Origin of the sequence: Gilliamella sp. B2772 (genome assembly GCF_026536985.1) — a bacterium.
In the GTDB taxonomy this organism is placed as follows: Bacteria; Pseudomonadota; Gammaproteobacteria; order Enterobacterales; family Orbaceae; genus Gilliamella; species Gilliamella apicola_E.
In genome coordinates this window covers 1-57,671 of sequence record NZ_JAFNNB010000002.1, presented here as the reverse complement: position 1 = coordinate 57,671, position 57,671 = coordinate 1, and the positions used below count along the sequence as shown (strand labels likewise).

59 protein-coding genes (1 of these 59 running past the window's edge) are annotated in these 57,671 nt (G+C 34.4%); 28 read left to right on the top strand and 31 right to left on the bottom strand.

Annotation, left to right across the window (positions count from 1 at the left end; translation table 11 throughout):
* Together recJ and mpl are read left to right on the top strand one after the other, a co-directional pair.
* A protein-coding gene (gene recJ, locus J3T98_RS05480; protein ID WP_267362335.1) for a single-stranded-DNA-specific exonuclease RecJ crosses the window boundary here: on the top strand, positions 1-863 show its 3' portion. It extends 868 nt beyond the left edge of the window; only the last 863 of its 1,731 coding nucleotides appear in the window; its start codon lies off the left edge, out of view; its stop codon occupies positions 861-863.
* A gap of 121 nt (positions 864-984) precedes the next feature.
* Entirely contained in the window at positions 985-2,367 is a 1,383-nt protein-coding gene (gene mpl / locus J3T98_RS05475) for a UDP-N-acetylmuramate:L-alanyl-gamma-D-glutamyl-meso-diaminopimelate ligase (RefSeq protein ID WP_267342316.1), read from the top strand.
* A gap of 254 nt (positions 2,368-2,621) precedes the next feature.
* On the opposite strand, the gene J3T98_RS05470 is transcribed toward mpl, so the two are convergent.
* Both J3T98_RS05470 and J3T98_RS05465 read right to left on the bottom strand, forming a co-directional pair.
* Positions 2,622-3,980, bottom strand: coding sequence for an L-serine ammonia-lyase (locus tag J3T98_RS05470; RefSeq protein ID WP_220225584.1), 1,359 nt, complete (start codon positions 3,978-3,980; stop codon positions 2,622-2,624).
* Between the two features lie 236 nt (positions 3,981-4,216).
* Entirely contained in the window at positions 4,217-4,597 is a 381-nt protein-coding gene (locus J3T98_RS05465; RefSeq protein ID WP_220225583.1) for a hypothetical protein, read from the bottom strand.
* Between the two features lie 171 nt (positions 4,598-4,768).
* Between J3T98_RS05465 and proS the strand changes: the two genes are divergently transcribed.
* The 3 genes from proS (at position 4,769) to J3T98_RS05450 (ending at position 8,658) form a co-directional block, all read left to right on the top strand.
* Positions 4,769-6,484: a proline--tRNA ligase gene (proS, locus tag J3T98_RS05460; protein ID WP_267362334.1), complete on the top strand. Its 1,716-nt coding sequence runs from the start codon at positions 4,769-4,771 to the stop codon at positions 6,482-6,484.
* Positions 6,485-6,517: 33 nt separating this feature from the next.
* Positions 6,518-7,069 carry a tyrosine-protein phosphatase gene (locus tag J3T98_RS05455; RefSeq protein WP_065735038.1) on the top strand — a complete coding sequence of 184 codons (552 nt, stop codon included), beginning with the start codon at positions 6,518-6,520 and terminating at the stop codon, positions 7,067-7,069.
* Between the two features lie 134 nt (positions 7,070-7,203).
* Positions 7,204-8,658 carry a M48 family metalloprotease gene (locus tag J3T98_RS05450; RefSeq protein WP_267362333.1) on the top strand — a complete coding sequence of 485 codons (1,455 nt, stop codon included), beginning with the start codon at positions 7,204-7,206 and terminating at the stop codon, positions 8,656-8,658.
* 61 nt (positions 8,659-8,719) lie between these two features.
* Here the strand turns inward: J3T98_RS05450 and J3T98_RS05445 are convergent, their stop codons facing one another.
* Positions 8,720-9,379 carry a histidine phosphatase family protein gene (locus tag J3T98_RS05445; protein WP_267362331.1) on the bottom strand — a complete coding sequence of 220 codons (660 nt, stop codon included), beginning with the start codon at positions 9,377-9,379 and terminating at the stop codon, positions 8,720-8,722.
* 26 nt (positions 9,380-9,405) lie between these two features.
* On the bottom strand, positions 9,406-10,380 hold the full coding sequence (rluC, locus tag J3T98_RS05440) for a 23S rRNA pseudouridine(955/2504/2580) synthase RluC (protein ID WP_267362330.1): 975 nt from the start codon (positions 10,378-10,380) through the stop codon (positions 9,406-9,408).
* 148 nt (positions 10,381-10,528) lie between these two features.
* Here rluC and dsbB point away from each other — a divergent pair, with 148 nt between their 5' ends.
* The 4 genes from dsbB to rapZ all read left to right on the top strand — a co-directional run bounded on the left by dsbB (position 10,529) and on the right by rapZ (position 13,407).
* A complete protein-coding gene (gene dsbB / locus J3T98_RS05435) occupies positions 10,529-11,062 on the top strand; it encodes a disulfide bond formation protein DsbB (RefSeq protein ID WP_065735035.1) in 534 nt (177 codons plus the stop codon).
* Positions 11,063-11,137: 75 nt separating this feature from the next.
* A complete protein-coding gene (gene rluA / locus J3T98_RS05430) occupies positions 11,138-11,794 on the top strand; it encodes a bifunctional tRNA pseudouridine(32) synthase/23S rRNA pseudouridine(746) synthase RluA (protein ID WP_267362329.1) in 657 nt (218 codons plus the stop codon).
* 74 nt (positions 11,795-11,868) lie between these two features.
* Entirely contained in the window at positions 11,869-12,465 is a 597-nt protein-coding gene (locus tag J3T98_RS05425; RefSeq protein ID WP_065735034.1) for an XTP/dITP diphosphatase, read from the top strand.
* A gap of 93 nt (positions 12,466-12,558) precedes the next feature.
* On the top strand, positions 12,559-13,407 hold the full coding sequence (gene rapZ / locus J3T98_RS05420; RefSeq protein ID WP_065735033.1) for an RNase adapter RapZ: 849 nt from the start codon (positions 12,559-12,561) through the stop codon (positions 13,405-13,407).
* A 6-nt stretch (positions 13,408-13,413) separates the two neighbouring features.
* Here the strand turns inward: rapZ and J3T98_RS05415 are convergent, their stop codons facing one another.
* Positions 13,414-14,211, bottom strand: coding sequence for a divergent polysaccharide deacetylase family protein (locus J3T98_RS05415; RefSeq protein ID WP_065735032.1), 798 nt, complete (start codon positions 14,209-14,211; stop codon positions 13,414-13,416).
* The gene (envC, locus tag J3T98_RS05410; RefSeq protein ID WP_267330946.1) at positions 14,208-15,416 is read right to left on the bottom strand and encodes a murein hydrolase activator EnvC; all 1,209 of its coding nucleotides are present in this window, start codon (positions 15,414-15,416) and stop codon (positions 14,208-14,210) included. The genes J3T98_RS05415 and envC overlap by 4 nt, the downstream gene beginning before the upstream one ends.
* A gap of 202 nt (positions 15,417-15,618) precedes the next feature.
* On the opposite strand from envC, the gene glyQ reads away from it, so the two are divergent.
* From glyQ to ybaK, 4 genes are all read left to right on the top strand, one after another.
* The gene (gene glyQ, locus J3T98_RS05405; RefSeq protein WP_065562010.1) at positions 15,619-16,551 is read left to right on the top strand and encodes a glycine--tRNA ligase subunit alpha; all 933 of its coding nucleotides are present in this window, start codon (positions 15,619-15,621) and stop codon (positions 16,549-16,551) included.
* Positions 16,552-16,561: 10 nt separating this feature from the next.
* Positions 16,562-18,634 (top strand): glycine--tRNA ligase subunit beta, encoded by a 2,073-nt coding sequence (glyS, locus tag J3T98_RS05400; RefSeq protein WP_065735030.1) that lies wholly within the window; start codon positions 16,562-16,564, stop codon positions 18,632-18,634.
* A gap of 60 nt (positions 18,635-18,694) precedes the next feature.
* A complete protein-coding gene (locus tag J3T98_RS05395) occupies positions 18,695-19,519 on the top strand; it encodes a hypothetical protein (protein WP_267330944.1) in 825 nt (274 codons plus the stop codon).
* A 97-nt stretch (positions 19,520-19,616) separates the two neighbouring features.
* The gene (gene ybaK, locus J3T98_RS05390) at positions 19,617-20,102 is read left to right on the top strand and encodes a Cys-tRNA(Pro) deacylase (protein ID WP_065562007.1); all 486 of its coding nucleotides are present in this window, start codon (positions 19,617-19,619) and stop codon (positions 20,100-20,102) included.
* 120 nt (positions 20,103-20,222) lie between these two features.
* Here ybaK and J3T98_RS05385 read toward each other — a convergent pair whose 3' ends face one another.
* The 4 genes from J3T98_RS05385 to J3T98_RS05370 form a co-directional block, all read right to left on the bottom strand.
* Entirely contained in the window at positions 20,223-20,495 is a 273-nt protein-coding gene (locus tag J3T98_RS05385; protein ID WP_065562006.1) for an HU family DNA-binding protein, read from the bottom strand.
* 175 nt (positions 20,496-20,670) lie between these two features.
* The gene (locus J3T98_RS05380) at positions 20,671-21,264 is read right to left on the bottom strand and encodes a YjaG family protein (protein ID WP_267358161.1); all 594 of its coding nucleotides are present in this window, start codon (positions 21,262-21,264) and stop codon (positions 20,671-20,673) included.
* The gene (hemE, locus tag J3T98_RS05375; protein WP_065562004.1) at positions 21,261-22,331 is read right to left on the bottom strand and encodes a uroporphyrinogen decarboxylase; all 1,071 of its coding nucleotides are present in this window, start codon (positions 22,329-22,331) and stop codon (positions 21,261-21,263) included. Before hemE ends, J3T98_RS05380 begins: the two co-directional genes overlap by 4 nt.
* Positions 22,332-22,407: 76 nt before the next feature.
* Positions 22,408-23,313: a LysR family transcriptional regulator ArgP gene (locus J3T98_RS05370; protein ID WP_065562003.1), complete on the bottom strand. Its 906-nt coding sequence runs from the start codon at positions 23,311-23,313 to the stop codon at positions 22,408-22,410.
* A gap of 208 nt (positions 23,314-23,521) precedes the next feature.
* On the opposite strand from J3T98_RS05370, the gene rpiA reads away from it, so the two are divergent.
* Positions 23,522-24,181: a ribose-5-phosphate isomerase RpiA gene (rpiA, locus tag J3T98_RS05365; RefSeq protein WP_065562002.1), complete on the top strand. Its 660-nt coding sequence runs from the start codon at positions 23,522-23,524 to the stop codon at positions 24,179-24,181.
* 69 nt (positions 24,182-24,250) lie between these two features.
* On the top strand, positions 24,251-25,492 hold the full coding sequence (gene serA, locus J3T98_RS05360; protein WP_065562001.1) for a phosphoglycerate dehydrogenase: 1,242 nt from the start codon (positions 24,251-24,253) through the stop codon (positions 25,490-25,492).
* A gap of 178 nt (positions 25,493-25,670) precedes the next feature.
* On the opposite strand, the gene srlR is transcribed toward serA, so the two are convergent.
* The 6 genes from srlR to srlA form a co-directional block, all read right to left on the bottom strand.
* Positions 25,671-26,450, bottom strand: a complete 780-nt coding sequence (gene srlR, locus J3T98_RS05355) for a glucitol operon DNA-binding transcriptional repressor SrlR (RefSeq protein WP_065562000.1) — start codon at positions 26,448-26,450, stop codon at positions 25,671-25,673.
* 100 nt (positions 26,451-26,550) lie between these two features.
* Positions 26,551-26,919: a transcriptional regulator GutM gene (locus J3T98_RS05350; protein WP_065561999.1), complete on the bottom strand. Its 369-nt coding sequence runs from the start codon at positions 26,917-26,919 to the stop codon at positions 26,551-26,553.
* 74 nt (positions 26,920-26,993) lie between these two features.
* Positions 26,994-27,773, bottom strand: coding sequence for a sorbitol-6-phosphate dehydrogenase (gene srlD / locus J3T98_RS05345; protein WP_065561998.1), 780 nt, complete (start codon positions 27,771-27,773; stop codon positions 26,994-26,996).
* 10 nt (positions 27,774-27,783) lie between these two features.
* Positions 27,784-28,152 carry a PTS glucitol/sorbitol transporter subunit IIA gene (locus tag J3T98_RS05340; RefSeq protein ID WP_267337709.1) on the bottom strand — a complete coding sequence of 123 codons (369 nt, stop codon included), beginning with the start codon at positions 28,150-28,152 and terminating at the stop codon, positions 27,784-27,786.
* 95 nt (positions 28,153-28,247) lie between these two features.
* On the bottom strand, positions 28,248-29,237 hold the full coding sequence (locus J3T98_RS05335) for a PTS glucitol/sorbitol transporter subunit IIB (RefSeq protein ID WP_065561996.1): 990 nt from the start codon (positions 29,235-29,237) through the stop codon (positions 28,248-28,250).
* Positions 29,238-29,268: 31 nt separating this feature from the next.
* Positions 29,269-29,817, bottom strand: a complete 549-nt coding sequence (gene srlA, locus J3T98_RS05330) for a glucitol/sorbitol-specific PTS transporter subunit IIC (RefSeq protein WP_065561995.1) — start codon at positions 29,815-29,817, stop codon at positions 29,269-29,271.
* Between the two features lie 267 nt (positions 29,818-30,084).
* On the opposite strand from srlA, the gene J3T98_RS05325 reads away from it, so the two are divergent.
* The 11 genes from J3T98_RS05325 to J3T98_RS05275 all read left to right on the top strand — a co-directional run bounded on the left by J3T98_RS05325 (position 30,085) and on the right by J3T98_RS05275 (position 40,787).
* The gene (locus tag J3T98_RS05325; RefSeq protein WP_267358159.1) at positions 30,085-30,681 is read left to right on the top strand and encodes a Dps family protein; all 597 of its coding nucleotides are present in this window, start codon (positions 30,085-30,087) and stop codon (positions 30,679-30,681) included.
* A gap of 79 nt (positions 30,682-30,760) precedes the next feature.
* Positions 30,761-31,309, top strand: a complete 549-nt coding sequence (locus J3T98_RS05320; protein WP_065735025.1) for an NADPH-dependent FMN reductase — start codon at positions 30,761-30,763, stop codon at positions 31,307-31,309.
* A gap of 69 nt (positions 31,310-31,378) precedes the next feature.
* Positions 31,379-32,056, top strand: coding sequence for a DNA mismatch repair endonuclease MutH (mutH, locus tag J3T98_RS05315; protein WP_267358158.1), 678 nt, complete (start codon positions 31,379-31,381; stop codon positions 32,054-32,056).
* 214 nt (positions 32,057-32,270) lie between these two features.
* The gene (locus J3T98_RS05310) at positions 32,271-32,690 is read left to right on the top strand and encodes a PTS sugar transporter subunit IIA (RefSeq protein ID WP_065561992.1); all 420 of its coding nucleotides are present in this window, start codon (positions 32,271-32,273) and stop codon (positions 32,688-32,690) included.
* Positions 32,691-33,185 (top strand): PTS system mannose/fructose/N-acetylgalactosamine-transporter subunit IIB, encoded by a 495-nt coding sequence (locus tag J3T98_RS05305; RefSeq protein WP_065561991.1) that lies wholly within the window; start codon positions 32,691-32,693, stop codon positions 33,183-33,185.
* 24 nt (positions 33,186-33,209) lie between these two features.
* Positions 33,210-34,016 (top strand): PTS mannose/fructose/sorbose transporter subunit IIC, encoded by an 807-nt coding sequence (locus tag J3T98_RS05300; protein WP_065561990.1) that lies wholly within the window; start codon positions 33,210-33,212, stop codon positions 34,014-34,016.
* A gap of 17 nt (positions 34,017-34,033) precedes the next feature.
* The gene (locus J3T98_RS05295; RefSeq protein ID WP_267330940.1) at positions 34,034-34,870 is read left to right on the top strand and encodes a mannose/fructose/sorbose PTS transporter subunit IID; all 837 of its coding nucleotides are present in this window, start codon (positions 34,034-34,036) and stop codon (positions 34,868-34,870) included.
* Positions 34,871-35,027: 157 nt separating this feature from the next.
* The gene (locus J3T98_RS05290) at positions 35,028-36,272 is read left to right on the top strand and encodes a zinc-binding dehydrogenase (protein ID WP_065561988.1); all 1,245 of its coding nucleotides are present in this window, start codon (positions 35,028-35,030) and stop codon (positions 36,270-36,272) included.
* A gap of 102 nt (positions 36,273-36,374) precedes the next feature.
* Positions 36,375-37,346, top strand: a complete 972-nt coding sequence (locus tag J3T98_RS05285; protein WP_065561987.1) for a sugar-binding transcriptional regulator — start codon at positions 36,375-36,377, stop codon at positions 37,344-37,346.
* A gap of 156 nt (positions 37,347-37,502) precedes the next feature.
* Complete coding sequence (locus J3T98_RS05280) at positions 37,503-38,915, top strand: glycoside hydrolase family 28 protein (RefSeq protein WP_267362328.1); 1,413 nt, start codon at positions 37,503-37,505, stop codon at positions 38,913-38,915.
* Between the two features lie 618 nt (positions 38,916-39,533).
* Positions 39,534-40,787: a PTS ascorbate transporter subunit IIC gene (locus J3T98_RS05275; protein WP_267358156.1), complete on the top strand. Its 1,254-nt coding sequence runs from the start codon at positions 39,534-39,536 to the stop codon at positions 40,785-40,787.
* Between the two features lie 41 nt (positions 40,788-40,828).
* Here J3T98_RS05275 and argA read toward each other — a convergent pair whose 3' ends face one another.
* The 4 genes from argA to aroE all read right to left on the bottom strand — a co-directional run bounded on the left by argA (position 40,829) and on the right by aroE (position 44,358).
* Positions 40,829-42,157, bottom strand: a complete 1,329-nt coding sequence (argA, locus tag J3T98_RS05270) for an amino-acid N-acetyltransferase (RefSeq protein WP_065735021.1) — start codon at positions 42,155-42,157, stop codon at positions 40,829-40,831.
* 166 nt (positions 42,158-42,323) lie between these two features.
* Positions 42,324-42,839: a shikimate kinase AroL gene (aroL, locus tag J3T98_RS05265; RefSeq protein WP_267358155.1), complete on the bottom strand. Its 516-nt coding sequence runs from the start codon at positions 42,837-42,839 to the stop codon at positions 42,324-42,326.
* Between the two features lie 201 nt (positions 42,840-43,040).
* Positions 43,041-43,394 (bottom strand): DUF1870 family protein, encoded by a 354-nt coding sequence (locus J3T98_RS05260; RefSeq protein ID WP_065561983.1) that lies wholly within the window; start codon positions 43,392-43,394, stop codon positions 43,041-43,043.
* A gap of 133 nt (positions 43,395-43,527) precedes the next feature.
* Positions 43,528-44,358, bottom strand: a complete 831-nt coding sequence (gene aroE, locus J3T98_RS05255) for a shikimate dehydrogenase (protein ID WP_267358154.1) — start codon at positions 44,356-44,358, stop codon at positions 43,528-43,530.
* A 382-nt stretch (positions 44,359-44,740) separates the two neighbouring features.
* Here aroE and rpmB point away from each other — a divergent pair, with 382 nt between their 5' ends.
* Positions 44,741-44,977: a 50S ribosomal protein L28 gene (gene rpmB, locus J3T98_RS05250; RefSeq protein ID WP_025314527.1), complete on the top strand. Its 237-nt coding sequence runs from the start codon at positions 44,741-44,743 to the stop codon at positions 44,975-44,977.
* 15 nt (positions 44,978-44,992) lie between these two features.
* Complete coding sequence (gene rpmG, locus J3T98_RS05245; protein WP_034884348.1) at positions 44,993-45,160, top strand: 50S ribosomal protein L33; 168 nt, start codon at positions 44,993-44,995, stop codon at positions 45,158-45,160.
* A gap of 122 nt (positions 45,161-45,282) precedes the next feature.
* On the opposite strand, the gene gltP is transcribed toward rpmG, so the two are convergent.
* The 11 genes from gltP to J3T98_RS05190 all read right to left on the bottom strand — a co-directional run bounded on the left by gltP (position 45,283) and on the right by J3T98_RS05190 (position 57,476).
* Positions 45,283-46,593: a glutamate/aspartate:proton symporter GltP gene (gene gltP / locus J3T98_RS05240; protein ID WP_176713972.1), complete on the bottom strand. Its 1,311-nt coding sequence runs from the start codon at positions 46,591-46,593 to the stop codon at positions 45,283-45,285.
* 91 nt (positions 46,594-46,684) lie between these two features.
* Entirely contained in the window at positions 46,685-49,378 is a 2,694-nt protein-coding gene (gyrA, locus tag J3T98_RS05235) for a DNA topoisomerase (ATP-hydrolyzing) subunit A (RefSeq protein ID WP_065561980.1), read from the bottom strand.
* 97 nt (positions 49,379-49,475) lie between these two features.
* The gene (locus J3T98_RS05230; RefSeq protein WP_065561979.1) at positions 49,476-50,054 is read right to left on the bottom strand and encodes an SIS domain-containing protein; all 579 of its coding nucleotides are present in this window, start codon (positions 50,052-50,054) and stop codon (positions 49,476-49,478) included.
* 17 nt (positions 50,055-50,071) lie between these two features.
* Positions 50,072-50,446 carry a YraN family protein gene (locus J3T98_RS05225; protein WP_267358153.1) on the bottom strand — a complete coding sequence of 125 codons (375 nt, stop codon included), beginning with the start codon at positions 50,444-50,446 and terminating at the stop codon, positions 50,072-50,074.
* Complete coding sequence (locus tag J3T98_RS05220; protein WP_267362326.1) at positions 50,409-52,262, bottom strand: penicillin-binding protein activator; 1,854 nt, start codon at positions 52,260-52,262, stop codon at positions 50,409-50,411. Before J3T98_RS05220 ends, J3T98_RS05225 begins: the two co-directional genes overlap by 38 nt.
* A gap of 20 nt (positions 52,263-52,282) precedes the next feature.
* On the bottom strand, positions 52,283-53,365 hold the full coding sequence (gene rlmM, locus J3T98_RS05215) for a 23S rRNA (cytidine(2498)-2'-O)-methyltransferase RlmM (protein ID WP_267358151.1): 1,083 nt from the start codon (positions 53,363-53,365) through the stop codon (positions 52,283-52,285).
* 38 nt (positions 53,366-53,403) lie between these two features.
* Entirely contained in the window at positions 53,404-54,348 is a 945-nt protein-coding gene (lpxL, locus tag J3T98_RS05210) for an LpxL/LpxP family Kdo(2)-lipid IV(A) lauroyl/palmitoleoyl acyltransferase (protein ID WP_065735011.1), read from the bottom strand.
* A 239-nt stretch (positions 54,349-54,587) separates the two neighbouring features.
* Complete coding sequence (gene thyA, locus J3T98_RS05205; protein ID WP_065735010.1) at positions 54,588-55,382, bottom strand: thymidylate synthase; 795 nt, start codon at positions 55,380-55,382, stop codon at positions 54,588-54,590.
* Positions 55,379-56,248 (bottom strand): prolipoprotein diacylglyceryl transferase, encoded by an 870-nt coding sequence (gene lgt / locus J3T98_RS05200; RefSeq protein WP_065735009.1) that lies wholly within the window; start codon positions 56,246-56,248, stop codon positions 55,379-55,381. The genes thyA and lgt overlap by 4 nt, the downstream gene beginning before the upstream one ends.
* On the bottom strand, positions 56,245-56,817 hold the full coding sequence (gene rppH / locus J3T98_RS05195) for an RNA pyrophosphohydrolase (RefSeq protein ID WP_065735008.1): 573 nt from the start codon (positions 56,815-56,817) through the stop codon (positions 56,245-56,247). The genes lgt and rppH overlap by 4 nt, the downstream gene beginning before the upstream one ends.
* Before the next feature lie 98 nt (positions 56,818-56,915).
* A complete protein-coding gene (locus J3T98_RS05190; RefSeq protein WP_065561971.1) occupies positions 56,916-57,476 on the bottom strand; it encodes a YgjV family protein in 561 nt (186 codons plus the stop codon).
* Between the last annotated feature and the right edge of the window lie 195 nt (positions 57,477-57,671).

Here is a 57,671-nt window from a genome sequence, read left to right as displayed (position 1 = left end):
GACTAAATGCTGCTGGACGAATGGATAATATGTCTCTGAGCGTAGAATTATTGTTATGTGAAGACTATGATAGTGCAGTCAATCAAGCAGCCGACCTTGATACGCTTAATAGTGATCGAAAATTAATTGAGCAAACGATGTATCAAGAAGCTTTATCCCACGTTGAACAGATACATAGACCTTCTTTACCTAATTCAATAGTGGTACATCATCCTGAGTGGCATCAAGGTGTTATTGGTATAGTCTCAGCACGATTGAAAGACAAATATTATCGTCCTGTGATATGTTTCGCTTCGACAGAAGATGGATTATTGAAAGGTTCTGGAAGATCAATAGATGGTATTCACTTACAAAATGTACTCTATGAGTTAAATCAAAGATATCCAGATATTTTGGTTAGCTTTGGTGGTCATGCCATGGCTGCTGGATTAAGTATTCAAGAAAAAGATTTAGATAAATTTAGGGATCTTTTAGAAACAGTGATAACTGAGCAACTTGATTTGAAGGTACTTGAACAAACGATTGAAACCGATGGCGAGATAAATAACGAAGATTTTAATTATTCAATTGCAAAACTACTAAAAGACTCTGGTCCATGGGGTGAAGGATTTATCGAACCTACATTTGATGGCGAATTTATTATTCATCAGCAACGCATATTTGCTGAAAAACACCTTAAATTAGTATTAGAACCCAAAAATGGGGGACCAATAATTGAAGGGATCTGTTTTAATGTTAATTTAACAAAGTGGCCAGACCAAACGATAAAAGAAGCAAAAATTGTTTATCACTTAGATGTAAATGAGTTTCGAGGAAATCAAACCCTAAAATTAATGATAAGACATATTTGGCCTATCGCATAAGCGATTAAGATCGACTATAATTACTAGATTCTGTAAAATCAGATCAGTTAATCATAAAAGTAAGATTGGCAATACAATAGTTTTATCATTAGTACATTTTATACAACATTAAGGACAAAAAATGCATATTCATATTCTTGGGATTTGTGGCACATTTATGGGCGGTATTGCATTAATAGCTCGTTCATTAGGTCACAAAGTAACAGGATCAGATAAAAATGTTTACCCACCAATGAGTACGCTGTTACAAAAAGAGCATATTGATATTATTGAAGGAGACGATCCTTCACAATTAACGCCAACTCCTGATCTGGTCATCATTGGTAATGCTCTATCAAGAGGAAATCCTTGTGTTGAATACATTTTGGACAATAACATTCCTTACGTCTCTGCACCACAATGGTTACATGATAATGTACTAAAAGACCGTTGGGTTATTGCTGTGGCAGGTACACACGGCAAAACAACAACGGCTGGAATGGTTAACTGGATTTTAGAAAAACAAGGCTATAAACAGGGTTTTGTTATTGGTGGTGTTCCGGGTAATTTTGAAGTATCAGCAAGATTAGGTGAAGGTAACTTCTTTGTTATTGAAGCAGACGAGTATGACTGTTCATTCTTTGATAAGCGCTCTAAATTCATGCATTATTGTCCAAAAACACTGATTATGAATAATTTAGAGTTCGATCATGCAGATATTTTTGATGATCTTAGTTCTATCCAAAAACAGTTCCATCATCTAGTTCGTTTAGTACCAAGTAAAGGATTGATAATTTCTCCTCAAGAAGATGTCAATTTAAAACAAGTATTAGCAAAAGGTTGTTGGAGTAAACAATCTTTTACCGAATCTGAAGACGGTTGGTTAGCGAAAAAGATTGCTAATGATGCCAGCCAGTTTGATGTTTATTACAACAACAAAAAGATGGGTACAGTTAACTATTCTTTAGTTGGTGAACACAATATGCATAATGCCTTAATGGCAATTGCCGCTGCACACAATGTTGGTATAGATCCAGCAGATGCTTGTTTAGCGTTAGGATCATTTTTAAATGCTAAAAGACGCTTGGAGCTATATGGTGAGGTCAATAACATTGAAATTTATGATGATTTCGCTCATCATCCAACGGCAATTTTAGCAACATTAGAAGCATTACGCAGCAAAATTGGTGCAAATCGACGAATTTTAGCAGTATTAGAGCCTCGTTCTAACACAATGAAGTTAGGGATTTCAAAAGATGAACTTGCTCCATCATTAGGTCGCGCTGATGAAATATATATGTTCCAACCAGAACAACTACCTTGGTTAGTTGCTGATGTAGTCGATGCCTGTATCCAACCGGCTTATTGGACAGCTGATATTGACTTATTAGTTGAAATGATAACAAAATCAGCCAAACCAACCGATGCCATTTTGATTATGAGTAATGGTGGTTTTAGTGGAATTCATAACAAGATTTTAGAAAGCTTAAAAAAACAACAATTAAGAAAAGAATTAGATGCATAACGATTAATCGCACTAAATAATTAATTTTCCTAAATGCATCTGCATATTAAAAGATGCAAAAAAGATTGTTGTAATACTTAAATATGCCACTCTTATTTATAATCAGATAATAGTGGCATCGAGTAATAGTGGTAATGTTTTAACAGTGATTATGGTAAGACTTATAACTTAACATTTATCACTCACTAAAGTAACTTCGGTGAGTGATTACTTACATTGTACAGCAAAAAGCTCACATAATTAACTCTTCATTATTAACTACAGTGAACAGTAATTGCTAACCCACCACGTGAAGTCTCTCGGTATTTTGCATTCATATCCTTTCCGGTTTCGTACATAGTTTCAATCACCTTATCAAGCGAAACGATAGCTGCAGTAGTGCGCCTTAATGCCATGCGTGTCGCATTAATTGCTTTAACTGCAGCAATCGCATTACGTTCAATACAAGGAACTTGTACTTGACCATCAACAGGATCACAGGTTAAACCTAAATTATGTTCCATACCAATTTCGGCTGCCATACAAACTTGCTGAGGATTACCCCCCAACAATTCAGCCAGACCAGCAGCCGCCATTGAACAAGCAACACCGACCTCACCCTGACAACCAACTTCAGCACCTGAAATAGATGCATTTTTTTGATAAAGTAAACCAATGGCTCCACAAGTTAAAAAATAGCGAATAAAAATATCGGGCGAGACCGGATCGATAAACTTATCATAATAGGCAAGAACGGCTGGTATTATGCCGCAAGCGCCATTGGTAGGAGCCGTCACTACCCTTCCCCCTGCGGCATTTTCTTCACTGACTGCTAACGCAAACATATTTATCCAATCAATAATAATCATTGGATCATTATTATTTTTGCTAGTCAATAATTGGCGATAAAGTGCATTTGCTCGACGAGGAACCTTAAGCGCACCAGGTAATAATCCTTCAGTATTCATGCCGCGTTTAATACAATTAAGCATTGTTTGTCCAACTAAAGAAAAATAATTTACAACATCATCATAACTATGCAGTTGTAACTCATTTTTTAACACAATACTCGATACCGACAACGAATTATCATCACAATGCTTCAATAATTGCGCTGCTGTTGAAAAAGGATAAGGCACATCAACAGAATTCTGCTGTTGTTGTCCAAACTGCTCCTCTTCAACAATTTTTCCTCCACCCACTGAATAATAGGTTTTCTGGACGATGAGTTCATTATCATGATAAGCGCTTAACGTCATACCATTTTCATGTAATGGTAAAAAAGTTGAATGAAAAATAATGCTTTCGTTTGAAAAATCAATTTGGTATTTACCATTATATATCGGTAATTTACCACATTGGTTCATGGTTTGAATAAAATGGGGAATTTGGTCAATATTAACGGTATCAGGCTTTTCGCCAGATAATCCAAGAATAATTGCAACATCAGTATGATGCCCCTTGCCGGTCAGTGATAAAGAACCATAAACATCTGCCACAATTTTTGTCACTAATGGCATTTGCCCATTATCAATCAGTTGATCAATAAACGCCTTACCCGCTCGCATTGGACCAACTGTATGTGAACTAGAAGGACCTATACCAATTTTAAATATCTCAAAAACTGAACCCATTTTATCCCTTTTATAATCTTTGACATGCACGTAGTTATGAATAAAAAATGACTTATATAATGCTATATTATGGTGATAAGTATTAGCTAATCAAGCTAATAATTGAGATTAAATTTTTATCCTTAAATAAATTAAAAAAAGTTGAGGAGCGGGGTTTTTGACACCTAATTTGGGTTTAAAAACATATCAAAGTGATTATATAGAATCATAGTAACAATTTTATAATACCCGTAATTTTAATCCATAACAGAGTCGAAGTAACAAATTAACCCCGTATCTATATGTTCAATTTTTAATGTTCCCCCTGTATAAAGCTCCGTTTGAAAATAGCTTGGTTTTTCTATCAAAGTCACCTTACCATAGAGTTCATTATCCAAGAACATGTATCCTTCGTTGTTAATGTAAAAACCATCATCCGGTTCGATTAATCCACCACACGGGCAATCATTACTGCTTACTAAAGCATCATCTTTAGTTTTGCAAGTATCAAAGTGCCAACCGACATTTGAAATTTCATCATAACTCATATCCATTAAATAATATTTGGTAATTTTGAATGGATAGTAAAATAGAACCATGCAAAACAGAATAAGAGCAATACGAGATAAAAATTTCAAAAATATTCAACCTTATTATTTTTCTAATCTTATAATTATCTAAATTTACTCTATATTTTTAATCATAACAACAATAACCAATAAAATTACTTTAGTGTTACGTTAGGTACTGCTAAACTAGCTCACATTTTAGTATATTCATTAGTACATTATTTTTTTCAGGATAAATTTATGCGAACCAGTAAATATCTTCTATCTACATTAAAAGAGACACCCACTGATGCTGAAGTGATAAGCCATCAATTAATGTTACGTGCCGGCATGATCCGTAAAGTTGCCGCTGGACTATATACTTGGCTACCCACTGGCTATCGTGTACTTAAAAAAGTTGAAAATATTGTTCGGGAAGAGATGAATAAAGCCGGTGCAATTGAAGTATTAATGCCTGTTGTACAGCCTGCTGATATTTGGCAAGAGAGTGGTCGTTGGGAACAATATGGTCCAGAGCTATTACGTATTAAAGACCGTGGTGACCGTGATTTTGTATTAGGCCCAACCCATGAGGAAGTGATCACTGACTTACTTCGTAATGAAGTCAGTTCCTATAAACAATTACCGCTTAATGTTTATCAAATTCAAACCAAATTCCGCGACGAAGTCCGCCCACGATTTGGGGTAATGCGTTCGCGTGAATTTATTATGAAAGATGCTTATTCGTTTCATACTTCACAAGAATCTTTACAAGAAACCTATGATGATATGTATAAGGCTTACAGTGCGGTATTTACTCGTGCAGGCTTAAATTTTAGAGCAGTGCGTGCTGATACGGGTTCTATTGGTGGCAACTGGTCGCATGAGTTCCAAGTATTAGCCGATAGTGGTGAAGATGATATTGTCTTTTCAACTGAATCTGACTACGCTGCTAATATTGAGATGGCACAAGCATTAGCACCAACGCAAAGCCGATCAGGACCAACTAAGGCAATAGAACTGGTTGATACACCTGATGCCAAAACAATTGATGAATTAGTTGCACAATTCAATTTACCGATTGAAAAAACAGTTAAAACACTCATGGTTAAGGCGACTAAAGAGAGTGGGCACCAACTTGTAGCTTTATTAGTCCGTGGTGATCATACGTTGAACGAAATCAAAGCGGAAAAAATTGATATTGTGGCATCACCGCTTGAATTTGCAACTGAAGAAGAAATTCGCGTGGTAGTGAATGCAGGACCTGGCTCTTTAGGACCAGTAAACCTTAATATGCCAATCATCATTGACCGTGATGTGGCAGTAATGAGTGATTTTAGTGCTGGCGCCAACATTGATCATAAACATTATTTCAATATCAATTGGGAAAGAGATGTCGCTTTACCTCGCATTGAAGATATTCGTAATGTGGTTGAAGGCGATATTAGCCCAGATGGTAAAGGGACATTACAAATTAAACGTGGTATTGAAGTTGGGCATATTTTCCAACTTGGTACTAAGTATTCAGAAGCAATGAAAGCAACTGTCCAAGGTGAAGATGGACAAAACCATGTGATGATCATGGGCTGTTATGGAATTGGGGTTAGCCGAATTGTTGCAGCTGCAATTGAACAATGCCATGACGATCGAGGGATTATTTGGCCAGAAGCGATTGCACCATTTAGTGTTGTCATTATTCCAATGAATATGCATAAATCAGAAAAAGTACAAGCCACTGCTGAAAAACTTTATGCCGATCTCCAAGCTCTGGGTATTGAAGTATTATTTGATGATCGTAAAGAGCGTCCTGGTGTTATGTTTGCAGATGCCGAACTTATTGGTATTCCTCATACTATCGTTATTGGTGAACGTAACCTTGATAATGGTGAAGTGGAATACAAACATCGTGCGGGTGGCGATAAAGAATTAATTAAAGTTGATGATATCGTTGAATTTATTAAAAAACGTCAACAATAAATTTAAGAATTAGATTTTAATATTGGAGCACAAATGGCCTGTAATAAAATATCCAAAATAACTAATATTTTCTTATTGTGTTACTTGTGCTTTATCATTAGTGGTTGCCAATCTAATATCAATTCTTTACATCTCCCCGATAATTTTTATCAAGTTTCTAATGATGTCTATCGCTCTGAGCAACCCAGTGTAGAGCAGATAGCGCAGCTTGATAAACTTGGCTTTAAAACCATTATAAATTTACGGCTATTTCACAGCGATCGAGAGTTAGTCGAAAATGCACAGATATCAGAAGTTTGGATTCGAATGCGGGCAGGTGATATTACTGATGAGAAAATGATCCAAGTAATGAAAGCGATTCATACCTCTCCTAAACCGATATTAATCCATTGTTGGCAAGGCAGTGATCGTACCGGCGTCACTATTGCTATGTACCGTTTGGTTTTTGAGAATTGGACTAAATCTCAAGCAATTAATGAGTTAATGCAAACTGAATTTGGTCATCACTACAATGTTTATCCTAACATACGAAAATACATTGAAAACGTTGATGTAGAATATATTCGCCATGCTGTATTTGAATAATTTCATTATTTAATTTAATAAACTAAATAGTCTTTATCAAATAAATAGCTCAATTTGATAAAAAATTCAAAGTGATATTGTCTTTTTTTTAAGCTAAAATGTTTCATAATCAAATTTTTTTATGAGTCATAAATATGTTAAAAAAAGCAATCGCATTGGTACTATCAACATCACTATTCTTACAAATTACACCTATTGTTTATGCAGCAGATAATATAACACTACCTGAGATGGGAACCGCAGCTGCAACCACATTAAGCATCGGGCAAGAAAAAGAGATGGGTGATTATTATGTGCGATTGTTACGAGGCAGTGCTCCTATAGCCAATGACCCTGTCTTAAATCAGTATATTAATAATTTAGGAAAAAAATTAGTTTCTAAATCTGAATCAGTTCAAACCCCTTTCCATTTTTATATAATGAAAAGTAATGTGCTCAATGCCTTTGCTTTTTTTGGCGGTAATGTTGTCATTCATTCAAGAATAATTATGGATACTGATAATGAAAGCCAATTAGCTTCGGTTATGGCTCACGAAATTGGGCATGTTACTCAACGCCATTTAGCTCGCGCTATGGAGGCTCAAAATAAAAATAGTCCTTATGTTTGGGGAGGAGCCTTAGGTTCATTACTATTAACATTAGCTAATCCAGAAGCGGGTATGGCGGCAATGACAACCACCATGGCAAGTTCGACACAGAGCATGATTAGTTTTACTCAATCAAATGAACAAGAAGCCGATAGGGTTGGGCTTAGAACCATAGCAAAAGCCGGATTTGATCCTCATGCATCTTCTGAATTTTTACAAAAACTGGCTGATCAAAGTCGCTTCAGTAGTAAACCGCCTGAAATTTTAATGACTCACCCATTACCGAATAGCCGTTTATCGGATATGCGCAATCGCTCTTTGCAATATTCTAAAAAAAATGTACCTTCCTCATTAAGTTATTATTTAGCTAAGGCCCGAATAGCAATACTTATGGGAAATAATAATACCGCTAAACTATTACTTGATAATTATCGCAAATTGAATACCGATCAAGGTAAAAAGGCGCTAACCTATGCCGTCGCATTAAGTAATTACAAAAGTAAAAATCTTGTTCAAGCAAAAATTCAATTGCAACCGTTATTAGATAATGATCCAGATAATATTTGGTACATTGATTTAATGACAGATATCAATTTAGAAAGTAATAATAATAAAGAAGCCATAGCTCGTTTACAATCTGCCTTAAAACGATCACCGGATAATGCTGTATTACAATTAAATCTTGCTAATGCTTATATAAAAGATGGCCAATATCAGCAAGCGGTGAGTTTATTGCATCGTTATACATTTGATCACAATGATGATACTAATGGTTGGGATTTACTGGTTACCGCTTATGGGGGAATAAAATCGAGAGCTCAAGAAATGAGTGCAAGGGCAGAATCAATCGCGCTTGAAGGACGTTTCCCAGAAGCAATTCAATTATTAACAAATGCTAGAGCTCAAGCTAAAGGTAATCAAACATTAATTTCAAAAATTGACGCAAGAATTAATCAATTAAAACAATTACAAAAACGTTACGCTGCTTATAGCAGAAGGTAGTCTGAATATTACTCGGCTAATAACTTAATTAGCCGAGTATACATGACAAAATTAACGGTAATTAATTGTTTAAATGATCGACATTATTATAAAACTTAACTGAAAATTCCCCTTCAGGCTTATCATCAGTTTGCTTATAGTTAACTACACTTATACTGGTATTTAACACTCGTGGGAAATAATCTTCATCACGATGTTTACGCCAATCTCCACCATTTAAAACACAAAGTAATATTCTTAAAACCGTACCATGTGATACAACTAAAATATTACCTTCATCTTGCGGTGCATTTTTTACGATAACATTTAAAGCTTCTTTCATACGAGAAAGTATATCAAGGTAGTTTTCACCTTGGTTAATAGATGAGTCAAAGTTTTCAGGATCGGTTAAATAAGTCGTGAATTCAGGTATTTCTTTTTTTAATGAAGGAACATGTTTGCCTTCCCAAAGACCAAAATCCATTTCTCTTAGATTATCAAGTTCAAAAGTCGGAATGACATTGTCATTTTCATGAATGATATAATCTCGAGTTTCTTTAGCCCGTTGTTGTGGGCTTGAGTAGGCTTGTATAAAAGGTATATTTTTCAGATGCTTTCCTGTGATTTGAGCGCCTAAAACACCATTTTCTGTCAAAGGCGAATTTTTCGATCCTTGCATTTGATCTTTAATATTCCATTCGGTTTGACCATGTCTAATTAAATATAAATTAAGATCTTTCATTATTGTTGATTACCTTCTCATTTAAATCATTGTTGATATTTATCATTTCTAATCTGGATTAAACAGTTTTGCAATATATTATCCATCGGGGCATGTAATTGCATCTCTTGTAAAGTTTTTGGATGAATAAATTTCACATTAGCTGCATGTAAAAATAATCGATTAAGTTTGCTTTTAGCTAATAATTCATCAAATTGGCTATCTCCGTAACGATCATCAAATGCTATTGGATGATTAACATATTGAGTGTGTACACGAATTTGATGCGTTCGTCCGGTTACGGGGCTAGCTTTTATTAATGTTGCAAAACCAAAGCGTTCTTCCACTTTGAATCGTGTTTCAGATGGCTTACCTTCTGCATTTACCTTAACCACGCGTTCACCACTTTTGAGTACATTTTTTAATAGTGGTGCTTGTACAACTTTACATTCAGAAGGCCAATTACCTTTCACTAAAGCTAAATAATTTTTTTGCATCTGTTTTAAACGAAGTTGTTGATGTAATGCTTTTAGTGCAGAACGTTTCTTAGCAATAAGTAAAACACCAGATGTTTCACGATCGATACGATGTACTAATTCTAAAAATTTGGCTTCAGGTCTTAATGCTCTTAATCCTTCAATAACGCCAAAACTTAAGCCACTTCCACCATGTACGGCAATGCCAGATGGTTTATTAATCGCAAGAATCACATCATCTTCATAAATAATTGATTTTTCTAAATCAGCAACTTTATTCAGTTTTTTTGAAATTTCAGGAACTGTTTTTTCTGAAACACGAATAGGTGGAATTCGAACCTCATCACCAATGGTTAATTTATATTCTGGCTTAATCCGCTTTTTGTTGACACGCACTTCCCCTTTTCTAAGTATGCGATAAATCATACTTTTAGGCACACCTTTAAGGTATGTTATTAAAAAGTTGTCAATTCGTTGTGTCACATTTTCTTCAGTGATTGTGACAAATGAGACTTGTAATTTTGTTTGTTGAACGTTTGAGTCCATAAGAAAAGATTAATCCACCCTTAATAAATAAAAGTCGTTTTACATTACTTAAAAATAAACTACACTAATGGTAATAAGAATAAGATTGGTTAATTTTAATAACCTTAATATAAAATGATTATAGCGGAATATGGAGGAATAAAATAGTATGTTGTATTTACTCAACCAATACTCTCGAGGAAGATTTGCTTGGTTTTTATTGTTTCTTTCCACCGCTATTTTTGAATTGACTGCTCTCTATTTCCAACACGGTTTAGGCCTAGCTCCTTGTACTTTATGTATTTATCAGCGATGTGCAATTTACGGTATAATGTTTGGCAGCATCGTTGGACTTATCAACCCCAAAAAATTAATATTTAGACTAGCTGGCATATTAATCTGGCTATTTAGCGCTTTTAAGGGGTTTGAATTAGCAACTTTTCATGCCCATTTGCAGTTCGAACCGGATTTAAGTGATACCTGTGCAATTAATGTCCAATTCCCTTCTTGGTTACCATTAAATGAATGGTTACCAAGCATGTTTAATGCTTATGGTTCTTGTTCTGAAAAAATCTGGTCGTTCTTAACTATTGAAATGTCGCAATGGATGATAATCATTTTTGCTTGCTATCTTTTTGTTAGTTTAATCATACTATTTTGCCAATTGTTTTCAGCTAATAAAAAGTCAATCTGGAGTAAATAAGTTTATTTCAACTGGCACTTTTTACCGAGTTTGTTAGAATGTGTGACAATTTAATTTGACAAATTATCACACTAAATGCTTTTGGAATATCATCCCCCCATTGATCCTTGGTTAACTATTTTATATCAAGATGATCATATTGTTGTGGTTAACAAACAACCTGGTATTTTGTCGGTTTCAGGAAATAAACCACAATTTATAGATAGTATTATTCATCGTTTACAACAAAAATATAGTTATGTTGAATCAGTCCATCGTCTAGATATGGCTACGAGTGGCATTATGGTTGCTGCTTTATCTAAATTAGCAGATAGAGAAATTAAAAAGCAGTTTAGAGAGCGTATACCTAAAAAAACATATATTGCTGTGGTCCACGGTCACCTTAAGGATAACGCAGGCCAAGTCGAACTCCCATTAATTTGTGATTGGCCTAATCGCCCAAGACAGATGGTAGATCATGAAAATGGCAAATATGCATTAACACATTATCAAGTTATTTCACGCAATAATGATAATACAACTCGGGTGGCATTGTTTCCATTTACAGGGCGCTCTCATCAATTAAGAGTGCATATGCAAGCTATAGGGCATCCTATTTTAGGCGATAAATTTTATGCTCATCCTGAAGCATTTTCAATGTCAAAAAGGTTATTGTTACATGCTCAACATCTAACAATAAATCATCCTAAAACCGGTGAAAGCCTGACATTCCGTTGTGAACCTAATTTTTAAAATTTAAGCGTACATATACTTGCTATACTTGATTAACTAATTACGATATAAAACTAATATCATGGAGTCATTAAATGCAGAAAATTGTTTTAGCCACTAATAACCAAGGAAAGGTCAATGAATTACAAACGCTTTTAGCCGATGCTGGATTTGATGTTATAGCCCAAAATAGCTTCAATGTTCCTGATATAGAAGAAACAGGCCTAACATTTATTGAAAATGCCATCTTAAAAGCAAGACATACCGCAAAAGTGACTCAACTACCGGCGATAGCAGATGATTCAGGTTTAGTTGTTCAAGCACTAAACGGGCAACCTGGTATCTATTCCGCTCGTTATGCGGGAGAACATGGTAATGACAAAAGCAATAATGAAAAGCTATTACTTGAATTAAAAGATGTGCCTAAAGAAAAAAGGACAGCATACTTTTATTGCGCACTCGCTTTTATGCGACACGAAAATGATCCTACACCAATCATCTGTTTAGGGAAATGGAATGGATTAATTATGAATGAACCTCATGGAAGTGGTGGTTTTGGTTATGATCCATTATTCTATATTCCTGAGCTTAATTGCAGTGCAGCAGAGTTAACTAAAGAACATAAAAGTCAGATTTCTCATCGTGGACAGGCTTTAAAACAGTTAATAGCTAAAATAAAAACAGATTATTAGAGAATTTATTTAGCTTATTGTTTCTTTTCATGAATTGCACATGTTGAACTAAACAGTATATACTAGTGCACCAATTATTTTGGAGTCGATATTGTGATATTGTTGATAGTAAGTGGCCGTTCTGGTTCAGGAAAATCAATTGCATTACGCGCATTAGAAGATATGGGTTTTTATTGTGTTGATAATATTCCCGTCGCATTATTACCGCAACTTGCAGAATCATTAAAAGATAACAATACACCTGTTGCGGTTAGTATCGATATTCGCAATTTACCAGCTAACTTTAATTTTGATCATGATATTTTTCAGCGATTACCATCCTCTGTTACTCCTGAAATAATCTTTTTTGATTGTAGTCGTAATACTCTGATCCGACGTTATAGCGAAACAAGACGAATACATCCACTAACCAATCAAAAATACTCTTTAGAAGAAGCCATTGATCTTGAAGAGAAGTATTTAGAGCCTTTAAAATCACACGCAAGTTTAGTTATAAATACTGATAATCTTTCAGTTCATGAGTTATCTAATATTCTTCGTTCACGGATTTTAGGAAAAAAAGAGCGGGAATTAACCATGATTTTTGAATCATTTGGCTTTAAACATGGTTTACCTGTCGATGCTGATTTCGTATTTGATGTAAGATTTTTACCTAACCCGCATTGGGATATATCATTACGTCCATTAACTGGCTTAGATGAGCCTGTTAAAAATTTCTTACTAAAACATGATGAAGTTACCAATTTCATTTATCAAACAGCCAATTATTTACAACAGTGGTTACCAATGTTAGAAAAAAATAATCGTAGCTATTTAACGATAGCCATCGGTTGTACAGGCGGGCAACACCGTTCTGTTTTTATTGCAGAACAATTAGCCGGGTTTTTTAAAGCGCAAAATAAACAAGTGCAAATTCGTCATCGAACACTTGAAAAAAAATAATTACTACTACTCTGAAAGTTCAAAATTTGGTAACTCCTCAAATCGTTTTTTATATTTTTCAAAAATATCTTTCAGAGTTAGCTTAGGTTTAGCCGGTTTAATTAATTCACTGACTTTAACTAATTCGATATTGTCAGGCAAATTAGCTAATTTTGCTCTTAAAACATTAACGGTTTGAGGATGTGGATGGCCAATGGCGATAGCATAACCATTTTTTTGCGCAATTTTAACTGCCAGATCAAACTGCTGACTAATAGCACTTTCTATCTGCTTATCATCTAAAAATACATCACGCCCAATTACAGTTATATTATAATCAGTTGCGGCATTTTTTACTTGAGTTTTACCTATCGTTTTACTATCCAAAAAAAACATTGAGTGATGACTTAATGCTTTCATAACATTGTGCATACCATTGAAATTTGATGTCATCAAACTGCCCATATGATTATTTACACCTATTGCATATGGAACTAGGGATACTGCATCATCAACAATTCTTTTTACTTCTGCTTCATCCATATAAGGAAATAGAGTATCTTTTTCTAGAGGTTGTTTCCCCATAGGAGCCATAGGTAAGTGAATAATCACATCATTACCATGTTGATGAGCAAAGGTTGCGATATGTTTGGCATTTGGTGAATGTGGTAAAACAGCAATTGTAATGTTGGGTGAAAATAAAATAATCTGTTCTTCATTATGTTGACGATAACCAAAATCATCAATCACTAACGCTAGTTTCGCAGCATATGCACTATTTACATTTAATAATAATATCCCTATATATAATATACGTTTAATCATTTTAACCAACCACTAGGATCTAATGCTTTACCATCTCGGCGAATTTCAAAATAAAGCCCAGGAGTATTTTGACCTCCGCTTGAACCAACAATTGCAATCGGCTGATCTGTCCTAACATTATCACCGACTTCTACTAAAACACGTTGGTTATAGCCATATAAACTCATATCGCCTTTACCGTGCTCAAGCGCAACCACAAAACCATAACCTTGCAGCCAGCTGGCTAGGATAACTCGACCATCAGTAATTGCTTTGACTTGTGTGCCATCTTTGGCATTTATCACCATTCCCTTCCAACGAAGTTCACCTTGCAAAGCCTCACCAAATCGATGAGCAATACTACCATTTACAGGCCAAAGAAATTGATTCTGTGGTTTACCAATACCACTAACTCGAGCCATTAATGCACGTTCATCCGCGTTAGGTGTATAATTTGTATTCTTTTGTTTTTCTTGGATATTTTTGGCTTGTCTTGCTTCTTCTTCCGCAATTCGACGGTTTTCTCTTTCTGCTTGAGCAATCTTAGCCTGTAATTTCGCTTCATTATCTTTAAGTTGAGCTAATTTTTGTTGATTTTTTTGCATTGATGATTCAAGAGAATTGATAGTTTTTTGGCGTTTTTGGTGATTTTTTTCTAAGGCTATTTGCTCTTGTTTTTGCTTGTTATGTAGTGTTTTTTGAGTGGCTTGCTTTTTTTGCAAAGCATTTTTCTTTTCATTGAGTTGTAATTGCGTTTCACGAAGCTTATTTATTTGTTGTTGTCTTGCTTCATTAATATAACGAAAATAAGTAATAAGGCGTTCATTACGCTCACTTTGTTCGCTAGCAAAGATCAACTTAAAATTGGTATTTTTTCCTAATTTAAATGCGCTTTCAAGCTGTTTGGATAACTCATCTCGTTGTTGATTTTGTTTAATGGTTAATTCATCAATTTGCTTGATTAAATTAGTAATTTCCCCATCTAATTTTTTTAGAGTAAGACCATTTTTTTCAATCGATGTAAGTAAATTAGCAATTTCAGTTTCTTGGTTTTTAAGATCATTGACCAATTGAGTCCGTTCTTTTGTTTGTTCTGCTAGGCGCTTTTCATGCTCTTTAATTGAACGACGCAATGATTCTAATTGTTGATTATCATCAGCATACACAAAATGTGTATTCATTAATCCAATAAATAAAATAATCAATAGATTACGATAAATAGACATGGCCTTTTTATTTATGATTTATTACCAAGCAATAAAGATAACTTTACTATACCTACAAATGTGTAAAGATGCAAAATGAAAACTATATTATGTAACTTTATTAATAAAAGTAATTAGGCATTTCACAAGCACTAATAAAAAGTATAAAATGTAGCACTATTTAATTTGTAGTAAAAATTAATTTAACCACAAAGATAACATCATGCAAAAGTTTAATGTCAAAACCTTTCAGGGTTTAATACTTACGTTACAAGATTATTGGGCTAATCAAGGTTGTACAGTGATTCAGCCATTAGATATGGAAGTCGGCGCAGGTACTTCTCATCCAATGACCTGTTTAAGAGCACTTGGTCCTGAACCGATTAATGCTGCTTACGTTCAACCTTCTCGTCGCCCTACTGATGGTCGTTATGGTGAAAATCCTAATAGGTTACAACATTATTACCAATTCCAAGTTATCTTAAAACCATCACCAGATAATATCCAAGAACTTTACTTAGGATCACTAAAAGAGCTTGGTCTTGATCCAACTGTTAACGATATCCGTTTTGTAGAAGACAATTGGGAAAATCCAACATTAGGTGCATGGGGATTAGGTTGGGAAGTTTGGTTAAACGGTATGGAAGTGACCCAATTTACCTATTTCCAACAAGTTGGTGGTCTTGAGTGTAAACCGGTGACTGGAGAGATTACTTATGGTTTAGAACGCCTTGCTATGTATATTCAAGGTGTAGATAGCGTTTATGATTTAATCTGGAGTGATGGCGCATTTGGTAAAACCACTTATGGTGATGTTTTTCACCAAAACGAAGTTGAACAATCCACTTATAATTTCGAGTACGCTAATATTGATTTCTTATTTTATTGTTTTGAACAACATGAAAAAGAAGCAAAAATGTTACTTGAATTAGAAAAACCTCTACCGCTACCTGCTTATGAACGTATTTTAAAAGCAGCTCACTGCTTCAATTTACTTGATGCCCGCAAAGCTATTTCAGTAACTGAGCGACAACGTTACATATTGCGTATCAGAACATTAACAAAAATGGTTGCTGAAGCATATTACGCCTCTCGTGAAGCACTTGGATTTCCAATGTGCCAAAATAAACGTTCTAACCAAAATGCATCAAAGTAGGAATTGATATATTATGCAAAAAACATTTCTAGTAGAAATCGGTACTGAAGAGTTACCACCGAAATCACTCCGCACTTTGGCTGAAAGCTTTGCAGCTAATTTTATTGAACAACTTGATAATGCTAACTTAGAACATGGTGAGGTACTTTGGTTTGCATCGCCGCGCCGTTTAGCTTTAAAAGTATTGAATTTAAATGACACTCAACCAGATAGCCAAGTTGTTAAACGCGGTCCTGCGGTAAGTGCCGCATTTGATGCAAATGGTAAACCAACAAAAGCAGCAGAAGGCTGGGCTAGAGGATGTGGCATCGATATCTCTCAAGCAGAGCGCATTCAAACAGATAAAGGCGAATGGTTATCTTATACTCATAATCAAAAAGGACAGCCTGTTGTTAATTTATTATGTGATATGGTTAAAAATGCATTAAATAAATTACCTATTCCTAAACCTATGCGCTGGGCAGCTCGCCAAGTTGAATTTATCAGACCAAGCCATACTGTAACTATGCTATATGGTGATCAACTTGTACCGGGCGTCATTTTAGACATTCAATCAGATCGTATTATTCGCGGACACCGCTTTATGGGTGAACAAGAATTTACCATTGATAATGCTGACCAATATCCTGAAATCCTTGAACAACGAGGCAAAGTTATTGCTGACTATAACAAGCGAAAATCAATCATTAAGCAGCAAGCTCAAGAAGCTGCTGAAAAACTTAATGGTAAAGCAGATTTAACTGAAAGCTTACTTGAAGAAGTTTCATCATTGGTTGAATGGCCTGTAGTATTAACAGCAAAATTTGAAGAAAGATTTTTAGAAGTTCCAGCCGAGTCATTGGTATATACGATGAAAGGCGATCAAAAATATTTCCCTGTCTATGATAAACAAGGAAAACTATTACCAAACTTCATCTTCGTTGCAAATATTGAATCAAAAGATCCTCAAGTTGTTATTTCTGGTAATGAAAAAGTGGTTCGTCCTCGTTTAGCTGATGCCGAATTTTTCTATAGAACAGACTTAAAACAACGTTTGGAAGATCGCCTTCCTCGCCTTGAGACGGTTTTATTTCAACAACAACTTGGTACAGTTAAAGATAAAGCACTTCGTATTGAAGCCTTATCTGGCTTCATCGCCGAAAAAATTGGTGCTGACACTGAACAAGCCAAACGTGCAGGGAAATTAACTAAATGTGATTTAGTTACTAACACGGTGTTTGAATTTCCTGAAACACAAGGCATCATAGGTCGATATATAGCGATTAAAGATGGTGAAAGTATTGAAGTCGCTACCGCTATTGAAGAACAATATAAACCTCGTTTTTCAGGCGATGAACTACCAAGTACTCCTGTGTCTAGTGCGGTATCTATTGCCGAAAAAATGGATACATTAGCCGGTATTTTTGGTATTGGTCAACATCCTAAAGGTGATAAAGATCCATTTGCACTTCGCCGTGCAGCTATTGGTGTATTACGTATTATTGTTGAAAAAAGCTTACCTCTTGATTTAGTTGAGCTAGCAAGTTTTGCCACATCTTTATATGGAAATAAATTAACCAACAACAATGTTGTTATAGATATTGTTAATTTTATGCAAGGTCGATTCCGAGCATGGTATCAAGAAAAAGGATTTGCGATAGATACCATTCAGGCTGTCTTGGCAATTAATCCAACCAAGCCTGCAGATTTTGATACCCGCGTTAATGCGGTAACACATTTTAGAACGTTACCTGAAGCTTCTTCATTAGCAGAAGCAAATAAACGTGTATCAAATATTTTGTCTAAATCTGAAAACGCTATCCCTGAAAATATTAACGCTTCACTTCTTGAAACGGGAGCAGAAAGCGAATTAGCTATGCAAATAGCAATATTGACAGATAAGTTAGCACCTTACTTTACTGAAGGTCGATATCAAGATGCCTTAATTGAATTAGCATCACTTAAAGCACCTATTGATACATTTTTTGAGAAAGTAATGGTAATGGTTGATGACGAAAAAATTAAACTAAACCGATTGGCTCTTTTGAAAAAATTACAAAATTTATTTTTGAAGGTTGCCGATATTTCTATACTACAATCATAACTTTTGAATTAAATATAAAGACCGTGGTAATACTAGTATTACCACCCATAAGGAAAAACGATGGACTCACAAAACAATTTATCATTTTTAGTTACTTTTGAAAAAACAGTTAACTTTATTCGCAATAGATTCCCAATAATCGCAATCGCAAGCGTAGTGCTTGCATTAGCTAATTCAGTATTATCGTATATTATTTTTGATCCAGCTGCTCTTGCAGCAAGCATGGTCTATTACGCAAATCCAGCTCAAGTTCTTAGTTCATTATTTGGAAAAGTATTGCTTTTATCAATTGTCTTTCTCTTTATTGCTGCCGTGACAATTGGTATTATTTATAATTTAACTACTAGTGACAAATTTGATATGAAATTAGTGTCACAACGCATATTACCTGCTTTTCTAAATCTTGCAGGATTTACCGCTATTTATTTTATTATTTTAATTATAGGAATAATTTTGCTTTCTTTAATTATGTGGATTATCGGAATGATATTACCCCAACAGTTAATTGCTTTATTAACTTTATTGATAGCTTTTGTTATATTTCTTGTATTAAGCATCATTGCGAATTACTTTAGTGCTTCATTAATCGTTCCTGATTCAATGGGATTTTTTCAAAGATTTGTTGGTAGCCATAAATTAGCTGTAACAAAATGGAAAGCACCTTTACTAATGATATTAATTTCTTGTGGTATTACTATCGTTCTAGGGCTTATTAATTACTTATTGGGTAATAATATTATTGTAACGACTATTACTTCAATAGTATCTATGTTTGTTAGTTTCTTTGTATGTAGCTTCTTCTATCGCTTGTACAACGCATCTAATAATGTTGAATTACCGAAACTAGATGATAATAATCAAAACAATCAACAAATCATCTCTTAATTTTTTTAATGTAGTATAGTTTAGTTTAATCCTAAAAATCCCTATTAATGGCAATTAATAGGGATCATCATTCTCACTTATAATAATTCTTACTATTATGACGCCAGCCATTAGATTGCTCAAAAAGCATAAAATTAAATTTAATATCCATCAATATCAACATGACGCACAACAAACCCATTATGGACAAGAAGCTGCGGATAAACTTGGATTAGAACTAAATGTTGTTTCAGGTCAGATATTTAAAACACTGATTGTATGCATAAATGGGGACAATAAATCATTAGCAGTCTGTGTATTACCGGTTGATTGTACATTGGATCTTAAACAAGCCGCTAAAATTCTTGATTGCAAAAAAGTAGCATTAGCTGACCCGAATCTAGCACAAAAAACAACAGGTTATTTAGTCGGTGGGATAAGTCCTCTCGGGCAAAAAAAGCTATTACCTACACTTATTGATGATAGTGCTAAACAATATGCAACGATGATGGTATCAGGGGGTAAAAGAGGATTAGAAATCGAAATATCACCGCAAGATTTAGCTGATCAATTAAATGCTAAATTTGCTAAATTAACGGTTTAGATAATAAGTAAAATCGTTTCTAAAAACTCAAGAAAAAATAGATTAAAAAGTTGGAGTTAAAAATAAAGCCATAACGATTAGTTATGGCCTTAAAAAATTCTCTAATAGAAAGCAATAAAATTATTTGATTGCTTCTTTTAAGCTTTTACCAGAAACAAATGCTGGTACTTTGCTTGCTGCAATTTTGATTTCTTTACCAGTTTTTGGGTTACGACCAGTACGAGCTTTACGAGCATTAACTTTAAATGTACCGAAACCAACTAATTGAACTGGCTCACCAGATTTTAATGATTCAGTGATAGAAGCTAAAGTTGCTTCTAAAGCAGTTTTTGCTGCAACTTTAGTAATATTAGCTTTGCTAGCAATAGCATCTACAAGTTCTGTTTTATTCATGGAATATCCTTACATATTTATTTTATTGTTAAAGTTAACATTAATAAACAAAGTTAAAACCCAACTTTGCTTCTGTAAACGTGATTTAGATTACATTGTTGTTAAATGTAGTCTATATTTGCCTAATGTTAAAGAAAAATTTAATAAAAATTAAAAAAATCACGCTTTAACCGCTTTAATTGCTCAAAAAAACACCAATATTGCTAGTTTCTGCAGACCGAATGTCCATTTTCAAGCCTTTAATCAAGTCTAACATTTCATTATTTTCATCACTCAATAAGCGAAAAATTTCCCACTGCAAATCAAATTCCTCAATTACACTAGGCAAAGTTACTTGTTCATCTTCTGAAAGTTCAATATTATCTTTTGTCATTTCAAATTCAGCTACAGTAGTTGCGGAAATAGAGCTAACTTTGGCTGAGTGTTCATCTATTTCACCACTTATATAAGAGTGTAGAATTTCACTAAGAGCCTGACAAGCATCAATAGCAGGGTAAACCATATATGGGCTATCTTCCTTAATGACTGGAATTAACGATTCAAGTTTCTCAAGTTGTAAATCAAAATTAATTTTCACATTCTCAACCAATAGTGATTCCCAAATAAGATCTAGAATTTTTTTATATCCTACTGCTGATTGTTCATCTTGTTGTAAATTGCAATAATAAATAAAGTTTGTATACATTCGTTCGCATAGACAAACCATAAATAAACGCTGCTTCCAAACTGGCAATTTTGCTATTCTTAATTGAATAGGATTTTTAATCATGAATGAAACCTTTTTGACCGTGTGTGTACTGATTCAACTAAATATTGTACATGCTCAATGGGAATATCTTGGTGAATACCATGACCTAAATTAAAGACATGACCATTATGATAGCCAAATTCACTTAGAACTGACTCAACGTTAGACTCAATCGTTTCCTTATTGGCATACAATATAGAAGGATCTAAATTACCTTGTATGGCAATCTTACCTTTTTGTTCTATCTGATTCAAATCCACTGTCCAATCAACACCGATGGCATCAGCCCCTGATTTAGAAATAGTATCGAGCCATAAACCGCCACCTTTTGTAAATAGCGTCACAGGAACATAAGAAGTGATATTCTGGCTTTTCTTACCCCTTTTTAGTTGAGATAAGATAAGTTCCATATAATGCAAAGAAAACGCTCGATAACTTTCATGGCTAAGCACCCCGCCCCAAGTATCAAATATCATAATCGATTGGGCGCCAGCTTCAATTTGAGCATTTAAATACAATATTACACTGTTAGCTAATTTTTCTAGCAGCAAATGTAATGCTTTAGGTTCACAATAAAGCATCTTTTTTATTTTAGTAAAGGTTTTACTACTACCGCCTTCAACCATATAAGTTGCCAAAGTCCATGGACTACCAGAAAAGCCAATTAATGGAACTTTGCCACCTAACTCTTTTTTCGTTAACCCAATAGCATCCATTACATATTTGAGAGATTGTCCTGGATCAGGTATAGGCAATTGTGCAATATCATCTAAACAAGAAATCGTTTTTTTAAATTTAGGCCCTTCGCCTGTTTCAAAATATAAACCAAGTCCCATTGCATCGGGAATGGTTAAAATATCTGAAAAAATAATGGCAGCATCAAGATCAAATCGCCGAATGGGTTGTAAAGTTGCTTCACAGGCAAGTTCTGGTGTTTGGCACATCGTCATAAAATCACCAGCTTTAGCCCTAAGCTGCCGATATTCAGGTAAGTATCGACCGGCTTGGCGCATCATCCAAATTGGCGTGTAATCCACAGGTAAACATTGTAATGCACGTAAATAACGATCGTTTTTCAATTGGCTCATCTTTTTAGCTCTATAAATTGTGAGATAGGGTAAATGGGACAGTTCTACATTTAGCTCAAAATAGCTAATTTGACAATTATTTCCGATCTTGAGGCTGCGACAATATACGTTGAGCGTAACAAATCAATGTTTCAGAAATATTTTGCATCACGCTACTTTCTGGAGCAAAGCGATGCCAATACAGCATACGTCTTTGAAATAAGCCTTCCGTTAAATTAACCAATTCACCATTTTTTAACTCTTGTTCAACTTGTAACATTGGTATCATACAACATGCAGAACCTTGTTTAGCCAATTGGACAAAAGCTTCAGATGAACTAGTAATATGACAAATAACACTACCTGGTGTAAGATTAAAATTTTCTTGCAAAAAGGCTTGGTGCATATCATCCAAATGGTCAAATGCCACTGCAGGCGCTTTTAAAAGCGATGACCGAGTAACACCATTAGGAAAGTATTTTTTAGCAAACTCAGGAGAAGCAACAAAAATATAATCCAATGCACCTAATAAATCAGATAAACATCCCGGTAAAGGATTGGGTTGAATGCTAATTGCAGCAACGACAGTACCTAAGCGTAGAAGTTCTAACGTATGCTCTTCATCTTTGACTTGAATATCAAAGCGTAAAATATTTTTATCTAAAACTGGTTTTAAAGCGGGTAAAAACCAAGTTGCTAAAGAGTCAGCATTAATTGCAATTGATAATGACAATGGCGTAGTATTTTGCTCATTGTCACCTAACCATTGTTGTTCTAATAATTCAACTTGATGCAATAATCCTAAAAGATGTTCACCTTGTTTAGTCGCTTTTGGAGGAATCGTTCTTACTAATAGTTGCTGACCAAAAAAGCTTTCTAATTGCTTAATGCGTTGCGATACTGCTGGTTGCGTAATACACAATTTGTCAGCTGCTCGTTCAAATCCTCGTTCTTTTATCACTGCATCTAATGCTTGTAATGCTCTATAATCTGGACGCTTCATAATCTCTTTACTAATGATTTGATCTTCGCTTGGTCATTCAAGCTATTTTAATTTTGCAAAAAATTTGAAATAGATCTAAAACCTTATAGATTTTCTTAAAATACTAATGATTTTTGCTTCCCAATTGGGTACTATGCCATATCTTAAACAATTTTGCTTTTAAAATTTTAATTTTTTGATCAAAATTATATTTACACACGGTGATATCATGACACAAGATGAACTAAAAAAAGCAGTAGGTTGGTCAGCCCTTAAATTTGTTAAACCAGATTCATTAGTAGGCGTAGGCACAGGTTCTACTGCGGCTCACTTTATTGATGCTCTTGCAACAATAAAAGATCAGATAAAAGGAACTGTCTCTAGTTCAGAAGCGTCAACCCAAAAATTAAAAAGCTATGGAATTCCAGTTTTAGACTGTAATGACGTTGATAGCTTAGATATTTATGTCGATGGAGCAGATGAAATTAATCATAATATGCAAATGATTAAAGGCGGGGGAGCCGCGTTAACACGTGAAAAAATAGTATCGGCTCTGGCAAAACAATTTATCTGTATCGTTGATGAGTCAAAAGTGGTCGATGTTCTCGGGAAATTTCCACTTCCAGTAGAAGTCATTCCGATGGCCCGTTCTTATGTTGCTCGAGAATTATTCAAACTTGGCGGCAAACCTATCTATCGTCAAGGAGTGGTTACTGACAATGGCAATGTTATTTTAGATGTTCACGACCTTGTAATTGCAAAACCAATGGAATTAGAAGATAGGATTAATAGTATCGCCGGTGTAGTCACAGTAGGGTTATTCGCTAATAAAGGCGCGGATATCGCTTTAGTAGGCACGAGTTCTGGTGTGAAAGAAATAAAAAAATAATAAATGACTTTTTTAATTGATAACTTTGCATGACAAATTGTTTTAAATATTAAAGATAGAGAGGAAGAAATGGTTGTTCAAGCGTTAACCAAAGATGAAAACAAGTTTCTATTACTTGAAGGTGTCCACCCTAGCGCGATTGAAACACTTAAATCGGCAGGCTTTAACAACATTGAATATCATAAAGGTGCGCTATCCAAATCCGAACTTGAAGCGGCAATTAAAGATGCAAGATTTATTGGTATTCGCTCAAGAACACATTTAACAAAAGATATAATCGATGCTGCCCCAAAACTTGCAGGAATTGGTTGTTTCTGTATTGGAACCAATCAAGTTGAACTTGATGCTGCAACCGTTAAAGGAATTCCTGTTTTTAATGCACCGTTTTCTAATACGCGTTCTGTTGCAGAGCTAGTATTGGCTGAAGCGATTTTATTACTTCGCCGAGTACCTGAAGCTAATGCCAAAGCTCACCAGGGGAAATGGAATAAATTAGCCACAGGTTCTCATGAAGCGCGTGGTAAAAATTTAGGTATCATTGGTTATGGCCATATCGGTAGTCAATTAAGCGTATTGGCTGAATCATTAGGCATGAATGTTTATTTTTATGATATCGAAACTAAATTACCATTAGGCAATGCCAAACAAATTTCATCCATGAAAGAATTACTTGCCATGAGTGATATTGTAAGTATGCATGTTCCAGAAAACTCAACCACAATTAAAATGATTGGCAAATCAGAAATCGACATGATGAAATCAGGCTCTATATTGATTAATGCCTCTCGCGGTAGTGTGATTGATATTGAAGCCTTAACTCAAGCGTTGGAAAACAATAAACTTAGTGGTGCTGCTATTGACGTTTTCCCTAGTGAACCGGCAACTAATAGCGATCCATTCGAATCACCACTGTGTAAATTTGATAATGTCATTATTACCCCACATATCGGCGGTTCAACTACTGAAGCTCAAGAAAATATCGGTATTGAAGTTGCAACCAAGTTGGCAAAATATTCTGATACAGGCGCAACACTTTCAGCGGTTAACTTCCCTGAAGCATCATTACCGATTCCGGCAAAAGGATCTAGTCGATTTATTAATATTCATCACAATCAACCCGGCGTGTTGACTGCAATAAATACGCTATTTGCAGAACAAGGTCTAAACATTTCAGCTCAGTATTTACAGACTGATTCTAAAATTGGTTATGTTGTGATTGATATTGATAGAGTAGAACAAAATAAAGCAGAAGAGTTATTAGTTAAACTAAAAAATGTCGCTGGTACAATTCGAGCAAGATTATTGTTCTAATCCACTTTGCTAAGGCGTTCGGGCAATTATTTCCATGTCCGAACGCATAATATTAGGTTTAGAAATTATTCGAGTGTTTCAGATAGATCGTTAATATCAAACCAATTTTAATAAAATTACCACTATTATTAACGTCAAAAACCCCGTTCCTCAACTTTTTTTATATTTTAATGTCTTTTTACTTATCTAAAGGTTTTACTTTTATAACTTTAATACCTTTTTGAATTAATGCGTCGTAATATTTATCATCTAAATTATTGTCTGTAATAATCGTATCAACTGATTCTATATCACAAACGACATTTGGGCTACGCCGCCCAAATTTAGTTGAGTCAACGAGTAAAATCAATTTTGCAGCGGCTTTACTCATCGCCACACTACCATGATAGCTTTCGTTGAATGTTGTCACACCACCAACTACATCAACACCATCAGCACCCATAAATAATTTATCAAAAGTATAAGATTCAAAGGCCGCAATTGCTGATGCATGATTACTATGGAAGGAGGCTGATTTTCGGCGAAAAGTGCCACCTGTTAAAATAATGGTTTGATCGTTATCATTAGCTACCAGTTCATTAACCATATGTAAACTATTGGTCATAATAGTTAAATTATTAAACTGGGCTAACATTGGAATCATCTGTGCGACAGTACTGCCTGCATCGAAAATAATTGAATCACCTTCATGGATCAATTTAGCGGCTTCTTGAGCAATCGCTTTTTTAGCAGCAGTATTAATGTAGGTTTTATGATCAATAGCTCTGTCACCGATTTCTCGATTTAGCATTGCTCCACCATAAGTCCTTAAAACTAATCCACTCTCATTAAGTTGAGTAAGATCTTTCCTTATAGTGGTTCCAGTAGTCCGAAAATGTGCGACTAATTCATCTACACTAACCTGTCCATGATTTTGTAAATATTCTAAAATTGCGGTTTGCCTTTGTTTAACTTTCATGCCAAGATTCCATTATTTTCACAGTAAATAAGATCATTTACTTTGCAAGATAGTATACTTCAATATAAAAGAAAATACTTTTCAAAATAAAAGTTAAATACTATTTATTGCTCGCGGTTAACGCAACTGATAATGCACTTCGCGAAGCAGGATCGTTTGGGTAAATCGTTTCAGGTATAATCTCTTTTGCATTAAGTCCATGTAATTGAGGAATAGTCTTAGGTAATGCAAATACTGTAATGCCCTTCATTTTTACTGAATCAATTACATTTTGGTTTTCATCTAATGAGATAGCAATTAAGACTCTTGGCTTAAACCATTTAGTTTGACTACGACCAACCCCCAAATATCGCCCTTTTTTCATCGCTAAAAAGGCTTGATTAAATCGGCGAATTTGCAACCAACTAAATATGATTTGGACACACCAAGCCATAAGCGCAAAAATAATTAAAGTTGTCGTCATGTTCATGGCTATCTCCATTAATAATTTAGGCTAAATAAAAATGCGAAAGTGATAACAAACACTTTCGCACTTTATTTTAATTAGAACATTACTTGGCCACCAGTAATATTAATTGATTGTCCAGTACAATATGAAGCCTTATCACTTGCATAAAATAATAAGACATTAAGCACATCTTGATAATCACAACCACGTTTAAGTGGCACCTTATCAATATAAACTTGCTCAACTTCGTTTTCTGGAATACCTAATTTTTTAGCGTATTGAGGAATTAATGATTGGAACATTGGTGATTTTAATAAATTACCTAACATTAATGAATTTACAGTAATACCATAATCTGCAAGATCAAGTGCTAATGATTGAGTTAAACCAACACCACCAAATTTAGCAGCACTATAACCAGAATTATGTTTACTACCAACTTTACCTGATTTTGAATTTATTTGAATAATTCGTCCAGCCGTTTTATGTTTGAGCATTAATTTAGCAAACTCACGAGCACACAAAAAGTAACCAGTAAGATTAACATTTACTGATAATTGAAAATCGCTTAAAGCAAAGTTTGTAATAGGAGCTGCTTTAGCAACACCTGCACTATAAACCATTAAATCAGCTCGGTTAAATGTATTATCAACATCTTGTGCAAGCTTAATCACACTCTCTTCATTTGTTGCATCAACACCAAAGCCTTTTGCGGTACCGGCTCCATGTTTCTGATTGATAGCATCTGCTACTTTATTTGCATTTTCAATATTTAAATCAGCAACAGCTACATTATAACCAGCATCAGCAATCCCTTTACATAAGAATTCACCTAAAGTTTGACCACCACCTACAACAACTGCAACTTTTTTCATTCTCTATTCCTTAATTAGTTAAAATTTTAATTTCATCACCCACAAAAAGTTGATTTGGAATGTCACCTTTTACATGGATAGTTCCCGGTAATTCTGCTTGGCTACTGCCGTCAAACCTTAATGTGATATGCCCTAATTCACGAAAATTGGTGCTAGCAACATCGCCAACGGAGGTAATTTGAAAAGTATGTTTGCCAATTTGAAATACTTGCCCTACTCGTAGATCTTGTTTTAAATCATCATGACTATGTACAAAACAGTAATCAGCTAAGTCTGATGGTGCGCCATTTTTAAATAGTATTAGCATGCCATCAGCCAATGCATCTGGGGCAAACTCACCAATTTGATTAATTTTTGATTGATAGATAACATTCGACATCGTTAACCTTCTTTAATTTTTAGTTGAAGCGAAATTTTCAAATTTCACTGTTTGCTAAAGAGGGATGATGTTCATCCCTAAATACTTAAATATGTCTATTGATAGATAAATAATGACACTGCCCAAGCGATTAATACGGTTGGTGCACCAGTTAAAAATCGACTTACTAGAACCGAAGGAACACCTACACGAACAGTATCTTGTTTTGCTTCTGCTAGTGATAAACCGACAGGGATAAAGTCACATGCAGCTTGAGCATTTATGGCAAACAATGCTGGTAGTGCTAAATGAGGTGGAATATTACCTAACCCAATTTGTACACCAACTAATGTACCGATAACTTGCGCGATTACCGCGCCAGGACCTAAGAACGGTGAAAGTAATGGGAAAGAACAAATTAATGCTAATATCACTAAACCAAGTGGATTATCTGCTAAAGGGACTAATCCATGGGCAATGAAGTCACCTAATCCAGATGCAATAATGATCCCGATTAAGGCTGAAACAAATGCCATGAAAGGTAAAATCGTTTTGAGAACAGTATCAATAGTATCTCGGCCAGCTTGGAAAAAAACTGCTACACCAGACCCCATACCGATACCAATTTTGGCTAATAAGCCATCACTTTGTTCAGTGATTTTTTTACTACTGTCATAATCTTTAAATTCTGACGCTTTAGTATTTGCTTGAGCTGTTTCTCCTACAACATCACCTTCCTTTTCAATTAGTTTGATATTGTTTGGCTTAACAGCAGAAACATAAATGTCTTCGACAATATATTGTGCAAGTGGTCCTGATTTACCAGTTGCGTGGATGTTGATAGTTGGTATTCGATTTTTTGGATAAATACCACAACGGAGAGTACCACCACAGTCAATTACAGCAACGCCTATTTCGTCTTTTGGTGGTTCACCTTCTTTAAAACCATCAATTGCTTCCCAACCAGTTAGTTCAACTAAAGTATCGACTATTGCTGGTCTAGTACCAGCTGCAATGTAAACAATTTTTTTACCAGCAACGATTGGAAGCTCTAATGGACCACCCCAACCTGCTTCACCTTTTTCAATATGAATATATTTAGCCATTTTATTTTCCTTATATCGTGATAGATAATTGTTATAAATGAACTTTTCTATCTAGTTTAATTCCCATTTTTTTCTCAAAAATGGCTGTACAAAAGTCTGTAATCCAACCTCTAAAGAAGTTAGTAACTAAACCGACAAGGAAATAACTAACAGCTAATGGACCTAATGGTAAATTTAATGTAGTTAATCCAGCAGCAACCCCTAAATAAACAAAAAGTTCGCCAGGATTTACATGTGGAAATAAACCATTCATTGAGTGGCAGCTATAAGAGGATGCTGCATAATAGCTAGGTTTGTAAAACTCTGGCATAAAGCGACCTAAGCTTAGTGTCATCGGATTACAAAATACAAATGTACCAATTAAAGGAAGTAATAAATAACGTGAAACAGGGTTACCCGCACAAGCTTGAGCTAAACGTTCAATACGATCTTGTCCAATAAATTTAATGACCGCATTCATAACTACTAACAATGAAATTAATAAAGGTAAAATCGAGGTGACCATCCCGACTAACACTTTACCGCCTTCTTGGAATAAACCGATAAACCACTCGGCTCCAAATGAAATTGTATCAATCATATTTTCTCCTATTGATTTAAATTGCAAAGAAATATTAACAATTATGAAATCAAAAAAACTTTAACTGGATCACAATTTGAAATATTTTCTTTTATTTTGAAAGAAATATTTTAAACAATAGAAAAAAATAGGGTAATTAATCATTCATAGATAGTTGATATAGCAGTAATAGTTAAAAATAGCTCATTTTGATTGGACTTTAATAAAGAGTTGGCGTAATTTGGTGATGTTAAATAATCATTTAATTCACCTATAGGAGAATATTACATGGCTAAAAGTACTACTAAAAAAAGCACAACGACTTCGAAATCATCAACAGCTCCAAAAGTTTTAAAAAATGTAAGTTCTGCCAAAAGATTACAGCAATCTGCAATTTTATTTCCAACTGATTTAGGCCAAAAAGCTTCAAAAGATATTTCTGGCGCAATGAACTCTGTATTAGCAGATGTGTTTGCTCTATATTTAAAAACTAAAAACTTCCACTGGCATGTCAGCGGTCCACATTTCCGTGATTATCATTTAATGTTAGATGACCATGGAGAAGAACTATTTGCAATGACAGATCCAATTGCTGAACGTGTACGTAAATTAGGTGGAACGACTTTACGTTCAATTGGTCATATTTCTAAATTACAAAGTATTTCAGACAACAATGCTGATTTTGTTGAACCATCAGATATGCTTGCTGAACTTTGTCAAGATAACATCAAACTTACAGAACGTATGCGCGTAGCACATGATATCTGTGACAAATATAACGATACCGCAACAGCTAGTTTAATTGAAGAGTGGATTGATCAAACTGAAAGACGCGCATGGTTCCTATTTGAAACAGGTCGTAGAATGGACTCATCAGGACACTAAAGCTCTGTGAAGTTCTGTAATTATCATAAATAAGAGACACTCATGGTGTCTCTTATTTTCAATTTAAGAGGAACCAAAAATGAGTAAAAAAATTGCAGTACTTGTTGGTAGTTTACGTAAAGATTCCTATAACTTAAAAGTAGCCAAAGTTTTTCAACAAATTGCGCCATCATCACTTTCACTAAATATCATCCAAATCGGTGATTTACCTTTATATAACGAAGATATTGATACTGATACACCGCCACAATCCTATAATCGTTTTCGCCAAGAAATTGCCAATTGTGATGGTGTGATTTTTGTTACACCAGAATACAATCGCGGATTACCCGCTGTCATAAAAAATGCACTTGATGTTGGATCACGCCCTTATGGTAAAAGTGTTTGGTCTAAAAAGCCAGCCGCTGTGGTTTCAGTATCACAAGGCGCTATTGGTGGCTTTGGTGCTAATCATCATTTACGACAATCTTTAGTTTTTCTTGATATGCCTACCCTACAACAACCGGAAGCTTATATCGGTAATATTGGTACAGCTTTTGATGAAAGTGGCAATATTAACGAAAAAACCAAGTCTTTTCTTTCATCAATCATTGAAAGTTATGCTAAATGGGTTGAACAGCTAAGTTAATAATGATTTATTTTAATATCCACAACCAATATAATTGATTGTGGATATTATTAAATTTATTCGAAACAGATGCTAAACTTTTATCCTTCTAATGAACAAGAGTTATTGAGTCGAGCAGAAATGGCCGCTGGCTATAGCTTTGCTGAGATAGCTCAATATGTCAATATTCCTATCCCTGCTAATCTTAATAAACAAAAAGGATGGGTAGGCAATCTGATTGAAACTTATCTTGGTGCGAATGCCGGCAGTAAAGCAGAACAAGACTTTTCTAATTTAGGCATTGAACTAAAAACAATTCCAGTCAATAAAAAAGGTAAACCATTAGAAACTACTTTTGTTAGTGTTATTCCTTTAATGGCAAATCACGGTGTGATTTGGGAAACCAGCCATGTTAAATACAAGCTTAGCAAAGTACTTTGGATCCCGATTGAAGGGGAAAGAAGTATACCTCTTGCAGAAAGAAAAGTTGGAAAACCAATACTTTGGACACCAACTTTAGAACAAGAGCAACAACTTAAACAAGATTGGCAAGAATTAATGGATATGATAGCACTTGGTCAAGTTGAAAAAATCACCGCGCGTTATGGCACCTATTTACAGATCAGACCTAAAGCTGCCAATGGAAAAGCTTTAACTGAAGCCATTGGTGAAAATGGCGAGATTATTTTAACTCGCCCAAGAGGGTTCTATCTTAAAAAGTCATTTACTTCACAAATCCTACAGAATTCCATTGATCATTTAAGTTAAGAAGAAATGATCATTTAATTTCAATCACCCTTATTTTTTTAGCCTTACAAAATACTCCTTTTTTCGTTAAGAAAAAAACCATTTCTTTTATTTTGCAAGAAAATCAAATCTACGTCACATTTTTGCACATTAGTGATTTACTTTGAGCATTTGTGCATATAAATTCATTTAAACATTTGTGAAGCAACAAGAGAATTTGTGAAAGAGGTGTGAGATGAACTTTATATTAGCGGGTCATGGAAACATTGCCGTGGAAATGAAAAATAGCATTGAAATGATAGCTGGTGAGTACCCAAATGTACGGGCTATCACTTTTCAGTTAGGTGATGGTATTGAGACATTAAAAGACAAATATCTAAAAATTATTAATCAATCAACTGAGCAACCATTCATCATTATTACTGATATTTTTTCAGGTAGCCCTTATAACGCAGCGGCAATGTTGGCAATGCAATCAGAAAACATCGAAGTCATCAGTGGTTTATCTTTACCACTTTGTTTAGCGTTATTACATCTTGATTACTCTTCAATTAGCCTTGAAGAAACTTTTGAACAACTTAATGACATGAAATCCGATTTCATCAAATCTTTCAAAAAAATAGCTAAAAATATCGCTGAAGAAGAGGAACTTTAAATGATTATAAATTTAGTACGCATTGATGACCGTTTAATACATGGTCAAGTCACAACAGTTTGGACCAAAGAAGCAAAAGCAGAAAGAATCATTGTTGTTAGTGATGAAGTTGCTAATGACGAAATCCGAGCCACATTAGTTAAACAAGCTGCACCTCCTGGAATTAAAGTTTCTGTTGTGAGTATTGAAAAAGCGGCAGCGGTTTATAAAAACCCAAAATATGAAAACGATACCGTGTTTTATCTTTTTACCAATCCAACCGATATTCTGCGATTAATCGAACAAGGTGTACCAATTAAGAGTATCAATATTGGTGGTATGTCTTTCAAAGCAGGTAAAAAGCAGATTACTAAAGCGGTGTCAGTGGATGAAAACGATGTATCGGCATTTAGAAAGATGCATGAGATGGGAGTTGATCTTTGCTTAAAAGTGGTAATTACCGATCCTAACGTCGATTTTATCAAGCTACTTGAACAAGAATTCCCTATTAATTAATAGGAATAAACAAGGAGGCAAAAAATGGAAATTTCATTATTTCAAATTGTATTAATATTCATCTTCTCTTGTATAGCAGGTATGGGAAGTGTGCTTGATGAGTTTCAAACTCATCGCCCATTAATTGCCTGTACCGTCATAGGCTTAATATTAGGTGATATAAAAACAGGTATCATTTTAGGTGGTACGCTTGAATTGATTGCATTAGGCTGGATGAATATTGGTGCGGCACAATCACCTGATTCAGCACTGGCTAGTGTTATATCCGCGATATTAGTTGTAGTAGGTAAACAAGATATTCAAACTGGAATCGCAATCGCCCTCCCCGTTGCAGCAGCAGGTCAAGTTCTAACGGTATTTGCAAGAACAATCACGGTTGTCTTCCAACATGAAGCTGATAATGCCGCAGAAAAAGTTCAATTCAAAAAAATAGAACTTTTACATTATAGCGCGCTTTTTGTACAAGCTTTACGAGTAGCAATACCGGCAACATTGGTCGCCATTTATGTTGATGCCAATACCGTTAACACCTTATTAAGCATGTTGCCAGATATTGTTACTGGTGGTCTTGCTGTTGCGGGTGGATTTATTGTGGTAGTTGGTTATGCAATGGTATTAAACATGATGATGGTTAAATATTTAGCACCTTTCTTCTATTTAGGCTTTGTTCTTGGAGGTTACTTAAACTTCAGTTTACTCTCATTCGGTATTTTAGGCGTTATTTTTGCCACCATTTATGTCCAATTAAATTCAAAGTTTAACACGACTAAAAATAGCGAAAAAAGTATTGTGGCAAATTCAATCATTGCTGATGACGAGTTAGACGATTAATAAATAAGGATTCTATTATGAAAGAAATGTTAAATACCATTCAAAAGAAAGATATTGTTAGTACATTTATTCGATCTAATTTTCAACAAGCATCTTTCAACTATGAACGAATTCATGCCTTAGCTTTTTGTGTGGATATGATTCCTACAATCAAACGAGTATACAAAACCAAAGAGGAGCAACGTGAAGCATTAAAAAGACATCTAACGTTTTTCAATACGACTCCAGCAATGTGTGGACCCGTTATAGGCGTTACCATGGCAATGGAAGAAGCTAGAGCAAATGGTGCTGATATCTCTGATGGCACAATTAACAGTTTAAAAGTTGGTTTAATGGGACCGTTAGCGGGAGTGGGTGATCCATTAGTTTGGGGAACCTTACGCCCAATAACTGCAGCGCTTGGGGCATCACTAGCACTAACCGGAAATATAGCTGGGCCATTACTGTTTTTTGTCTTATTTAACTTAATTCGACTTGCCATGAAATGGTATGGATTAACGTATGGGTTATCTAAAGGAATCGGAATTGTTAAAGATCTTTCAGGTAATATTCTTCCAAAATTAACAGAAGGCGCAACAATTTTAGGCCTATTTATCATGGGTGTCTTAGTCACAAAATGGACCTCCATAAATGTCCCACTTATTGTATCCCAAACGACCGGCATGAATGGAGAAGAGGTCATTATGACAGTACAAGGCATTCTCAATGACCTTGTACCAGGATTATTGCCATTAGCGTTAACACTTTTAATGATGAAATTGTTAAGAAAAAAAGTCAGTCCAATAATTTTAATCTTTGCATTATTTGCGGTAGGTATTATTGGCTATGGTTTAGGTATTCTTGCTAAAGGTTAAAGAGTTAAAGAAATAAAAAATTGACCGTTGAAAATGAATAAAAAGGTTTAAAGCAATTACCGAGAACTTTATTAATAGTAATTTGATTTTTTGAAATAAAAACGCTTTAAACCTTTTCCTAAATAAATTTAACCAAATTAGAGAATTAGAGGAATATATGAAAACTCAAGCAGTTAGACTGTATGGAAAAAATGATTTGCGATTGGAGTCATTTCAACTTCCTGAAATTACTGATGATGAAATTCTAGTTACAGTCATTGTAGATAGTATGTGTATGTCTTCATTAAAATTAGTCAATCAAGGTGAAAATCATAAGAAAACGCCACCCGACTTAAAAAATAATCCCATTATTATTGGGCACGAATGCTGCGGTGAAATTATACAAGTGGGTAAAAAATGGCAACATAAATTCAAACCAGGACAAAAATATGTCGTTCAGGCCAATTTACAACTTTCTGATAGCCCATATTGCGTAGGTTATTCTTATCCTTATACTGGTGGTTGTGCAACTTACATGATAATTAACCATGATGTACTAAAACAAGACTGTTTGATTCCTTATGATGGACAAACTTATTTCGAAGGTGCGTTAATTGAACCATTGTCGTGTATCATTGGGGCATTCAATGCCAATTTTCATTTAAAGCCAAATAGTTATGAACATATTATGGGCATTAAGCCTAATGGTAATCTGATTATTTTAGGTGGTACGGGCCCTATGGGTATGCTAGCAATAGATTATGCATTAGGGGGACCCATCGCACCTAAAAAGGTTGTCGTAACTGGTCGTAGCAAAGAGAAAATAGAACATCTAAAAACCCTTTATCAATCTCGTAATGGTATTGAATTAGAATTTGTGGATATTTCTAATGTCGATGATCAAGCGAAATTATTAAAAGATAAATCCACCACAGGAAGTTTTGATGATGTTTTTGTTTTCTTACCTTCTCAAGAGTTAATTCAACTCGCCTCTCAACTATTAGCGATTGACGGTTGCCTTAACTTTTTTGCTGGCCCCCAAGATAAAAACTTTTCGGCTGAAATTAATTTCTACGATGTTCATTATAACTTTACCCATATCGTTGGCACTTCAGGCGGTAATACTAATGATATGCGAGAAGCGGTGAAACTAATCGAATCAGGTTCGGTAGATGTGGCAAAAATCGTAACTCACATTATGGGTATAGACCAAGCAAGTAAAGTCACTCAAATACAGGATCAGATTAAAGGTGGAAAAAAATTAGTTTATACCCACAAAAAGTTTGATCTTAAATGCATAGAATCATTAGATAAAAATGCGGATGATATTACTTTACAAAAAATACTCTCTAAAAATAATGGTATTTGGTCAAAAGAAGCTGAAGATTATGTTTTAAATTATTTTCCTGATATTGATTCTTGATTTATACTCTATTCAAATCAAGATGACATTTATTTGTGACATCTTGATTTGAATAAAAATATGGAGTTTTTTAATAACTAAAGATAATAAGATAACGCTACTATGATTAATCAAAATTTTAGCAACGACGAGTTTGAACAGCATAAGATGTTAATTAAGATTGCTCAATTGTATTATGAAGAGAATAAAACACAGTCCGAAATAGCAAAAATAGTTAACATACATCGCTCAAGCATTAGTCGAATGTTAAAAACAATACGCGAGCTAGGCATTGTTTCAATTTCGATTAATTATAATCTGTTGCCTGATATAGCGTTAGAAGAAAAAATTTGTAATAAATATCATTTAAAACAAGTCATTGTTGTACCCGTCAACACTGATATAGACAATGAAAGTAAAAATCAGATTGTTTGTAATGTGGCAGCAAGTGTCCTACTCAAAAATATTACCGATAATGATGTGATTGGTGTGTCCTGGGGACGCTCGATCAATTATATTGTGAATAGTTTAAAAAATGATAATGCTACATTTGAAAATGTTACCATCGTACCAATGATTGGTGGCCCTTCTGGCAAGATCGAAACAAAATACCACGTAAATAATATAGCTTGTAAACTTTCCGATAAACTTAAAAGTAAAGCAATATTAATTGATTACCCCGCTATCGTTGATACCGCTAATTTAAAAACTGAAATTGAAAAAACTCAACACATGAAAGAACTCAATGATTGGTGGAATAAGATCACAGTTGCTTTATTTAGTATTGGTTGTCCAGCTATATCCAAAAGCTCAATTTGGTATGGTTTTTATGGTGAACTTTTTCAAAAAATTACTAACAGAAAAATTGTCGGCGACATTTTATCGCGATTTTATGACAAAAATGGTAAAGAATTACAAACGCCATTCCATGATCAAATTATTGGCGTGACGTTAGAAAATTTAAAAAAAATCCCTCTAAAAATATGTGCAAGTGGCGACGCTGAAAAACTTAACAGTTTAATCGCTGCATTAAATGCAAATTATATTGATGTGTTAGTCATTAGTGATGAAATGGCAAATCAATTAGTTAATTGATCTCATAAAAAAGCTGACACTTGCGTAAATTAAAACATCATTTCAATTTTTATAAATTATTTTTTAAATTTGTGACTCTATTAACAGATTCTTAGACTATTAACCTAGATAATCATTTTATACTTCATCTTTTTTATTCTTCATTAAGGAAAAAACATGTATCGTTTAATTATAAAAAATGGATTATCTATTAGTTTACTCACGCTTACCGCTAGTTTCGCTGTGATAGCTTCACCACCATTTGTTCCAGTTACTTTGGACAAACTTAATATTCCTAATAAACAATGTAATGTTAGAGATTATGGCGCTGAAGCAACAGGTATTTGGTATGATACAAAAGCATTTCAAACCGCTATTAATGATTGTGCGCAAAATGGCGGTGGTAAAGTTATTGTTCCTGCGGGTTATTACCTATCTGAACCTCTATTTTTAAAAAGTAATATTGAATTTCATTTAGAAAAAGGGGCGGTAGTACAAGCTTCAGCAGAGGAAAGTGCATATCATCCTTCAGAAGAACAAAAAAAATGGTCATCATCAGCTGAATCATTACCACTAACAAAACAATGGATTGGGTTTATTAGTATTGCAGAAGAAAAAAATATTGCTATCACCGGTGAAGGAATTATTGATGGGCAAGGTTCAACGCTTTTAGAAAAATACCGCGCCGAGACTCGTCAAGCCGGAAAAAAGGGACCAACAAATCGCCCACGTCTACTTTTATTTAAAAACGCTAACAATATTTTAGTTGAAGGCGTCACAATACAAAATTCGCCAAGTTTTCATATTGTTTTTAAAAATGTGGAAGATATTACAATTAATAAAACAACAATATCCGCTCCAGCTTGGTGGCAAAACACGGATGCCATTGATCCAATGGATAGTAGAAGAGTCAGTATTACAAAAAACACAATAAGTGTGGGTGATGACCATGTTGCCATTAAATCAACTGTAAACAACCTTAGCCATGATTTTTATATTGCAGATAATAACTTTATGCTCGGTCGTGGATTATCTATTGGTTCAGAAACATATGGCGGTGTGAGCAATTTACTGGCAGAAAATAATACCTTTACCGATGCGATGTATGGTATTCGAATCAAATCGCCAAGAGGCAAAGGTGGTGAAGTTAAAGATATTGAGTATAACAATACAACAATGGTCAATGTAAAAACGCCAATTGTTTTGTCAGCTTATTATAAAGGCGGCCCAACAACAAAAGATGCAAAAATTAAAGCGTTACAAGAAGGTGAATTTGCTGGTGGATTTATGTTAGGCGATCAGATTTATCCTGCGGATACTGAACAACCAAAAGAGCATAAACAAACCCCATACTTCAATAACATTAGCTTCAATAATCTTACTGTAAAAGGTAAAAGTAATTACGCTGGTTTTATTATTGGAACACCAGAAAAGCCATTTGATAATATTAGATTTTCAAACATCAATATTGAAGCGGAAAACGGTTTTAAAATTCGTAACGCATCAGTTGAGTTTAGTCACACTAAAATTAATGTAGAAAAAGGATCAGATATTATAAAAGAAAAAGGAAGTCATATTACTCATCAATAGTAATTTGGTGGCTCAGATTTGAGCTAATAAAAAATTCACAAACTAGAGCGTTACCAATTGAAACTGTCAAACCGACAAACAAAATAGGTAACGCTTATATTTCTGACTCAAAATTAACGCAATAAATAGTCTTATTAAATTTACTTGAAGAACTACAGAATATTTCATTGATCTTCGCTAAAAAGTGCATTATCTATCATTAATTTCCGTGAAATCAAAATCGACTAAGCACAAGCAAGACATCACACTCTTGTTCATTATGCTGTTTTTTAATTTTTCTTTTTACCACAACGTGATCTCTCATTAATTGTTTTGACTTTAAAAGCTCGCCTCTAAAATGATTTTTATCCGTTCAATGTAAATTAAGTAATTCAATATAGAACTCAAAACTTAATGAAATGGTATAGACTCCTCAATTATTTTTACAAATAAACATCAATCAACCCAGAAAATCATCAACTAAAAAGTTTAATTAATGTTCCATAATCAAGATCAATAATTTGCTACCAATTGATTATTTGCATATTTCATTTGTTAATTTGTGATCCAAAACACAATTTGGAACGCTGTTTTAATTATAATGATCTTTAGTTTTGTTATTAAAATTGGAGCAAAAACATGGATCTTTTTCTAAATATATTTGGTCAGCCTGCTATCATTATTGCATTAGTTGCGTTCATAGGATTGGTACTACAGAGAGCAAAACTTTCTAAAATTATTACTGGCACCCTACTTTCATTTATTGGTTTTGTGTTAATTAAAACGGGTGGAAAAATCTTAGGTGGCGTGTTAATTATGTTCAGTAACATGTTTACTCATGCATTTGGAATGCATGGGGTCGTACCAAGTAATGAAGCCATTACCGCATTGACGATGGAATCACTTGGTACTAGTGCCGCCTTTATCCTCTTTTTTGCGATGATAATTAATCTACTATTAGCAAGATTTACCCGCTTTAAATCGATTTATTTATCATTGCATTTAGTGCTATTCATGGCATTTTCATTTACCGCAGTTTTACAAGGTATGGGATATAATGGCTATATCATTGTTGCAACTGGCGCAATGATTATTGGCCTTTATATGGCGATATTTCCAACTTTACTCTCTAAATTTAGCCGTACAATAATAGGGAATAATGATTATTGTATTGCCCATGCTGGTACAGTTTCATACTTATTAGGTTCCTATTTAGGTAAATGGCTAGGAAATAAAAAAAATGATATCGAAAAGATTAAAATAAATGATCGTTTTAGCTTTTTAAGGCAATCAGATGTTGCGACTTTTATTACCATGTTTGTTTTACTATGCTTATCCGGTGCTTTTTCATCCGCTGAGTATTTGAATGAGATACTTAAAAACAATACGTTTATTATTTTTGCGTTGGAACAATCAGCTATTTTTGCCGGAGGACTCTATATTGCCAAAAAAGGGATCGCTATTTTTACTGAAGAAATCATCCCAGCTTTTAAAGGATTTGCCCAAGTTGTCGCACCTGGTTGTGTGCCGGCGGTCGATCCAATGGTGTTATTTGATAAAGCACCAAATTGTGTATTAGTTGGTTTTATTGTGAGTTTCTTTACTGAAATAGCTTGTGTGGTCGTTTTCCCTTTTATTGGTTTACCTATTATCATTCCCGGAATTATGGCAAGCTTCATCACTGGTGGAACAGCAGCAATATTTGGTAACTCAACAGGTGGAGCAAGAGGAGCGGTTATTGCCTCTTTCGTTAATGGTTTACTTTTATGTGTGTTGCCAGCCCTCGCATTACCTCTCTTCAAATTTTTAGGTGTTGAAGGTGTAACCTTTGCTGATCCTGATTTCACATCCTTATCGTTAATCACTGAATTTATTGTTAAGCTATTTAGTTAATCAAAAAGTCCGTTGCTATAACGGACTTTTTCTCGATAAATTTAAATTAAATCAAACATTAATATTTTTGAATTTCTTTGATAATTATAGAGTTGTTTCTTTTTAATCGGTAGATCATCCACTTCAGCTGGATTAAAACCTTTTTCACGAAACCAATGAATGCTTCGAGTGGTAAGCACAAAGATTTTTTCTAATCCTAAATTATTAGCACTTTCTGAAATTTTTTCTAATAATAAATCACCGCGTGATGAGTTTCTATATTGTGGATGAATCGCCAAACAAGCCATTTCACCCATTTTTTCTTCTGGATAAGGGTAAAGCGCAGCACAGCCAATTGTCATATTATCACGTTCAATAATAGTGAATTTATCAATTTCCATCTCTAATTGTTCTCGTGAACGTTTAACTAAGATACCCTGCTCTTCAAGTGGTCGAATCAGCTCCAATATTCCACCTATATCATTGATTGTTGCCAAGCGAACTTGCTCTGAATGTTCCATAGCAACTTGTGTACCAATACCATCACGAGAAAACAGTTCTTGCAAAATAGAGCCATCTACTAAATAGCTAACTAAATGGCTACGACGGACGCCATTACGACATGCTTTGGATGCCGCACGCAAAAAACGAGCCTCACTAGATAGGTGTTTACCACATTCTTCTTTGCGATTAACATAATTATCAGCATCCACTGGGAACAGATCAGTTATTACATGATTTTGTTCATCAAGTACACCTTGTTCTGCACAAAAACTGATTAGTTTATCGGCTTTAAGTCGAATAGCTACTTCGGCTGCAACATCTTCTGACGATAAATTAAAACTTTCACCTGTAACTGACACACCTACAGGACCTAATAGTACAATCGAACCACGATTTAATTGCTCATCTATTGCTTCGTTATTAATTCGACGTATTTTACCTGTATGGCAATAATCTACACCATCATCAACACCTAATGGTTGTGCTATAACAAAATTACCACTAACCACATTAATATGTGCGCCTTGCAAAGGTGTATTATTTAAGCTCATTGATAAGCTGGCGGTAATATTAAGTTGTAATAACCCTGTTACCTGTTTAACTACATCTAGAGTTGGGCCATCAGTGATCCGAGTATTTTTATGGTATTTAGGTTTAATATTATGATTTTTCAGTGATTCATCTATTTGGTTACGCGCACCATTAACAATGACCAGTTTAATACCCAAGCTATGTAATAAACCAATGTCACTAATGATACTTGCATAATTATTACTTTTTAAAACTGCACCAGTTAATAAAATAACGAATGTTTTGCCTTGATGTGCATTAATATAAGGTACTGAATGCCTTAAACCATCAACGAGTTCAGTTGTTCTTTCTTTCATCGCACCACCATCCAAAATGAATATTTATTCAGATTTTTTGTATTTTTATTTATTTTTTATCCAATGGCAAGTCTTTTTTGAAAAATTCAAGAACGTAAAATAGATAAAACTATTTTATAAAAATAGCTTAGCGAATAGTTAATGGAAGGAAATGAAAGAAGTAGAGTTAATGATTTTTCAGTTTCTCAATTATTTGATTTAGAATTAAATTTTCATCTTGATCAACATCTACAATATGATTAGCAGCATCATGATATAAAGGTAAACGTTCAGCAAGAACTTTCTCCATTTCATCAGAAATTGATAAACCCGTTAATGATGGTCGTTGAGCAATATTAGGATCTTTCATCAAACGAGCTGCTAATATTTCAGCAGGCGCAGATAGAAATATGACGACACCATTTTGCTTCATAAACTGTCGATTTTTTTCAGCTAATACCATACCGCCCCCAGTTGCAATAACGCGATTTGGCTTAGCGGTATCAATAAGGACTTGGCTTTCTCTAGCACGAAAACCTTCCCAACCTTCTTTTTCTACAATCTCAGCAACCGTTTTTTGAGTGGTTTCAAGTAAATGACAATCTGTATCGATAAAAGAAAATGATAACTCTTTGGCTAACATTTTACCCATTGTTGTTTTGCCAGCAGCTCTTGCGCCAACTAAAAAAATTATTTTTTTCATTTTGGGCCCTTCTTGATATACAGATCTTAAAATAAGTTATTTATGTATGCTAGTGATTCATTTTTATTTTTGCAATATTTTTTTACAATTTGATTTTATTATCCATATGATTTAATGAATAATAATATCCAAAAAAGTGTAAATAATTTAATGCAATTTACCTAGCATTCTTTAAACATAATCTAGCGTTGAGCATAACAATCAACACAACTTTTCTAAACCTCTAAAATAAAGTTCAGTAGCAATCGATTGATGCAATCGCCATTGAATCACATCTAATTCAGGATTCACTTTTTTAAACTCTTGGTATGTCATGAAATATCGAATGGTATTACTTCCAACACGATCATTAATACTATTGATAATCAGTTTTATTTTTTCACTACGAAGATTTTTTAATTCTTTCATTGTAGTTGCGACATTTTCAGGAACCGGTAAAACTCCGTTTTCCCAATCATGCCAAGTTTTTACGTCCGTTTTACCGATATACTCACTTGCCTCTGATACTTTTAGCATCAGAAAACGGCGAAATGCTTGTAACTCTAAATTAGTCATAAATACTCCCTTTTAATCACATTTTAAATTTATTAATCACTTTAACAGTCTTAGTCGATTTAATAAATTTTTAAGATGAAGATTAAATATTCAGTCACCATCCCAATTGAATGAGATGGTTAATTTTTAGCTTTTATTTACCAGATAAAGCATCAATCACAGCTTGTTTTGCTCTATCTGAAAGCTCTTTTCCTGTCCAAATTTTAAATTGAGCATTTGCTTGACCAATAAACATCTCACGTCCAGAAATCGATTCCCATCCTGCTTTTTCAGCTTCTTGTCTAAACTTCGTGTTATATGGTGTGTACACAATATCGTAAGCTATGCCTTTACCTTTAAACCATGCTTGTTCATAAGGCGTTTGATCTTCAAATTTACCTTGCATACCTAATGGAGTAGAGTTGACAATAATTTGTGCTTCAACTTTATCTCTATCTGCCCAAGCTACCGTTTTAAGATTAAATTCTTTAGCTAATGCTTCGGGTAAATCAGAGACAATATCGGTAACTGTTATATCACTATATCCAAGATCTTGTAATCCAACAACCGCCGCACGTGCTGCACCGCCCGCCCCAAGTATTAACACTTTTTTATATTCAGCTGGTAATTTTTTTTGCGCTAGTGGTTGCATAAAACCAATAATATCGGTGTTATCGCCACAAAGCTTATCGCCATCCCAATAAACTAAATTAGCTGCACCCGCTTTTTTAACATGATCAGTGACTTCATCTAAATAAGGAATAATAGTTTGTTTGTGAGGGATAGTAACGCACAAACCACGGATATTTAGTAATCGTACTGATTTAAAAAGTGTCGCAATTTCCTCTGGTGGTGTAGGAAAAGGTACCAGTACGGCAGGAATACCATAATCTTGGAAAGATGTAGTATGAATAAGTGGGCTCATACTATGCCCCAAAGGATAACCGATAATGCCATAGATGCTATATGGCGTAAACTGACTCATACTATCTCCTTGAAAGTAAATAAATTCAGACTAATAGATGAAATTTAAAATCCATAGTATTAAAACACAGTTATTATAAGATTAAATCGTTTTATATTGAACAAAAACAATCTAAATTATGAGATAATTATTTCGTCATAATAATCAATTTAGAATTACTAATCTTTTTCAATTAAAAACTTATTTTTAAGCTTAGATAAGATAATGCTTGAGAATTTACCTGTAAAAGCGTATACTTCGCTACCTCATTATTATGGGTGTAGTGTGAGAGGTTAGACTGCTTCTCAAATAGAACTGCAGCAAACTAAAAGCCTGACGAGGTTAATTCCATTAACATATTACGCCCAAGGCTTAAGCATAGAAATTTCGGAGAATTATTGACATGTCACGAGTATGCCAAGTAACAGGAAAAGGTCCTTTAGTGGGAAATAATCGTTCTCATGCGATGAATGCTACTAAACGTCGTTTTCTACCAAATCTTCAAACTCACCGTTTTTGGGTTGAGAGTGAAAAACGTTTTGTAAAATTACGTATATCTGCTAAAGGTATGCGAACTATCGATAAAAAGGGTATTGATGCAGTTTTAGCTGAACTTCGTGCCCGTGGTGAAAAGTACTAATAAGGAAACCATATCATGGCTAAAGGTGTACGTGAGAAAATTAGATTAGTTTCTTCTGCTGGTACCGGTCATTTTTATACCACTAGCAAAAATAAAAGAACAATGCCTGAAAAGATGGAGATCAAAAAATACGATCCTGTTGTTCGTCAGCACGTTGTTTATAAAGAAGCTAAAATTAAATAATTTTACTTTTAAATAAAAAACCCAGCTTAGCTGGGTTTTTTTATATCTATGATTGTGATAATTAGATTAAATTAATAAAAAAGCTCCAGTTTCAACTGAAGCTTTATAAATTAAATGATGTCTTATTTTAAATATTCTTGCTCATATGCTCTTGCTTTTTTATCATCAAAAGCATGTTCCCAGCGGGCTATAACGATAGCAGCCAATGCATTACCCACAACATTAACTACTGTTCTACCCATATCTAAAATACGCTCAACACCCATAATATAACCAATACCCTCGATTGGAATACCAACACTACCAAGTGTAGCTGATAACACTAAAATTGAAGCACCAGGTACACCAGCGATCCCTTTTGATGCTATCATCAATGTTATAACAATGATAATTTGATCCAGAATGCTTAAATCCATACCAAATAATTGCGCGAGAAAAATAACAGTTATACTTTGATATAGTGTTGAACCATCAAGATTAAATGAATATCCAGTAGGGATAACAAAACTCGTGATTGCTTTCGGTGCACCATAAGCTTCCATTTTTTCAATGATCTTAGGCAAAGCTGTTTCAGAGCTTGCAGTTGAAAACGCAATGACGAGTTCTTCTTTCAATATTTTTAATAAGGTAAAAATATTAAATCGGCACAATTTACAAACTAAACCTAATATGACCAAGGTAAATATAATCATTGCTGAATAAACGGTTAAAATCAATTTCAGTAATGGCAATAATGAAGCGAATCCATATTTGGCAACAGTTACCGTGATTAATGCAAATACCCCAATAGGTGCGTAACGCATAATCATATTAGTGACTTTAAACATTGTATCTGATACCACTTTTAACAAGAATAAAAATGGATCACGCTGTTTATCCGGTAGCGACATTAAGCCTAAGCCAAAAAAGACACAGAAGAAGATAACAGGTAAAACTGCACCATCAGACATTGCTTTAAAGATATTAGCTGGAATCATGTCTAAAATCATAACAATTAAACCGTGAGGTTTACCGCTAAGTTCTTCAGCTGCTTTAGTATATTTACTAATATCTGCTGAGGCTAACGTTGAAGAATCAATTCCCGCGCCAGGTGCAAAGAAATTTCCCCAAAAAAGACCTAATAAAATGGCAATAGTGGTAATAATTTCAAAATAAAGAATAGTTTTAAAACCAAGCATTCCTAAACGTTTTGAACCACCAATGCCTGCTATACCTAACGTTAAAGTACTAAGAATAATTGGTAATACAATCATCTTAATTAAGCGGATAAAGATATCACCTGCTGGTTGGAAAATATTAACAATTGCAAATTGATAATATGAATGTAATTCATGATTAGGATCAGCTAATTCATATAGAAAAGCACCTGCCACTACACCTAAGACCAAGGCAATTAAAATTTGCCAAGCAAGATTAGTTACAACTTTTTTTATAGAGAAAGACATGTAATTCTATTCCTTGTCGTGGTTTTCGAAAACAAAAAAGGATTAGTCTGTGTGGCTAATCCTTTTTTATAATTAAAAATTATTCTTCGGATTCTTGAGCGGAATCATCACTATCATAAGCCTCTTGGGACAATTCCGATTCATCATCATCTTCCGTTTCAGCAATTCGTTGTAATCCGACCACTTTTTCGTTTTCGGCTGTTCGAATTAAGGTTACCCCTTGAGTGTTTCGACCAACAATGCTTACTTCAGATACACGAGTACGTACTAAGGTACCCGCATCAGTAATAAGCATGATTTGGTCAGTTTCTTCAACTTGTACTGCACCAACTACTGCACCGTTTCGTTCACTCACTTTAATAGAGATAACCCCTTTTGTAGCGCGTGATTTAGTTGGATATAATTCTTGTTCAGTACGTTTTCCATAACCATTTTGAGTTGCAGTTAAGATTGCACCATTTCCTCGAGGAACAATTAATGATACAACTTTATCATCACCTTCTAATTTAATACCTCGAACACCTGTCGCTGTTCGTCCCATGCAACGAACTTTATTCGCTGGGAATCGAACCACTTTACCATTAGCAGAGAATAACATAATGTCTTCGGTATTAGAAATTTGAGAGACTTCATCATCACTATCTGTCTCTTCAACAACCACATCATCGTTTAGTTCTTCATCATCAACGATATCAGATGTTTCATTACTTGTTAAATCAACACCAATAAGTTCATCATCATCACGTAAGTTAATAGCAATTATGCCACCGCTTCGAGGACGACTAAATTCAATTAGAGAGGTTTTCTTAACCGTACCTTGTGCTGTTGCCATGAATACACAATGTTCATCATCAAATTCACGAACAGGTAGAATTGCTGTAATGCGTTCATCAGCTTCTAGCGGTAATAAATTAATAATTGGACGACCTCGAGAACCTCGGCTGGCTTCTGGTAATTGATACACTTTCATCCAATATAAACGGCCACGGCTAGAGAAACAAAGTATAGTATCGTGAGTATTCGCAACTAATAACTTCTCAACAAAATCTTCTTCTTTAATTTTTGTTGCCGATTTACCTTTACCACCTCGACGTTGCGCTTCATAATCAGATAGCGGTTGATATTTCACATAACCTTGATGAGAAAGTGTAACTACAACATCTTCCTGAGCGATTAAATCTTCAATATTGATATCAGCGCTGCTTGCAGTAATTTCTGTTCTTCTTGCATCTTGGAATTGATCGCGAACCGCTTCAAGCTCTTCACGAATAACTTCCATTAATCTTTCAGGGCTTGCAAGAATATGGAGTAAACCACTAATTTGAATTAATAACTCTTTATATTCATCAAGAATTTTTTCGTGTTCAAGTCCGGTTAATCGATGTAAACGAAGATCTAAGATAGCTTGAGCTTGAGCTTCTGAAAGATAATAATGGCCATCTCGAATACCAAACTCTGGCGCTAAATCTTCCGGTCGAGCAGCATCATTACCAGCTTTTTCAAGCATTGCAGCAACATTACCTAGTTGCCAAGCTTGCGATAATAGTTTAGCTTTAGCTTCCGAAGGCGTAGCCGCGGCACGGATTAATTCAATTACAGGATCTATATTAGCTAATGCAATAGCTAAACCTTCCAATACATGCGCACGTTCACGAGCTTTACGAAGTTCATAAATAGTTCGACGCGTTACCACTTCACGGCGGTGAAGAACAAACGCTTCGATCATTTCTCTTAAATTTAATAGTTTTGGTTGGCCTTTATGTAAAGCCACCATATTAATACCAAAAGAAACTTGTAGTTGAGTTAATGAAAAAAGATTATTTAGAACAACTTCACCAACGGCATCGCGTTTAATCTCAATAACAATACGCATACCATCTTTGTCTGATTCATCGCGCAGTGCTGAAATGCCTTCAATTTTTTTATCTTTGACTAACTCTGCAATCTTCTCGATTAATTTTTTCTTATTAACTTGATAAGGAATTTCATTAACAATAATCGTTTCACGACCAGTGTGATCATCAACTTCAACCGTTGCTTTAGAACGAATATAAATGATACCACGACCAGTTCGATAGGCATTTTCAATACCTTTACGCCCATTAATTAATGCTGCGGTAGGAAAATCTGGACCTTTAATATACTCCATTAAACCATCGACAGAGATATTTTCATCTTCAATGAATGCCAAGCAGCCATTAATCACTTCAGCTAAATTATGAGGAGGAATATTAGTTGCCATACCAACTGCAATACCCGATGAACCGTTAATGAGTAAATTAGGAATTCGAGTTGGAAGAACATCAGGGATCATTTCTGATCCATCATAGTTTGGCGAAAAGTCTACGGTTTCTTTGTCAAGATCTGTCAACAATGCCCCTGCAAATTTTTGCATACGAATTTCGGTATAACGCATTGCAGCAGCAGAGTCGCCGTCAACAGAACCAAAGTTACCTTGACCATCAACAAGCATATAACGTAATGAGAATGGTTGTGCCATACGAACGATAGTGTCATAAACAGCAGAATCACCATGTGGATGATATTTACCGATTACATCCCCGACAACACGAGCAGATTTTCGGTAAGGTTTATTCCAGTCGTATCCAGCTTCATGCATAGCAAATAAAACTCGTCTGTGGACGGGTTTTAGTCCGTCACGTACATCAGGCAAAGCACGCCCGACGATAACAGACATTGCATAATCAAGATAAGAGGATTTTAATTCGTCTTCAATATTGACGGGAGTTATTTCTTTGGCTAGTTCGGTCATAACACCATGTTCTCTTATTAATTTAAATCTTAAAATAGCTTATAATTATAGCACAAAAATAGCTATTAATGCAGAACTAAACTGTTTTTATTTCAACTTATTCTGTATGAATAAACAAAGTATTTTCAATTAATTGGCATAAACAGTTCAAAATCATTGTGTGCATTTCGTAGGCCATCACCTTTTTGTAAGATGGAATTCTGATTTCAATATCATTCTGACCAAGCAATCCGATTACTTCACCGCCATCAAATGCGGTTAATGCAACAATTTTCATATCTTTTATCACAGCTTCTTGGACGGCACGAATAATTGAACGACTATTACCTTCACAAGTGGATATAATCAAAATATCACCTTGTTGCCCTAAAGCTTGAATTTGCCGCGCATATATCTCTTCATGATTTGATATCGCACTTAACAAAACATTATCCGAAACTAAAGCAATAGCAGGAATACTTGGCCTTTCAATGTCAAGACTTGTAATTAAGCGTGAAGTAAAGCTTTGTACATTCGCTGCCGCAGCCCCATTACCACATCCCATAATTTTATTACCATTAAGTAATCCACCAACAATAATATTAGCTGCTTTTTCAATTGAAGAGCCTAGTGATTCCGCCATCACTATTTGAGTTTGAATACTTTCAGTAAAATAATTTTTTATTAAATCTTGCACGTTTTTTCACCTAACCATTAAAACGCATTAACTATCCATTTTTGATCTTCGCCCGTTATGGCAAAAACATCAAATCTAAACTCTGTTTCTTCAATATTAAAGTTATTTTCTAACATCCAAAGTTGTGCAGCTTGTTTAATTTTAGATTGTTTATTAAACGATATTGTCATTTCAGCTTCACCAAAATGGGCATTTTTTCGATATCTAACTTCAATAAAGACCAAGCAGGTTTTGTCTCGCATAATTAAATCAATTTCACCAATTTGGTATAGGCTATTTTGTTCCAATAATACAAGTCCTTGCTTGGTTAAAAATTGGCAAGCTAATTGTTCATAATACTTACCAATTTTTTTACTATTCGCTTTGCTGTGAGGACTGATCAGATGCTTCATAAACATATTCTTGCCAAGAAAGTGATCGCGTTACTTCGCATTGATTACTTGTTGACAATTTACCGGTCATACCATCTAAAAAATTAGGTTGATAAGAATCCAATTGATTGAAACGATTAGCGAGTCTCCATGCATCAATACCCATAGCGTATAATCGAGTTAAAGAATAATCTTTTTGAATATTGCCAGGGATAAGGGAAGACATTCTATCAGATGACTGAATAATCAATGGAATATCAGCATACTCAGTTTTATTCATATCATAGTTAAAATCATTTGAAGCGCTTGCTACATGGCTTTTAGAACTAGAATAAAGCGTAACTGATGATGACCCATTGCCAATAGTTTTGCCCGCTCCCAAATCAAGCATTGGTTTTATTAACGTTAATTCATCATATGATGCATAAACATAAATCGCGTCAAAACCAGCGGAACTTGATGATGTTGTAGCACTACCATCATCAAAAGAGACTGGACGGCCAGTTAAACTTATTCCACTATTATGATTCATATTGCCCCTCAAAGTACCGATACTACCGACATATTGGACATAAGCTTGAGAACCATTAGCAATTTGTGACCATTGTTTAGCAAAACTTTTAGCAACTCGTCTACCTAAATCAGTTTGTGGAACAATTAATAGTGGTTTTTGCTTATTTTGAGCAAAAATATGGTCAGCCGCATCTTTTGCTTCATCTTCAGGAGATAATGCGAAGAAACACATCTTATTAGAGGAAACAGTACCATCATCCACTTTATTTAATGCTAAAACAGGAATAGACGGTGCTAACTGTTTTATTTTAATGACTTCTTCTTTCAACAATGGACCAACAATTAATTCAACATTTTGTGCTTGAGCTTGTTCAATTAAGCTTTCCATTGGCAATGATGTGGTATCTAAGACAACAACATTTTGTTGCGGTTCTTGTGGATAAAATTTAACTGCATCAACATAACCTTGACGAATTGTATTACCAAATATACGAGAAGAGCCATTTAAAGGTAATAATAAAGCAACTGTTTTCGTATTTACATTATCAACAGAAAGCTTTTGGCCACCTACTAGCGCCGAAACAATCTCTTGGGCTGGATGATTTGGATATCTTGATGACCAATCTTCAATAGCTTGTTTTAATTGTGCACTTTGACTACTATTTGTTGCATCAACAACATCAGTACTATCACCTGACTGAGCTAATGCTTTTTTATTATTACTTTTATATGTATAACTTAAATCAATCCAACCCCTTAATATTACTTCATTATCAGCAGCAGAAATTTGACTTATTTGACTTGCAGATAGTTTGCTAAAGAATTTCCAAGTATTATTTAATATCTGCTTTTGATGTTTCTCAGGGGCAAATTTTTGTAAAGATAAATAATCATGAGCTTGTTCATTTATATTTCTAGCTTTGCGATCTAAAGCTAATTTTATTGAATAATAACGATATGATTGTGAATCATTTAATTTATCAGCAGATAGTTGATTAATATTAAATGGCTGTCCTTTTCTGACCGCTATTTCGCCTTGAGATAACAATTGGTCTTTTTGTTGTTCAGCATTAAGATTCGCAGGAAGCTCAGATAATAATTTGTTTGCTTGAGACAATTTATTCTCATTTATTAAAGCCCGCACGGCTAACAATTGCCAATCGATTTTGGCATTTCCTGAACTTGATTCAGCTTGCGACAAATAATAATTGGAATCTCTAGTCTCATCATATTTACCACTTTTCGATAAGCTGAGATTACAGCCAATTAAAAGCGAAAATAATGCTAACATAACAATAGCATAAAAGGATTGTTTTAATTTCATACCCATTCTCTTATAAATTTTCATCCCCAAATTCGTTGCACATGAACAGTAACTTCCTCACGATCGTGATAAAGCTGCTTAGCCTGAATTTGTACATTGATTTGATTATTATTTAGTTCTTTTATTAGTAATTGTAAATTTTGTTTTACTTCTTCATAACGTTTTTTCATTGGCAACTTGAGATTAAAAATTGTCTCTCGGCACCAACCATTAATAAGCCACTTGGCAATTAATTCTGTTACTTTGGCTGGTTTTTCAACCATATCACACACTAGCCAATAAATATTATGCTTTTTAGGTATAAATTTGAAGCCATCTTCACGATAATGTTTAACTTGCCCTGACTCCATAAGTTTTTCATTCATCGGACCATTATCTATAGCATATACCATCATGCTTTTTTTGACTAATTGATAAGTCCATCCTCCAGGACACGCACCTAAATCAACTGCATTTAAACCACCTTTTAGTCGTTCATCCCACTCTTCATAAGGAATAAAAATATGAAAAGCTTCCTCTAGTTTTAACGTGGAACGGCTTGGGGCATCAGCAGGAAATTTTAATCTTGGTATTCCCATATAAAAAGGCGAATTATTTTGACTTAAGGAATATCCTACATAACAACTATTATTGTTAATGAATAATAGATGAATTACTGGCCGTGATGGATTTTGAACTTTTAAAAGGATGCGCTTATTTCGTAAAGCTTGTCGAAGAGGAACTGTAAATTTCCGACAAAATCCTGCTAATTGTTTACCTTCATTCGTATCAGCAACTTCGACACGCAAATCACCTGCTTTATCAACAATACCAGATAATGCCTCGATTATAGGAGTGATACGATCTTCTGTTGGTAAATTATCTAATAAATCACCTGCAACAAACATTTGTCTGGCAAAAATCAGTGTTCGAAATGAAATTTCTTTAATCAATAATTGAGCATCACCATCTTGGTAACATTCAAATATTATATAACCACTATTTTCTTTAACTTTCGCAAATCCAAATATCTCTTTTTGTGCGGCCCTATCTGTTATTTCTGCCGCACATTCTTTTTCGAATCCAGGCCGGCAATACAAAATTATTTTATTTAGTTTTTGCATATCGTATCTTATCGTTTTTCACAATCGAATTTGTTAAATTAATCTGATTGAACTTTATCAGTATATAAAGGTGCATCCCCTTTGGGACGAGTTTTAAATCGTCGATGCAACCACATATATTGTTCTGGTGCTTTAAGAATTTCCTGTTCAATTGCTTTATTCATAAACGTGGCTGCTTGAACATCATCATCGATAGGATATCCCTTAAGTTCAGGAGTCACATAAACGGTATAATGACCTTTTGTTTCACGTTTAGGAGTGAAAGGTATAATTGCTGGTTGGCCTAATTTAACTAAAATTCGAGTCCCTATTGTGGTTGCGGCTTTTTCGACAGCAAAAAGTGGAGCAAATACACTATTTTTAGGTCCATAATCATGATCAGGAGCATACCATAACAATTCACCATTTTTTAGTGCTCTAATCATGCCTTTAGTATTATGGCGATCCAACATATATTTGTTGGATTTTAAACGTCCTTTTAATTGAATATAATCCATAACCGGATTATCGTTTGGTCGATAAACACCAACACCAGGATGACTCATTCCTAAAATACGTGCACCTAGCTCTAACGTTAAAAAATGAATCCCAATTAATAGAACACCTTGTCCAGATTGTTGTATGCGAGTGATATGCGAATCACCTACAATTGAAGAGTGTTTAGCAAGTCTTTTATCTGACCAAAACCAAGCCATACCCGTTTCAAATATAGCAAGTCCAGTTGAAATAAAATTATCTCTTAATATTTTATCGCGTTCTTGATCGGTTTTTTCAGGAAAACATAGTTTCAAGTTCTGTTTTGCGGTTTCTTTACGCTTACCGATTAACTTCATTGAAAGCAATCCTAAGCCTTTTCCTATTTGATAAATTATTGGATATGGCAACAATACGATTAGATATAAAACACTAATACCAAACCACGTTAACCAGTAACGAGGATGTAATAACCGTTTTGTAAAAGTAGGATGAATTTCTTGACTCATATTAAGATTAAATAACAATTTAAACAAAGTGAATTATTATATACCAATCTTGAATTAAGCGGCAGAAAAATAAAATAATTAAGCATGGTGGAACATCATTTTATTAATAGATTTTTTTGTAAAGATAATGTTTTAAAAAAGATGTTAGGGATTAAATTGATTAATCCCTATTCTATAATTTTTAGTAATTGTTAAATTGAAACATGCTCAAAAAGGCCGCTCCTCAACTTTTTTTAATTTTAAATAGCTACTGGCGCTTTAATTGCAGGATAAGGGTCATAGCCAACAATTTCGAAATCTTCAAACTCATAATCAAAAATTGTAGGTGGCTTACGTTTAATAACCAGTTTAGGCAATGGTTTCGGCTCACGACTTAATTGTAAATGGGTCTGTTCCATATGATTAGAATAAAGATGTGTGTCTCCACCAGTCCAAACAAAATCACCGACTTCTAAATCACACTGCTGAGCTATCATATGAACGATTAACGAATAACTGGCAATGTTAAATGGTAATCCTAAAAATACATCACATGAACGCTGGTAGAGTTGACACGATAGTTTACCTTGAGCAACATAAAACTGAAAAAAAGCATGACATGGCGCTAATGCCATCTGATCAAGTTCGCCAACATTCCATGCAGAAACGATCATTCGTCTTGAATCAGGATCATGTTTAATTTGTTCAATTACTTGAGAGATTTGATCTATCTGACGACCATCGGCGGCTCCCCAAGCACGCCATTGTTTACCATAAACTGGGCCAAGATCACCATTTTCATCCGCCCATTCATCCCATATCGTTACTTTATTATCTTTTAAATAATTAATATTGGTATCACCTTTAAGAAACCAAAGCAATTCATAGATAATTGAACGTAAATGACATTTTTTTGTTGTTACCAACGGAAAGCCATCTTGCAAATTAAATCGCATTTGATGACCAAAGATCGATAATGTACCTGTCCCTGTTCGATCTGATTTAGGTGTTCCCTCATCTAAAATTTTTTGCATTAATGCTAAATATTGTTTCATTTTGAGATAACCTTATTGTTAAATCTATATGCATATAAAAGGATCAAAATTCCACCGATAATCATTGGTAGACAGAGAATTTGCCCCATACTAATAAAATTCAAAAATAATCCTAACTGTTCATCTGGTTGTCTGAAGAACTCTATGATGAATCTGAATATTCCATAGCAAACCAAAAATAGCCCTGACACAGCACCTGTTGGACGTGGTTTACGGATAAAAAGGTTCAAGATAATAAATAAGACTATACCTTCAAATACCATTTCATAAAGTTGTGATGGGTGTCTTGGTAAAACACCATTTAATTGGCTATATAAAGAAAACCATTCGGGATGTGATTGTACAAACATAAAGTCGGCATGAGTCGAAGTCGGAAATAACATACCAATTGATGAGTTAGTTACACGTCCCCAAAGTTCACCGTTGATAAAATTACCAAAACGACCAAACATCAAACCGATCGGAACTAACGGTGCAACAAAATCGGCTACTTGCATAAATGTTTTTTGGTTCTTTTTAGCAAATATAGCAATAACGCAAATTGCACCAATCAATCCACCATGGAAAGACATGCCGCCTTCCCAAACTCGAAATAAGATTGCAGGCTCATCAATAAAAGCATCAAAGTTATAAAATAATATATAGCCTAATCGTCCACCAATGAAGAGACCTAAAAATCCCCAGAAGAGTAAATTTTCAACTTGTTGCGATGTCCAATTACTATTTGGTTTGTTTGCTCGTCGCTTAGCTAAATATAAGGCGCCAAGTATGCCAAATAAATACATTGCACCGTACCAGTGTAAGGAAATAGGTCCGATTGAAAAAGCAATTGGATCAAAATTGGGGAATTGTAAAAATTGATTCATTTTTTAACACGCTGTTTATTTTTTCGTTTATGAGTAAAGAAGTTAAATCGTTTTTTCTTAGAAAGATTTGTTATAGGATCTTCTATGTCAGATTGTATAGTAAAAACAGGCAAAGAAAACTCTTTCATCGCCTTACGATATACATCACGCTTAAAAGCAATAACCTGCCTTATAGGATACCAATAACTTACCCACTTCCAATCATCAAATTCTGGCGTTGGTGAAATATTTAAGTTTATTACCGATGTATCAGAAATTAATTCTAATAAAAACCACTTCTGCTTTTGGCCGATACATACAGGCTGATTATCCCAACGAATCATTCGTTTAGGTAGTTTATACCTTAGCCAGCCATTGGTAACCGACAAAATTCTTACATCTTTGGGTTGTAATCCTACTTCTTCATTAAGTTCACGAAACATTGCTTGTTCAGGTGTTTCGTTTAGTTTTATTCCGCCCTGAGGAAATTGCCAAGAGTTTTGCCCATAACGTCGAGCCCAAAGTACTTGACCATACCTGTTACAAATAACGATTCCTACATTTGGACGGTAGCCATCATTATCGATCACTGACTACCTCAAAAATTTATTTTTTTATATAGCTGAATTGTTTCATACATACACTAATAAATAAATAGGAAAATGATATTAATCGTCTAAATCTAATATTATATGCGAGATTTTTGGGATAATTTAATAATAGTAATAATATTAATTAGCGCAAATGTAATCTCTATCGCTAGGCTTCCTAAAGAGCCTATCCATAAACTATAAATGATCCATAAAGCACTACTCAATAATATAAGTAATCGCATCTTTTGTTGTTCAAATCGAAATAGTGCAATGGTTACTAATGTCGTTCCAATAACCGAGAAATAATTAATGAATTGCTTCCAATCCGGCGTTGTAAAAAAATAAAATATCCACATCAATGCAATAAAGAAAAACATTGCTAAAAAATTCTTAGTATAAGTAGAAGTCACATTCCTAAAAATATTTACAATATTGAGTATAGCAGCAGGATAGGATTCAGGACCTAATAAATAAAAATGCAGCGTCATAATGACGTTAACAATCGTTAATTGCCATCGGAACGCATTATCATTACGTTGCAAAAAGGCACTAACACCGACAAGATAACCTAATATACCAATTAGTTGAGGAACTGTTGTGTATTTTTCAATAAAATCTGAACCAAAAAATTGATATAAAAAGTTTAGATTATCCACTGTTTACTCCTTAGACAAATGGATCTGAATAATAAATGATTCATGAATATACTTTTACTAATTGTAGAATGCAAAAAAGCCCAGCATTACTGCTGGGCTTTCGCTCTAATTTAAAAGTCTGGCGGCACCCTACTCTCACATGGGTAATACCCACACTACCATCGGCACTACGGCGTTTCACTTCTGAGTTCGGCA

Bases quoted from the DNA above. Each gene is read 5' to 3' on its own strand.
- mpl (WP_267342316.1), top strand. From the start codon at position 985: ATGCATATTCATATTCTTGGGATTTGTGGCACATTTATGGGCGGTATT.
- J3T98_RS05470 (WP_220225584.1), bottom strand. From the start codon at position 3,980: ATGGGTTCAGTTTTTGAGATATTTAAAATTGGTATAGGTCCTTCTAGT.
- proS (WP_267362334.1), top strand. From the start codon at position 4,769: ATGCGAACCAGTAAATATCTTCTATCTACATTAAAAGAGACACCCACT.
- J3T98_RS05455 (WP_065735038.1), top strand. From the start codon at position 6,518: ATGGCCTGTAATAAAATATCCAAAATAACTAATATTTTCTTATTGTGT.
- J3T98_RS05450 (WP_267362333.1), top strand. From the start codon at position 7,204: ATGTTAAAAAAAGCAATCGCATTGGTACTATCAACATCACTATTCTTA.
- J3T98_RS05445 (WP_267362331.1), bottom strand. From the start codon at position 9,379: ATGAAAGATCTTAATTTATATTTAATTAGACATGGTCAAACCGAATGG.
- rluC (WP_267362330.1), bottom strand. From the start codon at position 10,380: ATGGACTCAAACGTTCAACAAACAAAATTACAAGTCTCATTTGTCACA.
- dsbB (WP_065735035.1), top strand. From the start codon at position 10,529: ATGTTGTATTTACTCAACCAATACTCTCGAGGAAGATTTGCTTGGTTT.
- rluA (WP_267362329.1), top strand. From the start codon at position 11,138: ATGCTTTTGGAATATCATCCCCCCATTGATCCTTGGTTAACTATTTTA.
- J3T98_RS05425 (WP_065735034.1), top strand. From the start codon at position 11,869: ATGCAGAAAATTGTTTTAGCCACTAATAACCAAGGAAAGGTCAATGAA.
- J3T98_RS05415 (WP_065735032.1), bottom strand. From the start codon at position 14,211: ATGATTAAACGTATATTATATATAGGGATATTATTATTAAATGTAAAT.
- envC (WP_267330946.1), bottom strand. From the start codon at position 15,416: ATGTCTATTTATCGTAATCTATTGATTATTTTATTTATTGGATTAATG.
- glyQ (WP_065562010.1), top strand. From the start codon at position 15,619: ATGCAAAAGTTTAATGTCAAAACCTTTCAGGGTTTAATACTTACGTTA.
- J3T98_RS05395 (WP_267330944.1), top strand. From the start codon at position 18,695: ATGGACTCACAAAACAATTTATCATTTTTAGTTACTTTTGAAAAAACA.
- ybaK (WP_065562007.1), top strand. From the start codon at position 19,617: ATGACGCCAGCCATTAGATTGCTCAAAAAGCATAAAATTAAATTTAAT.
- J3T98_RS05385 (WP_065562006.1), bottom strand. From the start codon at position 20,495: ATGAATAAAACAGAACTTGTAGATGCTATTGCTAGCAAAGCTAATATT.
- J3T98_RS05380 (WP_267358161.1), bottom strand. From the start codon at position 21,264: ATGATTAAAAATCCTATTCAATTAAGAATAGCAAAATTGCCAGTTTGG.
- hemE (WP_065562004.1), bottom strand. From the start codon at position 22,331: ATGAGCCAATTGAAAAACGATCGTTATTTACGTGCATTACAATGTTTA.
- J3T98_RS05370 (WP_065562003.1), bottom strand. From the start codon at position 23,313: ATGAAGCGTCCAGATTATAGAGCATTACAAGCATTAGATGCAGTGATA.
- rpiA (WP_065562002.1), top strand. From the start codon at position 23,522: ATGACACAAGATGAACTAAAAAAAGCAGTAGGTTGGTCAGCCCTTAAA.
- serA (WP_065562001.1), top strand. From the start codon at position 24,251: ATGGTTGTTCAAGCGTTAACCAAAGATGAAAACAAGTTTCTATTACTT.
- srlR (WP_065562000.1), bottom strand. From the start codon at position 26,450: ATGAAAGTTAAACAAAGGCAAACCGCAATTTTAGAATATTTACAAAAT.
- J3T98_RS05350 (WP_065561999.1), bottom strand. From the start codon at position 26,919: ATGAACATGACGACAACTTTAATTATTTTTGCGCTTATGGCTTGGTGT.
- srlD (WP_065561998.1), bottom strand. From the start codon at position 27,773: ATGAAAAAAGTTGCAGTTGTTGTAGGTGGTGGTCAAACTTTAGGTGAA.
- J3T98_RS05340 (WP_267337709.1), bottom strand. From the start codon at position 28,152: ATGTCGAATGTTATCTATCAATCAAAAATTAATCAAATTGGTGAGTTT.
- J3T98_RS05335 (WP_065561996.1), bottom strand. From the start codon at position 29,237: ATGGCTAAATATATTCATATTGAAAAAGGTGAAGCAGGTTGGGGTGGT.
- srlA (WP_065561995.1), bottom strand. From the start codon at position 29,817: ATGATTGATACAATTTCATTTGGAGCCGAGTGGTTTATCGGTTTATTC.
- J3T98_RS05325 (WP_267358159.1), top strand. From the start codon at position 30,085: ATGGCTAAAAGTACTACTAAAAAAAGCACAACGACTTCGAAATCATCA.
- J3T98_RS05320 (WP_065735025.1), top strand. From the start codon at position 30,761: ATGAGTAAAAAAATTGCAGTACTTGTTGGTAGTTTACGTAAAGATTCC.
- mutH (WP_267358158.1), top strand. From the start codon at position 31,379: ATGCTAAACTTTTATCCTTCTAATGAACAAGAGTTATTGAGTCGAGCA.
- J3T98_RS05310 (WP_065561992.1), top strand. From the start codon at position 32,271: ATGAACTTTATATTAGCGGGTCATGGAAACATTGCCGTGGAAATGAAA.
- J3T98_RS05305 (WP_065561991.1), top strand. From the start codon at position 32,691: ATGATTATAAATTTAGTACGCATTGATGACCGTTTAATACATGGTCAA.
- J3T98_RS05300 (WP_065561990.1), top strand. From the start codon at position 33,210: ATGGAAATTTCATTATTTCAAATTGTATTAATATTCATCTTCTCTTGT.
- J3T98_RS05295 (WP_267330940.1), top strand. From the start codon at position 34,034: ATGAAAGAAATGTTAAATACCATTCAAAAGAAAGATATTGTTAGTACA.
- J3T98_RS05290 (WP_065561988.1), top strand. From the start codon at position 35,028: ATGAAAACTCAAGCAGTTAGACTGTATGGAAAAAATGATTTGCGATTG.
- J3T98_RS05285 (WP_065561987.1), top strand. From the start codon at position 36,375: ATGATTAATCAAAATTTTAGCAACGACGAGTTTGAACAGCATAAGATG.
- J3T98_RS05280 (WP_267362328.1), top strand. From the start codon at position 37,503: ATGTATCGTTTAATTATAAAAAATGGATTATCTATTAGTTTACTCACG.
- J3T98_RS05275 (WP_267358156.1), top strand. From the start codon at position 39,534: ATGGATCTTTTTCTAAATATATTTGGTCAGCCTGCTATCATTATTGCA.
- argA (WP_065735021.1), bottom strand. From the start codon at position 42,157: ATGAAAGAAAGAACAACTGAACTCGTTGATGGTTTAAGGCATTCAGTA.
- aroL (WP_267358155.1), bottom strand. From the start codon at position 42,839: ATGAAAAAAATAATTTTTTTAGTTGGCGCAAGAGCTGCTGGCAAAACA.
- J3T98_RS05260 (WP_065561983.1), bottom strand. From the start codon at position 43,394: ATGACTAATTTAGAGTTACAAGCATTTCGCCGTTTTCTGATGCTAAAA.
- aroE (WP_267358154.1), bottom strand. From the start codon at position 44,358: ATGAGTCAGTTTACGCCATATAGCATCTATGGCATTATCGGTTATCCT.
- rpmB (WP_025314527.1), top strand. From the start codon at position 44,741: ATGTCACGAGTATGCCAAGTAACAGGAAAAGGTCCTTTAGTGGGAAAT.
- rpmG (WP_034884348.1), top strand. From the start codon at position 44,993: ATGGCTAAAGGTGTACGTGAGAAAATTAGATTAGTTTCTTCTGCTGGT.
- gyrA (WP_065561980.1), bottom strand. From the start codon at position 49,378: ATGACCGAACTAGCCAAAGAAATAACTCCCGTCAATATTGAAGACGAA.
- J3T98_RS05225 (WP_267358153.1), bottom strand. From the start codon at position 50,446: ATGAAGCATCTGATCAGTCCTCACAGCAAAGCGAATAGTAAAAAAATT.
- J3T98_RS05220 (WP_267362326.1), bottom strand. From the start codon at position 52,262: ATGAAATTAAAACAATCCTTTTATGCTATTGTTATGTTAGCATTATTT.
- rlmM (WP_267358151.1), bottom strand. From the start codon at position 53,365: ATGCAAAAACTAAATAAAATAATTTTGTATTGCCGGCCTGGATTCGAA.
- lpxL (WP_065735011.1), bottom strand. From the start codon at position 54,348: ATGAGTCAAGAAATTCATCCTACTTTTACAAAACGGTTATTACATCCT.
- thyA (WP_065735010.1), bottom strand. From the start codon at position 55,382: ATGAAACAATATTTAGCATTAATGCAAAAAATTTTAGATGAGGGAACA.
- lgt (WP_065735009.1), bottom strand. From the start codon at position 56,248: ATGAATCAATTTTTACAATTCCCCAATTTTGATCCAATTGCTTTTTCA.